Here is a 57,118-nt window from a genome sequence, read left to right as displayed (position 1 = left end):
CCAGTAGACAGTATGCGTTCTCTAACAGACAACCCTGTGGGCAAAAAGCTTGGCGGCCTAGTTGGTTGGATTGGCCTGAGTGTACCAAGTGCGGTTTTGGCGTTTTACTCGATTGTAGGCGGCTGGTTGATCTGCTTTATGTTGGGCGCGGTTACCGACATCATGGGCATGGAAGCGGCTACACAATGGTTGAAAGGCTTCAGCGTTGAACGCAACTTGTTTGGTACGATTACATTTTATGTATTAACCATTTTGATCGTACAGGGCGGCGTGAAGCAGGGCATTGAGAAATGGTCTACACGCCTAATGCCAGCACTGTTTGTTCTGTTCGGTTTGCTGTTCATCTACATCATGACGCAAAACGGTGCGATGGAAGGTTTGAAGCACTACTTAGTGCCTGATTTCGAGAAAGTATGGGATCGCAAACTTATCCTTGCCGCAATGGGTCAAGGCTTCTTCTCACTGACCATCGGTGGCTGTTCGATGCTTATCTATGGCTCTTACCTAAGTAAGAAAGAGAACCTACCGAAGATGGCGATGAACGTGACTATGGTCGATACCGCCGTTGCCTTTATTGCAGGCCTAGTAGTGATGCCGGCAATGTTCGTTGCGATGCAAAAAGGCGTTCAAATCTATGCAGAAGATGGTTCCCTATTAAGTTCAGATACACTGGTATTTACAGTTCTACCGCTGATGTTTGATAGCTTAGGTTTGCTTGGCCAACTGTTCTCAATTGTTTTCTTCTTACTACTGATGATTGCAGCATTGACGTCTTCTATCTCGATGCTTGAATGTCCGGTTGCTCTAGTAAGTGAGCGATTCAATACTAAACGCAGCACGACAAGCTGGGTATTGGGTGGCCTGATTGCTCTGTTCAGTGTGGTTATCGTATTTAACTTCGGCGCACTGTTTGGCATGGTTGCGACTATCGCAACGCAATATCTACAACCTATGGCGGCGCTATTGTTCTGTCTATTTGGCGGCTGGGTATGGAATCGTCACTCAAAAATCAAAGAGCTTGAGCAAGGTTGTCCTGAGTTTACTCAAGGTTGGTTCGGTAAGTTGTGGCCAGCATACGTGAAGTTTGTTTGTCCGATTCTGGTAGCGACCGTTATTTGGGCTTCGTTCGGCTAATCGGCTTACGCAAAGTACAAAAGAAAAGGGCTTGATGAATGCATCAAGCCCTTTTTTCTGTTCGTTGTTTACGTTGTCCGTCGCGATGGGCTGTTAACGGAACTGACCTGCGTCAGGCAGAAAGTCAAAACCCGCCGTTGCCAGTTTTGCTTCAAGTGCTGCGCGGTCGATATCAAAGAATGTAACCAGCTTATCCAGATCACCACCGAAGTCGTCACGTAGCTTCATGTTGACGATGCTCATCAGCATGATTGGATCCATGGATTCGAAGTTCGCTAAATTCATTACTTATCCTCGAAATCAGAGATCAGTAGGTTTGCCGCAGCAAATGCCGCTTTTTCACGAACGTCTTTTGGTAGAGACTCGTCTGCCGCAACGTCATTCAGTGCTCTTACGGCACACGAGATTGCTTGAGGCACGTAAGCTTGATCGCCACTACCGATTTGAGCGTAAAGCTCACGAACTAATTCACAACAGCCGTATACTTGCATGGCTAAATCCTTAAGAAATGATAACTGCTCTCAAATATACACACAGCCGTTTTGAAACTCAAAGCAGAGAATTGTTTTGACTCAAGTTAACGAGCAACTTGAGCAAACATTCATCACTGCAATTGGGCTTCCAATTGATGTGTGACTTCTGGAGAAAGATTGAGCTGCTTTGCAAGCTCCTGCAAATACGCTTTCTCCATAAAGTTTTGCTCATCGGCCACAATCAGTGACGCCAGATAAATTTCTGATGCTTGTTGTGGCGACGTTGCTAAGCGGGCTATTTCTGCTGGATCGAGAGGTTTATGCAGCTCTTGATGAACCAACTGTCTTACATGATCATCTGCGCCCATTTCTGTCAGTGCTTGTTCGATGCGAGCCATTTCTTCTTCATCGACATGGCCATCGGCTTTCGCTGCACCAATCATGGCTTTAAGAATCAGCTTTGCATGTTTGTTGTCATCAGGATCGAAGGTTTCGTTGACGCCTTGTGCATCCTGTTTTGATTGCCAATCGTTGTAGACTTTGTAAGCCAGAGCACCTAGTGCCGCTGCGCCACCGACTTTAAGTGCGCCAGAGCCCATCTTCTTCGCCATCTTTTTACTTTTCTTCGAGCCCATCAGCATGCCGATAAGGCCGCCGCCGATCGCACCTGCGCCAAGGGTTTTTAGTTGGCTAGAGTTAGATGAAGATTTGATATTGCTCGATTGTTTACCAAGCGCATCGGCACCTTGCTTGATCAGGTCTGATTTGAGAGCTTGGTTAAGAAGACTTTTTAGATCCATGAGTGACCTCCTTACTAGATTAAATCCAGTGTAAGGTGATGAATCTGAACCAAAGATTAACAACGCAAATATTAGAGAGGGTCTACACACTTAGAAAAGCAGACGTAAAAAAGGGCTGACCGAAGCCAACCCTTTTCATCGCTATATTCAGCACAGTGTGCTTAGTGCAGCTTATTGTAGCTGAGCTTTAACGTGCTCAACGATGTCTGCCATCGCAACGGCTGTCTTCTCACCAGAGCGGCGGTTCTTGTACTCGAAGTTACCTTCTTTCATTGAACGATCACCGATCACGATAGTGTGAGGAATACCGATAAGTTCCATATCAGAGAACATTACGCCTGGACGCTCTTTACGGTCATCGAATAGTACTTCGATACCCATAGCCGTCAGTTCAGCGTACAGCTTCTCAGCCGCTTCTTTCACTTCTTCAGACTTGTGCATGTTCATAGGAACGATAGCCACTTGGAAAGGCGCTAGTGCGTCTGGCCAGATGATGCCGTATTTGTCGTGGTTCTGCTCGATTGCAGAAGCAACAACACGTGAAACACCGATACCGTAACAACCCATTTCTAGGATTACGTTTTTACCGTCAGGACCAAGAACACCACAGTTCATCGCTTCTGAGTATGCTTTACCTAGCTGGAAGATGTGACCCACTTCGATACCACGTTTAAGCATCAGCGTACCTTGACCACATGGGCTTGGATCGCCTTCTACTACGTTACGTAGATCTTCAACTTGGCCTAGCTCAACGTCACGGCACCAGTTGATACCGAAGTAGTGTTTGTCATCAATGTTAGCGCCTGCGCCGAAGTCGCTCATTACAGCTACTGTGCGGTCAACAATGAATGGCAGTTCAAGGTTTACTGGGCCTATAGAGCCAGGACCTGCACCAATCAGTGCACGAATTTCTTCTTCTGTAGCCATCTCTAGAGGAGCCGCAACTTGAGGAAGGTTTTCCGCTTTTACTTCGTTCAGTTCGTGGTCGCCACGGATGATAAGCGCGATGATATCTGCTTCTATTTCATCAGATGCTTTAACGAAAAGCGTCTTAACTGTCTTCTCGATAGGCATGTCGAACTGTTCAACAAGCTCAGCGATTGTTTTCGCGTTTGGCGTATCAACCAGCGTCATCTCTTGAGTTGGCTCAGCACGCTCACCTGCAGGCGCTGCTGCTTCTGCTTTTTCGATGTTCGCTGCGTAATCAGACTCAGTAGAGAATGCGATTAGGTCTTCGCCGCTTTCAGCAAGTACGTGGAACTCTTGAGAGCCGCTACCACCGATAGCGCCAGAGTCAGCAAGTACTGGGCGGTACTCAAGACCCATGCGATCGAATGCTTTACAGTAAGCATCGTGCATCGCTTGGTAAGATTTCTCTAGACCTTCTTTGTCGATGTCGAAGCTGTATGCATCCATCATGCAGAATTCACGTGCACGCATTACACCGAAACGTGGGCGACGCTCATCACGGAATTTAGTCTGGATTTGGTACAGGTTTAGCGGAAGATGTTTGTAAGAGCTCACTTCGTTACGCACAAGGCTAGTGATCACTTCTTCAGCTGTAGGGCTAAGAACAAACGGACGAGTATGACGGTCAGTAAAGCGAAGTAGCTCAGGACCCATCTTCTCAGAACGACCTGTCTCTTCCCATAGTTCAAACGGCTGAACAACGGGCATCAAAGTTTCGACTGCACCTGCATTGTCGATTTCTTGACGAACGATGTTTTCGACTTTACGCAGCACACGTAGACCAGTAGGCAGCCAGGTGTATAGACCTGAAGCCAGCTTACGGATCATACCCGCGCGTAGCATGAGCTTGTGGCTCACTACTTCTGCGTCGTTTGGAGTCTCCTTCAGAGTAGAAAGAAGATAATTACTGGTACGCATTAAATTTATCCGTTTATTAAAGTTAGATACTCAAGCCGGAATGGACAAGAGTTTGGAGGTCCCACGAAGGGAAAATTGTTAGCCGCTTATAATATCAGCCAAATGCCTTTGTCAAAAGCTTTCAATCGCAGTAACTGTTATTAAGTTATCGCTTACTGTGAACTTGACGTTCAGATCGAACAAATTTACCGCATATTCCTTACTATCAGGCTTGTTTTTCTTGTAAGCCGGACGGGGATCTTGCGCCAGAACTTGTTCGATTACCGCTTTGACATACTCAGTATCGCTACGCTTTTTGAGTGTTGCCAGTGCAATATCAGAGAAGTCTACCTGCGAAGTTTCAGGCTCGTCTTCGGCATAACCACCTTGCGCTTCTACAATCGAATCCGAGTAGGGGATATATGGTTTGATATCGACAATCGGCGTGCCATCGACCAAGTCTACGTTACCCAGCTCCAAATAGATCTGATCGCCTTTCTTGCTGATGCCTTTGACCTCTACTGCGGACATGCCGATACCGTTGGGTCTGAAGGTAGAACGTGAAGCAAATACGCCAACACGTTCGTTGCCGCCCAGGCGGGGTGGGCGCACAGTTGGCTTCCATCCCGCTTCTAAGTTCTGATCAAACAAAAACAGTAACCACACATGAGAAAACTGCTCCAATCCGCGCACGGCTTCAGGACTATTTGCTGCGCCCTGAAGTTTAACGCGAGATCGCGCTGCGGGCACTAAACGTGGCTGGCGAGGAACAGCGAACTTCTCTTTATACGGGCTTTCAATAATGCCAATTGGCTCTATGGAATACATGGTTTGTGTCTTGATGAAAGGTTTGAGAATGAAAGTATCACAAATTTCGCTTGCTTTTCTTTTTGAGAATGATTATTAATTAAAATGTTATAACATAACATTAAATCAAGAGGGAAATTTTATGAAGCCAGGTATCCACCCCGAATACCGACCTGTGGTATTTCACGACACCAGCGTAGATGAATATTTTGTGGTTGGCTCAACGCTGCAAACTGATCGCACTATCGAGTGGAAAGACGGAAAAACTTACCCGTACTTCACGTTAGACGTTTCGTCTGAGTCCCATCCGTTCTACACAGGTAAGCAACGTGTGGTTCAAGCAGAAGGCCGTATCGCGAACTTTAATCGCCGTTTTGGGCAATTTGACAAAGATAAGGATTAAGGTATGAAAGTGGTTAAATCATTGAAGAGCGCAAAAGGCCGTCACCCAGATTGCCAAATCGTTAAGCGAAGAGGGCGTTTGTACGTTATCTGCAAGACAAACCCGCGTTTTAAGGCTGTTCAGAAATAACCTTAAATATCGGAATAATTTATGAGGCGTGGTTATCTATAACTCTGTTCTATAATTTTTATGTGGTTGATGTAACTGCTTATTTGTTAAAAATAGGTCATAAGTTCGGCTTTTGTTTACATTCTGTAACGTTTTGAACTTTTACTTAACCCTTGTGTCGAGTACCCTGCGCATGCTTAGTGACATTTGTGTTACTTGTGCGCAGGAATACATACAAGGAGGGAACAGATGAGTTCATCTGCTTCAATGAAACAAAACTCACCAAAGAAGCCAATGTTCACGCGCTTCTTAGATACAGTTGAATATTTGGGGAACCTATTACCCCATCCAATCACACTTTTCGCTATTTTCTGTCTTGCAATCCTAGTCATGTCCGGTATTGCAGGTTACTTCGAAGTTTCCGTTGTTGACCCTCGCCCTGAAGGCGCACCTGGTCGCGCTGCCGACGGCATGATTCAAGTCGTTAGCCTGTTAAACGCTGAAGGCTTACAACTGATTGTTACTAACCTAGTGAAAAACTTCGTAGGCTTCGCACCGTTAGGTACTGTACTGGTTGCGATGCTTGGTGTTGCCATTGCAGAACATTCTGGACTACTTTCTGCTGCAATGCGTGGCCTAGTAATGGGCGCTTCTCAGCGCATGGTTACGGTAACGGTAGTTTTCGCTGGTATCATTTCAAATACGGCTTCTGAGCTTGGCTATGTGGTGTTGATCCCACTGGCGGCAATGCTGTTCCACTCTCTAGGTCGTCACCCACTTGCTGGTCTAGCAGCAGCGTTTGCTGGTGTATCTGGTGGTTACTCTGCAAACCTACTGATTGGTACGGTTGACCCACTGCTTTCAGGTATCACTGAAACAGCTGCACAGATGATTGACCCAACTTACACAGTAGGCCCAGAAGTAAACTGGTACTTCATGTTTGTTTCTACTTTCTTCATCGCGATTACTGGTGCATTTGTTACTGAGAAGATCGTTGAGCCAAAACTTGGCAAATACAATGATGAAGAAGCGGCCGAAGACCTATCTCAAGATAAGATGGGTGGTTTGACTGACGTAGAGAAGAAAGGTCTAAAACTAGCAGGTATTGCGGTACTGGCGGTTTCTGCACTACTTGCTTGGACTATCGTTCCAGCTGACGGTGTTCTGCGCTCTGATGCTGGCACAGTTGCAGGCTCTCCCTTCCTGAAGAGTATTGTTGCGTTCATCTTTGTTTTCTTCGCAGTACCGGGCTTTGTTTACGGTCGCGTTGTTGGCACCATGAAAAATGATCGCGATGTGATTGATGCAATGTCAAATTCAATGTCTTCAATGGGCATGTACATTGTTTTGGTATTCTTCGCGGCTCAATTTGTTGCCTTCTTCAAGTGGACAAACTTTGGTCAAGTATTCGCGGTAGCGGGTGCAAGCTTCCTGCAAGAAATCGGTCTAACTGGTCCAATGCTGTTCTTCGCCTTCATCCTAATGTGTGGCTTCATCAACTTGATGATTGGCTCGGCATCGGCGCAATGGGCTGTGACAGCACCAATCTTCGTTCCTATGCTAATGCTTGTTGGCTACGCGCCAGAAACGATTCAGGCGGCTTACCGTATCGGTGACTCAACGACGAACATCATCACTCCGATGATGAGCTACTTCGGTCTTATTCTTGCAGTAGCAACACGCTACATGAAGAATCTAGGTATCGGTACACTGATCGCGACCATGCTGCCTTACTCAATCGTTTTCATTGTTGGCTGGAGCGTACTGTTCTACCTATGGGTATTCGTATTTGGTTTACCAGTAGGTCCTGGTGCGGCAACGTACTACACGCCTTAATTGGTAACCTCACTCAGCTCAATCAAAGCCTGCGTCTATCGCAGGCTTTTTGTTTTATGGTATAGCCTATTAATCCGCTGATGTGAGAGAGGAAGGAGGGGCATCAACGCTTAGCAAGGATTCTATCGAGATGATTTGCGAACTCGCGACGTTCTGTTTGAGACAGAGCCGCAGGGCCGCCAGTCTGAATGCCACTTGAGCGCATGGTATCCATGAAATCACGAATGTTTAAGCGCGCTTTGATGGTGTCTTTGGTATATAACTCGCCTCGTGAGCTTAGTGCTTGAGCACCTTTGCTGATCACTTCGTCTGCCAAGGGAATATCAGACGTGATCACTAAGTCATTTGCTTCCACGCGACGGACGATTTCGTTATCGGCAATATCAAAGCCAGCGGGTACTTGCAGAGAGTGAATATTGGCACGCTTGGGGACAGGGACCACATGGTTCGCTACAAATGTGCATTCAACGCCAGTTCGCTCAGCAGCACGTACAATCGTCTCTCTGATTACTTTCGGACAAGCATCCGCATCTACCCACAGTTTCATGATGTTTTCTCACTCAGCTTTGTTTCTAGTTCTTCTACACGAGCAACCAACTTCGCCACCGTATTCTCCAGCGCAACAATACGATCTTCTTCTTTCGGCGTTTGAACCGCAACCTCGACTTTAGGAATGCGGTTGGCGCTCTTCCAACTTTTGATGGTTGCGATTAATGCTGGCATCGGTACAGGTGTTTTCATTCGAGCTTTAACGAGAGCAACGGTCGGCTCTTTACCTTGCTGTTGCAACTTTTCCATCACGGCTTCCAGCTCTTTAGTGACGTCTTGAGTTAACATAATTTGTCCCTACTAAAATGACTTATATCATCATACTTTGCGCTACACATTTTAGCGAATAGCAATTTCGGCAGTGCCTTGTGCGAGATCTCTCACACGGGTTGTGAGAGAAAACGATTTCGTCATCAGCCAAACAGAAATTTTTATCTTTAAGCCTATGAAAAATATCATTTTAACATGCTGTTAACTAAGTTTTTCAGCAAAAGATTTCCTAGGGTAGATTGTGATTTAAAGGGAAAAGCGTAAATTAAACCTTGTCGGCAGGAAGCAGACATGGAACAGGAAAGCACCAAGGATTTGGTCATCGTCAGGACGACGATTTGATTGTTCAGGATGAGTGATCAAGCAAGGAGCGTAGGACATTGTAAGGACACAATCATCAATAGGATGTTGATGACTAAGGAAAGACAATGGACCCCTCATAGGATTGAGGTAAGGACAGCATCAGGACGATGCAAAGGACACCGCTCAAGGAACAAGTGAAGCGCGCTAACGAGGAATGTTAGCTATCAGGATGATAAGGACACCGCTAGGACGGCGACGTAAGGACTAAGCTGACGGAATCAGCCACTATTATGGATGATGCATGGAGCACTAATTAGTAGCCGGACTGCTGCGAGTAAGACTATGACCCCGATACGCTAGTAACGGGGTCTTTCTTATTTTGTACTTGCACAACTTACAATAATTAAAAGTGTCAGTATCACAAAGTTTATAAATTCCTCATAACACTGAATAAAAAACAATCCAGATCAATATCCTTTCCAATCAGTTGGTTTAACTTTCGGCTTCTCAAAAGGCGTTATATGCCGCATAACAATGTCATAGCGTAACAAAACTATCGTTATTGAATTTTGCTATGTGGATAAATTAAGTTTGCTGTAATCAAGGAACAGATGTGACCATAGTAACCAGAAGAATGCTTCTTCTACCCTACAGTGAGTCGTTGCAACTAGAGTTCGTGATGTTAAATTGCTGCGCTAAAAACCGCGCAGAGATGAATGGACCTCATACCGTATCTTCTGCCAAACAGTTGTTTGAGAAGATCTTGGATGATGAGAATGTCCACAGTATGGCGGTGCTTGAGAGTACAAGCCGTGATTACATGGGACACGTGTTCATTTCAAACCTAGATCATGAACCAGAGCTAGGTTTTATCTTTGATAAGGCTTATTGGGGCAAAGGCTTAGCGACAGAAGCGCTAAAGGCGTTTTTCCCGAAAGCGTGCCGTGAGCTTGGGCTGCACAAAGTCAAAGCAAGTGTGAATAGCCACCACGAAGCATCCATGGCAGTACTGGAAAAATTGGGATTTACGAAGAAAAGAGAAAGCAAGGACCTTTACGGCCCTTGCTTTGAAATGGAATTCACAAGCGATGTGGCGGTAGGTGAAAGTTCAGCGGCCTAAACCCGATCATCGTTAACTCACCTTGGTAGCAATCATCACCAAGGGATGAAAACTCAAATTGATACACTGTATGCCAACGCCAGATCCCGTCTGGCGTTTTCAATTTATGCGCACCAAATGCAATGCTCACCAATTGCAGATCTAACTGCTCACATTTACGTGTAATGGCCGCTTTTGCCAACTCTGATTGACGTCGTTGCTGCCAAAACAAAAAACAGAAGAAGCACAATCCTAAAATGGCTAATAGGTCACCGATCATCCCTAATCCTTTATTATCCTTTTGTTGCTTGCTGCAGTTTTACCAATGCCGTCGCTAGCTCTTCCGATGGGCTAGAGTGCAACAAAGGCAGCAATACCATTCTTAGCTCTGGTAGCATAACTAAATCGGCAAACAACTGATTAAATAGGGCTTGGTTCCCCGTTTGTGCGAGGCGCAGTAAAAATTGTTCAGCGATATCTGCGTCGGCTAATAAGTGCCATGTACGGCCAGCAATACCGATCAACACTTCTTGGTGGCTCAAGCGCGGGCTTTGCAAAATCGTTTTCAAGATGGGCTGTGATACCTCGATTGGTGCGCCCGCCTGAGCTCGAATCAGAGCAGAAAGTAAGAACAGGTCTGGCTCGTTACTTTCGATTTCTTGCTGCGCTTTCTCGGCAATGCGCTCTGCTAAACGTTCTTGCAGATCAACATGTTCAAGCGCACCAAGTAGAGCGTAAAGCGGTTCATTAGGTAAATGATTCAGGGCTTTACGTAAGGTGACGGCATTTTGTTCTTTGCCTAGGCGAGCAGCCATATCTGTGATGCCTTGTAGGCCTACAGTTTGCCAGTTTTCCCAACCTAAACCACCGGTAAAGTAATGCTGGGTGTGCTCGTAATATTGGCTGGTGGGTAAGTCCAGGTTAGCGCGAACTTGGCTGTGGAAGACGGCCATTTTTTCTTCCGCAGGTTTGAAAGTGTATGGGTTGTTAGAAAGCTTTTGTTGTTGCTCTTCCGACATTTCCTCGCTTAAACGAGTACCCATGGCTTCTACGACGTATTTAATGAAGTTACCAATATCCGCTTGCTTGAGCAGGCCACGTTCATCCAACTCGAACTTCAAGAACCAAATCCAAGGCTGCTTTTGCTCATTCCAGTAGGCAATAGCCAAATGCGCTTTGCGTTGCATTGGGAATGGGTAAGGGCATTGACCTTTTTCCACATCCGCAAAGACTTGTGGCTCGATGGTCTTGATACGACGACCAAGGTCGAAGATTTGATACTCACACTGACTGTTGTTTAACAGCTGAGTGAGGGTTTGAATGTTTTCCATTAAATACGACATCCTAATGTTCTTTTCACAAGAAATGGTATCATTCTCGGCTAATTCAAGGTTCGAGATGGAATTAATGGCAACAAACATCCAATTGGTCGACTTACTTCAACAACTTGAAGCGCAATTGCAGCACCATGAGCTGTGGCAACAAACCATGCCCTCTGCAGAAGCGCTTCAGAGCACGGAACCTTTCGCGATTGATACGCTGCATCCTCATGAGTGGTTACAGTGGATTTTTATTGCACGTATGCGTGCGTTAGTGGAAAGTAACCAACCTTTGCCACGTGGCTTTTCTATTGAGCCGTATTTCGCAGAAGCGTGGAAGCAAAAGCTGCAATATGGCGAATTGCTTGAGACTATCCGAACCATCGACGAACTATGTAAGTAACCTCAATGTCAGAACAAGAAACATCACTATCTGTTGACCCCGTTGTATTAGAGATCGTTTATCAGGACGAGTACTTTGTTGCGGTGAACAAACCTGCAGGTATGTTAGTCCATCGCAGTTGGTTGGATAAGCATGAGACTCAATTTGTGATGCAAACGCTACGCGATCAAATTGGTCAGCATGTTTTCCCATTGCACCGTTTAGATCGCCCTACTTCTGGTGTGCTTGTGTTTGCTCTGTCCAGTGAAGTGGCATCGCAAGTCATGCCAATGTTTGCAGAGCATAAGATGGAGAAAACCTATCACGCGATCGTTCGTGGCTGGATCGAAGAAGAGGGTGTGCTAGATTACGCTCTGAAAGTTGAACTCGATAAGATTGCTGATAAGTTTGCTTCGCAAGAGAAAGAAGCACAAGAAGCAGTAACGGCATACAAACCGCTAGCAAAAGTGGAAGTACCTTATTCAACAGGTAAGTTCCCAACCACGCGCTACTGTTTGATGAAAATGAAGCCGAAGACAGGACGTAAGCACCAGCTGCGTCGTCACATGGCTCACCTGCGTCATCCTATTGTTGGTGATACAACACATGGTGATGGTAAGCACAACAAGTTGTACCGTACCGAATTCGACTCTCATCGACTGTTGCTGCATGCATCAGAGTTGCGTTTTGTGCATCCGTTTACCGATGAAGAAATCGTGATGAAAGCCAATATCGATGAGACTTGGCAGCAGTTGTTCACTCGATTTGAGTGGGATGAATCGTTGGTAAAATAATGCGCTTAGATTGAGCTGTGCCGGCGAAAGATAAGACGAGAAAGGGGGTGGTATGTATACCAACCCCTTTTTTAATTATTGAGGAACGAAACTGACTATTTTAGTTTTTCCAGATCCGCCTCGATCTCTGCGATCTTGCTAGAAACGACTTTTTCCAGATGGCGAAGATCAGAGAGAATTTTCTCTTTCACATCCACTTCAGTCGTTTTCGCTGGCTTGGTGATCTTATTCAGTTCATCGATAACCAGAGTGAGGTTGCGGTTGATCTCGGTGACTTCTTTGTATTTGTGACTGCCGCCGTCTACCAGCACGCTTTTGACTTGGCGAGGGTATTTGAACTTCACACTCTTAGCGAAAAATTCGCCTTTCTGCTTGTGGAAATAGATCTTTAGGACGTCTTTATGTGCTTCTTGGCGTAGGGAATAACGTTCAATCTGTTTTGGATCGTGGATGCCCAAACCAGTGAGGTGGGGATACATAGGCTACCTCTGTGTATTGAATTGGAGTCAATACAACTGTAGCAGCCCATTTATGAGCTAGATAGCTGATATTTCATCAAATTGCTCAACTTGTGGGCAAGATCGCTATCACTCTTGCCCATCTTAGTTGTTGATGAAACTTATGTTTTTACTTAGGCCGAAACTGAGTCAGACAATTTCTCTATCAGCTTCTCACGCAGTTCTGTTTGCTGCTCTTCACTTAGCCTGCCGCCTGCTTCACTGGTTAGGATAAACAAGTCTTCTGCACGCTCACCTATGGTGGTGATTTTTGCTGCATGGAGGTTAATGCCCAAGTCTGCGAAGGTACGTCCAACTTTTGCCAGCAGTCCCGGCGTATCGAGAGCGACAAACTCCATTAAAGTACGCTTTTTGCTCTTAGTAGGTAGGAAGTCAACTTTGGTTTTTACATTAAAGTGCTGGAGCTTATTTGGTGTACGACGCGTTTTAATTTTTGTCGGACGACCGTCTTCCAATACGTGAGTAATGTGCTTAGTCACGGCACTATGGCGGCCCTCTTCAATCGCTTTACCGTGTTGATCCAGTACCATAAAAGTATCGAGCACATAGCCATCTTTGCTTGTCATGATCTGCGCGTCGTGTACGTTGAAGTTGCGGCGGTCAAGCTCCGCTACAACGGTAGCAAACAATGCTGGTTGGTCTGGGCTATAGACGAACACTTCAGTACCACCACGCGTGGCTTTTTTGCTGATAAGCACCAGAGGTTTGCTCGTGTCTTCCATGCGCAGTAGGTTCTCGCAGTGCCAAGCGATTTGCTTATGAGTGTGACGTAAAAAGTAATCGGCTTTAAAGCGCTGCCACAGAACTTCAATTTCGCGCGCAGAGAAGCCTTCTTTGCGCAGCAGGGCAGAGGCCATTTGTTGGTTATGACGAATACGCTCACGCACATCTACAGGGTTTTCTAGGCCACGGCGCAGCGCGCGTTGGGTGGAATAGAACAATTCCGCGAGCAAGGTGCGTTTCCAACTGTTCCAAAGTTCTGGGTTGGTCGCGCAGATATCGGCTACCGTCAGACACACAAGGTATTCAAGGTACTCTTCATCACGAACTTGCTTGGCGAACTCGGTAATCACGTCTGGATCGTAAATATCACGACGTTGTGCCGTCACAGACATCAACAGATGGTGCCTTACCAGCCAGCTAACCAGTTTCGCTTCTGGCTTAGACAAGCCGTGTTCGATACAAAAGTCATACGCTTCGCCTTCGCCAATCACCGAATGGTCACCGCCGCGACCTTTACCTATATCGTGAAAAATCGCCGCCAGAATCAGTAGTTCTTTTTTCTGGATTCGAGGATAAACTTCGCAGCAAATTGGATGTTTGCTGTGGTTCTCGGCGTAGCTAAAGGTATTAATGTGCTTGAGCAGGCGAATACTGTGCTCATCTACGGTATACACATGGAAAAGGTCAAACTGCATCTGTCCTACAATTTGGCTCCATTGCGGTAGATACGCTGCGAGTACACCAAGTTTGTGCATTAGACTGAACGCTTTATGCAGCGCATTTGGATGACGACACAGCGCCATAAACTTTTCACGCGCTTCAGGGATAGTGTGCAAGAACTTGTTCAATCGACGACGTGCGGTACGTAACTGACGCAAAGTCGGTGGGCTGACGCCTTCAATGCTTGAATCGTTGGCGATATGCAGGAACATATCTAAAATCGTTTCTGGGCGTGCTTGGAATAGTGCTGGTTTGCGTGCTTCGATCAGTGCGCCACGACGTTGGAAATCTTCATCGATGATTTCTGCGTCTTCGGAAGCGCCACCATTGATGATCGCTTGATCGAACAGCTTGAGTAGCATCTTATTCAACTCTGCCACACGACGAAGGGTACGGTAGAACTCCTTCATCATCATCTCGACGCCTCGGTTACCTTCTCCAACGTAGCCAAGGTGCTCCGCGACTTGTGCCTGATGAGCGAAGGTCAGTCGGTTGTCATAACGGCGAAGCTCAATATGTAGGGCGAAGCGCACGCGCCATAAGAAGTCCTGACACTCGACCAGCTCTCGGTATTCTGCGTCGGTCAGGAAGCCATAGCGGCTCATTTCTAGTAACGAGGTTGCGCCAAAGTGACGACGTGCCACCCAGCTTAAAGTGTGAATATCACGCAAGCCACCCGGCGTGGACTTGATGTCGGGTTCGAGGTTGTAAGTGGTGTCATGGTAGCGCGCATGGCGTTCACGCTGCTCCTGAATCTTGGCACGGTAAAAAGTTTCGCTTGGCCAGAAAGAGTCAGACAACACCACTTTCTTCAAAGCTTGGAAAGTGTCTTCACTGCCACACAACAAACGCGCTTCTTGTAGGTTTGTTGCAACGGTTAAATCTGCTCGGCCTATTTCTGCACATTCATCCACAGTACGCACAGCGTGGCCCACTTCGAGGCGTAAATCCCACAACAGGGTAATGAACTCACTGATTTTGGCTTCTAGCGCGTTTGGCAGTTTGTTATTCGACAGAATCAAAATGTCGATATCAGACAGAGGGTGTAACTCACCACGCCCGTAACCACCTACGGCAACTAATGAAATATTGTGGATGTCTTTGAATCCAAAGTGTTGCCATAAACGATTGAGGAGTAAATCCATGTACTCAGCACGTGACAAAACGAGGTTCGTCACTGGGTGATGTTGAAGAAATTCTTCTTTTTGGTATGAACTGAATTTTTCGAGTTCTTGCTTAAGTTCGCCGATGTTGATCTGTTCATCGGTAAACGTAAGAGGAGACTGAAGGGTCATATTTGCTATCCGTGCAAGCTAAAACTATTAGCAATCTAACAAATTTGCTGCAGATAAAAAATATCCCCGCATGGGCGGGGATATGGAAAGTGATGGGCGATTAAACGTTTTTCATCATTCGTGGAATGGTATCGTCGCTACGAAGTGTTAGTACTTCACAACCCTCTTTGGTTACTACGATAGTGTGTTCCCACTGTGCTGAGTTTTTACCGTCGCCAGTGTAAACCGTCCAATCGTCTTGAGCGTCAACAGTACAACCGAACTTACCTGCGTTGATCATTGGCTCGATAGTAAAGCACATGCCTTCTTTCAGTACGCGGCGGTCTTTGTTCTTGTAGTGAACCACTTGTGGCTCTTCGTGGAACTCATCGCCGATACCGTGACCACAGAAGTCTTTCACAATAGAGAACTTGTTACGAGGGTTGTTCTTATTGTTTTCTTTGATGTACTTCTCGATAGCGGTACCGATGTCACCAACCGTTGCACCAGGCTTAACTTGACGCATGCCGATGTACAGTGACTCTTGAGCCACCATGCACAGACGTTTGTTTGCAGGTGATACATCACCAACTAGGAACATCTTAGAAGTGTCACCGTGGTAACCTTGTGGACGAACGCTTAGGTCTGCGTTTTCATCGTTAGGAACGATAACCGTGATATCAACGTTGATGATGTCGCCATCTTTAAGTACAGCTGGCTTCATTTGGCCGTTTGCACCTTTTTCGTCTTGCGCCGCAGGAATACCGTGACATACGATGTGGTTGATTGACGTACAGATTGATTTAGGGAATCCATGGTAATCAAGCGGTGCAGAGTAAGCGCCTCGCTCTAGAGCGTAATCGTGACAGATTTGGTTTAATTCGTCTGTCGTCACACCCGCTTTAATATGGGGTTCGATCATTTCTAGAGTATCTGCGGCTAGCTTGCCCGCAATACGCATGCGTTCGATTTCTTCAGCAGTTTTAATCTTGATTGACATTGGCTTTCTCTATTTATTCGTAAGCACGCAAACGTGCGAATGCGCGCATTCTATCAGACATCTTGCAGTTAACCCAAGCCAGTTAAGAATATGAGTCATTCTTACCTGTAGTCTAGTCATGGAATTTAAGAGAGAGTAGGGGTGAGTGTGATAGGTAAATTAGAATTGTAAGAAACAATTTTTACTAGCCATGTTGGGCTAAAATATGATATAAAGCGCGCCGGAATCGAGGACTGTTCTCTTTACTTTTCGTTAGAGAAGTGGCGAAGCAGGCTTCTTCCGATTAACTTTTATCTTTAAATCACACACATTCCGTCACATGTTCCGGGGTGCTGAGCAGAAGCTTGGTCGGAATTATGGGGGATGTGGAGGCCTAACCCCATAGAGGATTTTAAAATGGCAACTGTATCAATGCGCGATATGCTGAAAGCTGGTGTTCACTTCGGTCACCAAACTCGTTACTGGAACCCAAAAATGAAGCCATTCATCTTTGGTGCTCGTAACCGCGTTCACATCATCAACCTAGAAAAAACTGTACCAATGTTCAACGAAGCTCTAGCTGAACTAGCTAAAGTTGGCGAGAAGAAAGGTAAAGTTCTATTCGTAGGTACTAAGCGCGCTGCATCTGAAGCTGTTAAAGAAGCTGCAATCGCAAGCAACCAATACTACGTTAACAACCGTTGGTTGGGCGGCATGCTAACGAACTACAAAACAGTTCGTCAGTCTATCAAGCGTCTAAAAGATTTCGAAGCACAAGCACAAGACGGTACTTTCGAAAAACTAACTAAGAAAGAAGCTCTAATGCGTACTCGTGAAATGGAGAAGCTAGAGAAATCTCTTGGTGGTATCAAAGATATGGGCGGCCTACCAGACGCTCTATTCGTAATCGACGCTGATCACGAGCACATTGCAATTAAAGAAGCTAACAACCTAGGTATTCCAGTATACGCTGTGGTAGATACTAACTCTAACCCAGACGGCGTTGACTACATCATCCCAGGTAACGACGACGCGATCCGCGCAGTTCAACTATACCTAAACGCTGCAGCATCTGCAGTGTCTGAAGGTCGCAACAAAGACGTTGCAGCAGTTGCTGAAAAAGACGGTTTTGTAGAAGCTGAATAATAACGGCTCTGTGTCACACTTAGTCTACGTGAAACCTTGTTGTAGCACAGACTGAGTTATAGTTAGCAATGGGGGCCGACAATGTAGGCCCCTGTTTTTTACCTTATTTCGAATCAAACGAGGAATAGAGAATGGCAACTGTAACTGCTGCTCTAGTTAAAGAACTTCGCGAGCGCACTGGCGCTGGCATGATGGAATGTAAGAAAGCGCTTGTAGAAGCAAACGCTGACATCGAACTAGCAATTGAAAACATGCGTAAATCAGGCGCAGCGAAAGCAGCTAAAAAAGCTGGTAACGTTGCAGCTGAAGGCGCAATCATCATCAAAGAAGAAAACGGCGTTGCTGTTCTTCTTGAAGTTAACTGCCAAACTGACTTCGTTGCTAAAGACGGTAACTTCACTGCATTCGCAGACAAAGTAGCACTTGACGCTCTAGCGACTAAAGCTACTGCTGAAGAGCTAGTTGCTAAGTTCGAAGAAGAGCGCGTAGCTCTAGTTGCTAAAATCGGCGAAAACATCAACATCCGTCGCGTTGCTTACGTTGAAGGTACTGCAATCGCTTCTTACCGTCACGGTGAGAAAATCGGTGTTGTTGTTGCTGGTGAAGGCGACGCAGAAACTCTTAAGCACGTTGCAATGCACGTTGCTGCTTCTAAGCCTGAGTTCGTTACTCCAGAAGACGTACCAGCTGACGTAGTTGCTAAAGAGAAAGAAGTTCAAGTTGAAATCGCTATGAACGAAGGCAAGCCACAAGAGATCGCTGAGAAGATGGTTATCGGCCGCATGAAGAAATTCACTGGCGAAATCTCTCTAACTGGTCAAGCTTTCATCATGGAACCTAAGAAATCTGTTGGCGAAATGCTAAAAGAGAAAGGTGCTTCTGTTGCTACATTCGTTCGCCTAGAAGTAGGTGAAGGTATCGAGAAAGCAGCTGAAATGAGCTTCGCAGAAGAAGTAGCACTAGCTCAAAAAGGTTAATCCTTAGAGACTTGTGTAAATATTAGACCGTAGCCAAGGCTGCGGTCTTTTTACGAAAAGAGCGGCAAAAACTTAGCCGTGATGAATAGCTATAAGTCACCTTGTGTCTATTCATGACTGTTAATCGACAACTCTCTTTTGGAAGGTAAACTCCATGACTACGAACCCTAAACCAGCGTATCAACGTATTCTATTAAAACTGAGTGGTGAAGCTCTTCAAGGCGAAGAAGGTTTTGGTATTGACCCAGCGGTTCTTGACCGTATGGCTCAAGAAGTGAAAGAGCTGGTTGAACTGGGTGTTCAAGTTGGTGTGGTAATCGGCGGTGGTAACCTGTTCCGTGGTGCTGGTCTTGCGGAAGCGGGTATGAACCGTGTAGTAGGCGACCACATGGGTATGCTTGCAACAGTAATGAACGGTCTAGCAATGCGTGATGCACTTCACCGTGCTTACGTAAACGCTCGTGTAATGTCTGCAATTCCTCTAAAAGGTGTGTGTGACGACTACAATTGGGCAGACGCTATCCGCGAACTTCGCCAAGGCCGTGTAGTAATCTTCTCTGCAGGTACTGGTAACCCATTCTTCACTACAGATTCAGCAGCGTGTCTACGTGGTATCGAAATCGAAGCTGACGTAGTGCTAAAAGCAACGAAAGTTGATGGCGTATTTACTGCTGACCCAGTAGCAAACCCAGATGCAGAGCTGTATGATAAGCTATCTTACAATGAAGTTCTGGATAAAGAACTGAAAGTAATGGACTTGGCTGCGTTCACACTTGCTCGTGACCACAAAATGCCAATCCGTGTATTTAACATGAACAAACCAGGCGCACTACGTCGCGTGGTTATGGGCGAAGCTGAAGGCACGCTGATCAACGCTGAAGCATAATCCTAAACGCCATCCACGCTAGGTTGGATGGCGTTTCGCTTTGCTCAACCCTTTTAGGCTTTCTTCAGGAAAGATGACATTTTTAAGGTGAAACCGTGATTAACGAAATCAATAAAGACGCGCAAGAGCGCATGGACAAAAGCGTTGAAGCGCTAAAGAACAACCTTTCTAAAGTTCGTACTGGCCGCGCGCACCCAAGCCTACTATCTGGTATCTCTGTAGAGTACTACGGTGCTCCTACTCCTCTTAACCAAGTAGCAAACGTTGTTGCAGAAGACGCTCGTACTCTAGCAATCACAGTTTTCGACAAAGAACTAACTCAAAAAGTTGAAAAAGCGATCATGATGTCTGACCTTGGCCTAAACCCAATGTCTGCTGGCACAATCATCCGCGTTCCACTTCCACCGCTAACAGAAGAGCGTCGTAAAGACCTAGTTAAGATTGTTCGCGGTGAAGCTGAAGGCGCACGTGTTGCTGTTCGTAACATCCGTCGTGACGCAAACAGCGACCTAAAAGGTCTTCTAAAAGATAAAGAAATCTCTGAAGACGAAGATCGTAAAGCACAAGACGAAATTCAAAAACTGACTGACGTAGCAGTTAAGAAGATCGACGAAGTTCTTGCTGCTAAAGAAAAAGAGTTGATGGAAGTTTAATACTCCCACCCACATCACTGTTGGAAAACGCTGTGCTCACAGTGCAGCGTTTTTTTGTGTTAGTCTATCCAACTGATGGAACTCAATTAACTCCCTATGCAAAATTCTCAAGCCTTCTCTGATTCCCTCCCTAAGCATATTGCCATCATTATGGACGGCAATGGCCGTTGGGCTAAGTCCAAAGGAAAACCTCGCGTATTCGGTCATAAAAAAGGCGTTAACGCCGTTCGCAAGACCGTTGCTGCAGCTTCTAAACTCGGTATTAAAGCCATGACGTTGTTCGCTTTTAGTAGTGAAAACTGGCGTCGTCCTGAGGAAGAAGTGGGTCTGTTGATGGAGCTGTTCATTTCGGTACTTTCTAGCGAAGTGAAAAAGCTGCATAAAAACAACTTACGCCTGCGTGTCATTGGTGATACCAGCCGCTTTAGTGAGCGACTGCAAGGTAAAATTGCGGAAGCAGAAGCACTGACGGCAAATAACACGGGTATGGTGATTAACATTGCGGCTAACTATGGCGGCAAATGGGATATCACAGAGGCGGCAAAAACGTTGGCGTTAAAAGCGCGTAACGGTGAGATCCGTGTAGAGGATATCAATGAGCAGCTGATTACCCAGCATCTAACAATGGCAGACCTTCCAGAGGTGGATCTTTTGATCCGTACAAGTGGAGAGTGTCGCATTAGTAACTTCATGCTGTGGCAAATGGCGTATGCTGAAATGTACTTTACTCCTGAGTACTGGCCAGAGTTTGGCGAAGACAGCTTAGTAGAAGCTGTAACTTGGTTTATTAACCGAGAGCGTCGCTTTGGTTGTACTGGCGAGCAAGTAAAGGCATTGATGGCTGCTCAATAAGGACTAGTTAGTTTGAAACAGAGAATAATAACAGCACTAATTTTAGCTCCCCTTGTAATTTTAGGTATTTTTAAATTACCCCTAATCGGCTTCATCATCGCTTTGACGGCGATTACGCTATTAGGTTTTTGGGAGTGGACCCAGTTTACAGAAAGCAAATCACGCATCGCTGCCCTCGTACCAGCCGTTGTCGTAACCGGATTCAGTTTTCTATTCATTTCGCCTGATGCAGTAAGCCTTAACCAACTGGCAGCACCGCATTACACAGTTTTAGCGCTCGGTTTTGTTTGGTGGATTATCGCCAGCACAATGGCCATTACTTACCCTAAAACCACCAACCTATGGCAAGGCAGCAAAGCGCTTCGTCATGTGTTTGGTTTTCTGACTTTGATCCCTTTCCTTTGGAGCGTGATCATTCTTAGAGCTTCCGATATTTCAGTAGATCCATACCACGGCGCAAAACTTGTGCTGTATGTTTGCTTCTTGGTATGGGCTGCAGACAGTGGCGCTTACTTTGCTGGTAAAAGCATGGGTAAACGTAAAATGGCGCCGCATGTGAGTCCAAACAAGACTATCGAAGGTTTGATTGGCGGCATCATCGCAGCATTGATTGTTGGTTGGTTGTTCGCAGGTTGGTTTGATATCCAATTCACCAGCCCAGTTCACATGGTGATCATTACATTGATTACGGTTGTGATTTCCGTACTTGGTGACCTAGTAGAAAGCATGTTCAAACGTGTTTCAGGCATCAAAGACAGCAGCAATATTATTCCAGGGCACGGCGGTATTCTTGATCGTATCGACAGCCTGACCGCTGCCTTCCCAGTATTTGCTCTTCTTTACTACGTATTCTAATTTATCGGGAGCGGCTCCGTCGCTCCTGAATTTTTCTAACGGTCTTACATCATGCAAAAGTTAACGATTCTTGGTGCAACAGGCTCAATCGGTGCAAGCACACTTAAAGTGGTTGAACAAAACCCTGAGCTGTTTTCTATCGTCGCATTAGCGGCAAGCACTAACGTTGAAAAGATGGTCGCGCTCTGCCGTAAATGGCAACCAAAATACGCTGTGATGGCGGATAAAGCGGCGGCATTGGCTCTGCAATCAGAACTGGCTTCTGTCTCGCCAAGCACTGAGGTGTTAGGTGGTGTTGATGCGCTTTGTCATGTGTCTGCCTTAGAAGAAGTTGACAGCGTGATGGCAGCGATCGTTGGTGCGGCTGGTTTGCTACCAACGATGGCGGCAGTGAAAGCCGGCAAGCGTGTGCTATTGGCAAACAAAGAAGCACTGGTGATGTCCGGTCAACTGTTCATTAACGCAGTAGAAGAGCATGGCGCAGAGCTACTTCCTGTAGACAGCGAGCACAACGCGATCTTCCAGTGTTTACCTCAGCAAGTTCAAACCAGCCTAGGTCGTTGTAACCTAGAAGAGCATGGTATTTCATCAATTCTGTTAACCGGTTCTGGTGGTCCATTCCGTTATACCGATATCGCAGAGCTAGAGAAAGTAACCCCAGCACAAGCGATTGCTCACCCGAACTGGTCAATGGGCCCTAAGATCTCGGTTGATTCAGCAACCATGATGAACAAAGGTCTTGAGTACATTGAAGCGAAATGGCTGTTTAATGCGGCTCGTGAACAGTTGAAGGTGATTATTCACCCTCAGTCGGTGATTCACTCAATGGTGCAATACCGAGACGGTTCAGTCTTGGCGCAAATGGGCGAACCTGATATGGCAACTCCGATTGCGTTGACTATGTCTTACCCATCTCGTGTGGATGCTGGTGTCAAACCACTCGACTTTACTCAAGTGGGCGAGTTGACGTTCCTTCAACCCGATTTTGCTCGCTACCCATGTTTGAAGTTGGCGATTGATGCGTGTTACGAAGGCCAACATGCTACGACCGCTCTGAATGCAGCGAACGAAGTCGCAGTAGATGCTTTCTTAAATAACCGCTTAGGCTTCACTGATATCGCTCGCATCAATGAATCAGTTTTGAACAAAATCACTGCAAGCCATAAAAGTGAGAATGTGAATAGCTTGGAAAGCTTGATAGAGCTAGATAGAATGTCACGAACTATCGCCTTAGAATTTTTACGCGAGCGTAGCTAATGACTGGTATTTTGTGGAATTTGGTTTCTTTTATCGTTGCACTGGGCATCTTGGTTGCCGTGCACGAGTATGGTCACTTTTGGGTTGCGCGTCGTTGCGGTGTAAAAGTTGAAAAATTTTCTATCGGTTTCGGTAAGTCTATTTGGAGTAAAGTAGGCAAAGACGGAACTGAGTACAGCATTTCGATGATTCCACTGGGCGGCTACGTCAAAATGGTGGACAGCCGTGTTGATCAAGTGCCTGAGCACGAAAAGCATTTGGCGTTTGACCAAAAGCCACTTTGGAAGCGCACATCGATTGTGGCTGCGGGTCCGATTTTCAATTTTCTCTTTGCCATTGTGGCGTACTGGCTGGTCTTTTTGATTGGTGTACCAGCAGTGAAGCCAGTAATTGGTGAAGTTACGCCCAATTCAATCATTGCAGAAGCAGGAATTGAATCAGGGATGGAACTAAAATCCATCTCAGGTATCAAAACTCCGGACTGGGAATCAGTCAACATGGGATTAGTTTCTCATATCGGTGATGATTCGATGACAGTGACGCTATCTTCAGCAAACGAAGTTGGCTCAGAAGTCACGAAGACACTCGATATCCGTGATTGGAAATTTGATCCTGAAACACAATCTGCGATGCAGTCACTAGGCTTCAAACCGTACACTCCTGAGATTTACACGGAGCTAGCACAGGTGAGTGAAGGTGGTGCCGCTGAGAAAGCAGGCCTACAAGCTGGTGACAAAATCATCGAGATTGATGGTGACAAGATTTCTAAATGGGATGGCGTGGTTCAAGCCATTCGTTCTAACCCAGAAACACCAATTGATGTGATCGTGTTGCGTCAAGGTGATGAGCAGTCATTTACCTTGATTCCAGGTAGTCGTGAGCTAGCTAACAAAGAAACCGTTGGCTTCGCGGGTATCGCACCTGAAGTCGCAGAATGGCCAGAAAGTTATCGCTTCGAACTACAGTTTGGTGTATTCGAGTCTATTGGCAAAGCGATTGACAAGACTGGTCAAGTTATTGGACTTACAATCAGTATGCTTAAGAAACTGATTGTAGGTGACGTTGGTCTGAACAATTTGAGCGGACCAATATCTATTGCCAAAGGAGCAGGGGCGACCGCAGACTACGGTCTGGTCTACTTTTTAGGTTTTCTGGCACTAATTAGTGTTAACCTAGGTATTATTAACCTCGTTCCTTTACCAATGTTGGATGGTGGGCATCTACTGTTTTTCGCAATCGAAGCAGTCATCCGACGCCCAGTGCCTGAGAAAGTACAGGAAATGGGCTATCGAATTGGTGGTGCGATTATCTTCTCGCTCATGGCGTTAGCGCTATTTAATGATTTTACTCGTCTGTGATAGTTCAGAGACAAAAGCAGTAGCAAGGAATAATTAGAACAAGTATGGCGATTAAGCGAATTCTGTTTGCAAGTTTACTGGCGACCAGTGTATCTGCAAACGGAGCAGAGAACTTTGTAGTTCAAGATATTGAAATCGATGGATTGCAGCGTGTGGCACTGGGTGCAGCGTTGCTAAAAATGCCTGTGCGTGTCGGTGATACCGTTGACCAAGGCGATGTTGCAGAGATCATTCGCGCATTGTACGCATCGGGTAACTTCGAAGATGTGAAAGTACTGCGTAATGGTGAAGTTCTGGTTGTTCAAGTAAAAGAACGTCCAACTATTGCCAGCATCTCTTTCTCAGGCAACAAAGCAATCAAGGACGAACAGCTACAAGAAAACCTGAATGCTTCTGGCGTTCGTGAAGGTGAAGCGCTTGACCGTACAACGCTGAGCAACATCGAAAAAGGTTTGGAGGACTTTTACTACAGTGTTGGTAAATACAACGCGACCGTAAAAGCGGTTGTTACTCCATTGCCTCGTAACCGTTCTGACTTGAAATTCGTCTTCACCGAAGGTGTATCGGCGAAAATTCAGCAAATCAACTTTATCGGCAATGAAGTCTTTTCTGATGAAGACCTTCTTTCTCGTTTCAACCTCAACGTTGACGTGCCTTGGTGGAACTTCCTAGCGGACGAAAAATATCAGAAGCAAGTACTTGCTGGTGATATCGAAGCGCTGAAGTCTTACTACCTAGACCGTGGTTACCTGAAATTTAACGTTGATTCGACACAAGTGGCGATTTCTCCTGACAAAAAAGGCGTATACATTACCCTTGGTCTTGAAGAAGGCGGCGTGTACACCGTTAAAGACGTGAAATTCCGCGGTAATTTGAACGGTGAAGAAGCAACGTTCGAAAAGCTAGTTCCTTTCGAAGACAACGAGACGTATAACGGCTCCCGTGTTACTTCGATGGAAGAAGGCATCAAGCGTGTGCTTGGTGAATCTGGTTACGCTTACCCACAAGTAAACACCATCCCTGAGTTCGACGATGAAAACAAACAAGTATCGCTTGTTGTAAACGTTGAGCCGGGTAACCGCATTTACGTACGTGACATTCGCTTTACGGGTAACAACTCGACCAAAGACGAAGTACTACGTCGTGAAATGCGTCAGATGGAAGGCAGCTGGCTAAACTCGAAATCAATCGAAACCGGTAAAACGCGTCTAAACCGTCTTGGTTACTTCGAGAACGTAGAAGTACAAACGGTACGTGTACCTGGCAGCGATGACCAAGTAGACCTAGTTTACTCTGTGAAAGAGGCAAACTCAGGCAGCGTTAACTTTGGTGTCGGCTATGGTACTGAATCGGGCGTGAGCTTCCAGGTTGGCCTACAACAAGACAACTTTATTGGTAGTGGTAACCGCGTTGGTATTAACGCGATGATGAACGACTACCAGAAAAACGTGAGCTTGGACTACCGTGACCCTTACTGGAACCTAGATGGTGTAAGTTTGGGGGGTAAGATCTTCTACGACGAGTTTGAAGCATCTGAAGCGGGTATCGTTGACTATACCAACCAAAGTTACGGCGCAAGTTTGACATGGGGTTTCCCATTCGACGAACTGAACCGCTTTGAGTTTGGTGTTGGTTACACTCACAACAAGATCGGTAACTTGTCACCTTACTTACAGGTAGAACAGTTCCTACAAGCGCAAGAAGATAACATTGATTCTAGCGGCGCGTTGAACACAAATGACTTTGACTTCAACATCTCATGGACACGTAACAACCTAAACCGTGGCTACTTCCCAACAGCGGGTAACCACCAACGTGCATTCTACAAGATGACCGTACCTGGCTCTGACGTTCAATACTTCAAGATGCAGTATGATGTTCGTCAATACGTGCCATTGACTAAGAAACACGAGTTCACACTCTTGTTCCGTGGTCGTCTAGGTTATGGTAACGGTTATGGTCAAACGGATGGCAACGATAACTTGTTCCCATTCTACGAAAACTACTACGCGGGTGGTTTTACAACACTACGTGGTTTCGGCTCGAACACAGTAGGTCCGAAAGCGGTTTATCGTGATTACTCTGGCTCGAACAACGGTGCAGATACAGCAACAGATGATGCTGTTGGTGGTAACGCTGTTGCACTTGCAAGCCTTGAGTTGATTGTTCCAACACCATTTGCATCGGACGAAGTTCGTAACCAAATCCGTACCAGTATCTTCTTTGATATGGCAAGTGTTTGGGATACGGAGTTCGACTACCGTAGCTCAGGTGCTGAATACGGCGACCGCTACTACTACGATTACTCAGATCCAACCAACTACCGCTCATCTTACGGTGCGGCGTTGCAATGGATGTCTCCAATGGGGCCTCTAGTATTCTCGCTAGCGAAACCAATTAAGAAATATGATGGCGACGATGAAGAGTTCTTCACGTTCACTATCGGTAGAACCTTCTAAAGAGGAAAATATTTTGAATAAAATGATCAAAGCAGCTGGCCTAGGCCTTCTAGTACTTAGCTCTTCAATGTTTGCTAACGCGGCTGAAGCTGCTCAGAAAATTGCTTATGTAAATACTGCTCAAGTTTTCCAAGCGCTTCCTCAACGCGAAGTAGTTCTACAAAAAATGCAGAAAGACTTTAAGAGCAAAGCAGACGAGCTGAAATCTATCCAAGCGCAAGCTAAGACTAAGATTGAAAAGCTACAACGTGATGGTGAGCTTCTAGGTCAAGACGAAGTTGAAAAACTACGTATCGACATCGCTAAACTAGACAGCGAATACAAAGTGAAGGCACAAGCTCTAGAGAAAGCAAGTGCACGTCGCGAAGCTGAAGAGAAAGCGAAGCTATTCAAGACTATCCAAGACGCAGTGAAGAAAGTAGCAACGAAGAAAGGTTACGATATGGTAATCGACATTTCTTCTCTTCAGTACGGTAAGCCAGAATACAACATCTCTGAAGACGTAATTAAAGCTCTAAAATAAGAAGTTATGAAGACATTGACATTAGCCGAGTTGGCGACAATTTCCGGGGGTGAGCTATTTGGTGACGAGTCTCTCGTTGTAAGCCGCGTAGCTCCAATGGATAAAGCACAAGAAGGTGATGTGACCTTCTTGTCTAACCCAAAATACGCAAAACACCTTTCTGAGTGCAAAGCGACAGTTGTGATGGTGAAAGCCGATCACAAAGATCAATGTGTGGGTAACGCATTGGTTGTGGCTGACCCTTACATTGCTTTTGCTCGAGTAGTACAAGCAATGGACACCACTCCGAAGCCAGCTGACGAGATCGCACCAAGTGCCGTTATCGCAGCAGACGTGAAGATGGGTACTAACGTAACTATCGGTGCAAACGCAGTGATTGAAACGGGTGTAGAGCTGGGCGACAACGTAAGTATTGGCGCAGGTTGCTTTATCGGTAAAAACGCAAAGCTAGGTAACAACACCAAGCTTTGGGCTAATGTGACTATCTATCATGAAGTATCAATGGGTGATGACTGTCTAGTGCAATCTGGCACAGTCATTGGCTCTGATGGTTTCGGATACGCAAATGACAAAGGCGAGTGGATCAAAATCCCTCAGTTGGGTTCAGTGCGTATCGGTAACCGCGTTGAGATTGGTGCGTGTACGACGATTGACCGTGGTGCACTTGAAGATACCATCATTGAAGACAACGTAATTCTTGATAACCAACTTCAAATCGCTCATAACGTGCAGATCGGATATGGTACCGTGATGCCAGGTGGTACTATTGTTGCGGGCAGTACGAAAATTGGTAAGTACTGTCAGATCGGCGGCGCGTCGGTTCTGAATGGCCACATCACGATTGCAGATGGCGTAGCTATCACCGGTATGGGCATGGTTATGCGCAGTATCGAAGAGAAAGGTCTGTACTCATCAGGCATTCCACTGCAAACCAACCGAGAGTGGCGCAAGACGGCGACTCGAGTTCACCGCATTGACGAGATGAACAAACGTCTGAAAGCTGTTGAGAAACAGCTGGAAACGAAAGAAGAATCTTAGTTCCACATTCTGAACAAAGACTCGCGAAATGCGGGTCTTTTTCTTCTATAATGACGCGCTATAAGTAGATTTATCACCAAGCTGGTATACACTTTGCAGGCGATTACTGCATAAGTGGCATTTGCCGCTGCCTTGCCATCTTGGTTGTTGAGAATTGATATAGGAAGACGACTTTGACTACTGAAAAGAAAACGATGAACATCTCTGAAATTCAAGAGCTACTACCTCATCGCTACCCATTCTTATTGATCGACCGTGTGATTGACTTCCAAGAAGAGAAGTACCTTCACGCAATTAAAAATGTGTCGGTTAACGAACCTCAGTTCACAGGTCACTTTCCACAGCTACCAGTATTCCCAGGCGTATTGATCCTGGAAGCGATGGCTCAGGCGACAGGCCTACTTGCATTTAAATCATTTGGTGCACCGACGGAAAACGAACTGTACTACTTCGCAAGTGTTGACGGTGCTAAGTTCCGTAAACCAGTAGTACCAGGCGATCAAATGATTATTGAAGTAGAATTTCTGAAAGAGCGTCGTGGCATTGCTGCATTCAGCGGTGTGGCAAAAGTTGACGGCGAAGTGGTATGTTCAGCTGAGCTGAAGTGTGCTCGTCGAGAGTTTTAATATGATTCATGAAACCGCTAAAATCCACCCAGCTGCGGTGGTAGAAGAAGGCGCGAAAATTGGCGCTAACGTGACCGTTGGTCCTTTCACTTACATCACCTCTACGGTGGAGATTGGTGAAGGCACAGAAGTGATGTCTCACGTAGTGATCAAAGGCCACACCAAAATTGGTAAAGATAACCGCATTTTCCCACATGCTGTGATTGGTGAAGAAAACCAAGACAAGAAGTACGGTGGCGAAGATACAACTGTGGTTATCGGTGACCGTAACGTGATTCGTGAAGCGGTTCAGGTTCACCGTGGTACGGTTCAAGACAAAGCAACAACAGTGATTGGTGACGACAACCTGCTTTGTGTGAACGCACACATCGCACATGACGTAGTCGTTGGTAACCATACTCACATTGGTAACAATGCGATCCTTGGTGGTCACGTAACGGTAGATGATCACGCAGGTGTAATGGCGCTTTCTGCGATTCATCCATTCTGTACGGTTGGTGCTTATGCTTACGTTGGCGGCTGTTCTGCGGTTGTTCAAGACGTACCAGCTTACGTATTGGCTCAAGGTAACCACGCAACCCCATTTGGTTTGAACTTGGTTGGCTTGAAGCGTAACGGTTTCGAAAAACCAGAAATTCGTGCGCTGCAAAAAGCGTACAAAGAAATCTACCGTTCAGGTAAGACTCTGGAAGAAGTGAAACCAATCCTAGCTGAAATGGCACAAGAGTGGCCAGCAGTGAAACGTTTCTCAGATATTCTGGAAACAACGGAACGTGGCATTATTCGTTAATTAACGAATGAGCGGTTAAATTGAAAAGATCGCGCCCAAATTGGGCTGCGGTCTTTTTGTGTTTTATGGATAACGGTTTGTACGCTGCAGATTGTGCAGCTACCGCGGTTTATGTGGATACATAGTTTATCGTTTAGCTTAAATCGTTACCCATAGCGCAAAGGAAAAATAGCGAAGTAGATATGGAAAGACCATTACGTATTGGCATCATTGCCGGAGAACTGTCTGGCGACACGCTAGGTGAAGGCTTTATCAAAGCGGTAAAACAGCAACACCCAGACGCAGAGTTTGTTGGTATTGGTGGCCCTAAAATGATCGCGCAAGGCTGCGAGTCTCTGTTCGATATGGAAGAGCTTGCCGTAATGGGCTTGGTTGAAGTGCTAGGCCGCTTGCCAAGACTGCTGAAAGTCAAAGCTCAATTAGTGAAGTATTTCACTGACAACCCACCTGATGTTTTTGTAGGAATTGATGCGCCTACTTTTAATAGGCAAGTAGAGCGAAAGCTGAAGCAAGCAGGCATCAAAACGGTCCACTATGTTAGCCCTTCAGTTTGGGCGTGGCGGCAAAAACGGGTTTTCAAAATTGGAGCAGCAACGAACCTTGTGCTGGCGTTCCTTCCATTTGAAAAAGCAGTTTACGATAAATTCAATGTGCCTTGTGAATTCATTGGTCATACCTTAGCGGATGCGATTCCGTTGCAATCGGATAAAGCACCAGCAAGAGCCTTATTAGGTTTAGATCAAGATAAAAAATGGCTAGCTGTACTTCCGGGCAGTCGTGGTAGTGAGTTAAAAATGCTTTCACAGCCGTTCATCGAAGCATGTAAAAAACTACACCAGAGGTACCCTGAACTTGGCTTTGTTGTTGCATTAGTCAACCAAAAACGCCGTGAGCAATTTGAAAGTGCGTGGAAAGAACATGCGCCAGAATTAGAGTTCAAATTGGTCGATGATACTGCAGGTAATGTCATCACGGCTGCAGATGTGGTGATGTTGGCCTCCGGTACTGTTGCTCTAGAGTGTATGCTGATTAAGCGCCCAATGGTAGTTGGCTATCGTGTGAACGCGATAACGGCTTATCTTGCTAAGCGTCTGCTGACAATCGAGCACGTCTCTTTGCCTAATGTGCTGGCCGATAAGGAGCTGGTCAAAGAGTATCTCCAAGAAGATTGCACGCCAGACAACTTATTTAACGAAGTGTCTCGTTTACTTGAAACGGATAACCAAGCCATGTTGGATAAGTTTACTGAAATGCATCATTGGATTCGTAAAGATGCGGATCAACAAGCCGCGAATGCGGTTCTAAAACTGATTAATAAATAGAGATTTAGCATGGCTGTAAAACCAAAAACGACCAAAGCAAAAGTAGAACTATCACCGTTTGAATATCCGCAAGGCTACCAATTGGTTGCGGGTGTTGATGAGGTAGGGCGTGGTCCTTTGGTGGGTGATGTTGTTACCGCAGCGGTTATTTTAGATCCAAATAACCCAATTGAAGGTTTAAACGATTCGAAAAAGCTGAGTGAGAAAAAACGTCTTGCATTGCTGCCAGAAATCAAAGAGAAAGCATTGGCATGGGCGGTAGGACGCTGTTCTCCTGAAGAGATTGATGAGCTCAACATCCTGCAAGCGACCATGGTTGCCATGCAACGTGCGATTGCGAGTTTGAAAGTACAGCCAGACCTTGCGCTTATCGATGGCAATCGTTGCCCTGAACTGCCAATGGATTCCCAAGCTGTGGTGAAGGGTGACTTGCGCGTGGCGGAAATCAGCGCGGCGTCAATCATTGCCAAAGTGGTTCGTGACCAAGAAATGGAAGAGTTGGATAAACAATACCCACAGTTTGGCTTTGCTAAGCACAAAGGTTACCCAACCAAAGCTCACTTCGAAGCGATTGAGCAACACGGTGTGATCAGTGAACACCGTAAGAGCTTCAAGCCCGTGAAGAAAGCGCTCGGCATCGAAGAATAAAGCAAAGTAATAGGATGGGCGTATCGGTGTTATAAACCACGCCCGCTTTAGGTTAGAATCCCAAATAAGATATAGTTTTACGGTACCTGTTAATGTCAGATCCCAAGTTCATTCACCTAAGAGTTCACAGTGATTTCTCAATGGTGGATGGTATCAACAAAGTTCCACCGCTCGTTAAGAAAGTCGCCGAACTCGGCATGCCTGCAATGGCATTGACCGATTTCACTAACCTATGTGGTTTGGTGAAATACTATGGCACTGCGCACGGCAGTGGTGTGAAGCCAATCATCGGTGCTGATTTCAAAATGCAATCGGATGAGTTTGGCGAGGAGCTGACGCAATTAACGTTACTTGCGGCAAACAACGAGGGTTATAAAAACCTCACGTTGCTGATCTCAAAAGCTTACCTTCGTGGTCATGTACAACACCAACCGGTGCTCGACAAAGCTTGGTTGGCTGAACTATCAGGAGGTTTGATCGTTCTATCAGGCGCGAAAAACGGTGAGATCGGTAAAGCATTGCTAAAAGGCAACCGTAAAGTTGTCGACAGTTGTGTCGAGTTCTACAACCAATACTTCCCAGATCGCTTCTATCTAGAATTGGTTCGTACTGGTCGTCCGGATGAAGAAACTTACCTGCACTTTGCGATCGAATTGGCAGAAGAGCTTGAATTGCCAGTCGTTGCAACCAACGAAGTTGTTTTCATCAGTGAAGACTTATTTGACGCCCATGAAATCCGCGTTGCGATCCACGATGGTTACACCCTAGAAGATCCGCGTCGTCCAAAGAACTACAGCCCAGAACAATACCTGCGTACTGAAGAGGAAATGTGCGAGCTGTTTGCCGACATTCCGGAAGCGTTAGAAAACAGTGTTGAAATTGCCAAGCGTTGTAACGTGACAGTACGTTTGGGTGAATACTTCCTTCCAGCCTTCCCAACTGAAGGTATGGAAGAGACCGACTTCTTGGTCATGAAGTCTCGCGAAGGTCTGGAAGAGCGTCTAGAGTTCCTGTTCCCAGATGAGGAAGAGCGCAAACAGCGTCGACCTGAATATGATGATCGTCTGCAAATCGAACTCGACGTAATCAACCAAATGGGCTTCCCCGGTTACTTCTTGATCGTAATGGAGTTCATCCAGTGGTCGAAAGACAACGCGATTCCGGTAGGTCCGGGTCGTGGTTCGGGTGCTGGTTCTTTGGTGGCATACGCACTGAAGATCACCGACCTTGATCCATTGGAATACGACCTTTTATTCGAACGTTTCTTGAACCCAGAACGTGTATCCATGCCCGATTTCGACGTCGACTTCTGTATGGATAAGCGTGACCAAGTAATTGATCACGTTGCAGAAATGTATGGTCGTGATGCGGTATCTCAGATCATCACCTTCGGTACCATGGCGGCGAAAGCGGTAATCCGTGACGTAGGCCGTGTACTGGGTCACCCGTTTGGCTTCGTTGATCGTATTTCAAAACTGGTTCCACCTGATCCGGGTATGACGCTGGAAAAAGCGTTCAAAGCTGAGCCTGCACTGCCTGAGTTGTATGACGCAGATGAAGAAGTGAAAGAGCTTATCGACATGTGTCGCCTCCTTGAAGGTTGTACACGTAACGCCGGTAAGCACGCGGGTGGTGTTGTAATCTCACCAACCACCATTACAGACTTCGCGCCGATTTATGCCGATTCGGAAGGCCATTTCCCGGTTACTCAGTTCGATAAGAACGACGTGGAAACCGCCGGCCTGGTTAAGTTTGACTTCTTGGGTCTGCGTACCCTAACCATTATCGACTGGGCATTGGGTCTGATTAACCCGCGTCTAGAACGCGAAGGCAAAGAACCTGTTCGCATCGAATCGATTCCGTTGGACGATGCTCCGTCATTCCGCTTGTTGCAAAACTCGGAAACCACTGCGGTATTCCAGCTTGAATCGCGCGGTATGAAAGAACTGATCAAACGTCTGCAACCGGACTGTTTTGAAGACATAATCGCATTGGTGGCACTTTTCCGTCCGGGCCCGTTGCAGTCGGGCATGGTAGATAACTTTATCGACCGTAAGCACGGCCGTGAGGCGATCTCATACCCAGATGAAAAGTGGCAACACGAATCGCTTAAAGAAATCCTCGATCCAACTTACGGCATCATCCTGTATCAAGAACAGGTAATGCAGATTGCACAGGTGCTGTCTGGCTACACCCTTGGTGGTGCGGACATGCTTCGTCGTGCGATGGGTAAGAAAAAACCGGAAGAGATGGCGAAACAGCGTGCTACCTTCGAAGAGGGAGCAATTGCCAACGGCGTCGATGGCGAGTTGGCGATGAAGATCTTCGACTTGGTAGAGAAGTTCGCGGGTTATGGCTTTAACAAATCTCACTCAGCAGCCTACGCACTGGTTTCGTACCAAACGCTATGGCTTAAGATGCACTATCCAGCGGAATTCATGGCAGCGGTAATGACCGCCGATATGGATAACACTGAGAAAGTGGTTGGCCTAGTTGACGAATGTTTCCGCATGAAGCTCACCGTGCTTCCGCCAGACATCAATGCCGGCTTGTACCGTTTTAACGTGGACGAGAATGGCGCAATTGTTTACGGTATCGGCGCGATTAAAGGCGTGGGTGAAGGCCCAATTGATGCAATCTTAGAAGCGCGCAACAAAGGTGGCCACTTCATTGACCTATTTGACTTCTGTGCGCGTATCGACCTGAAAAAGGTCAACAAGCGTGTAATCGAAAAACTGATTTACGCAGGCGCACTCGACAGGCTAGGTCCACACCGTGCGGCATTGATGGCATCGCTCAACGATGCGGTGAAAGCAGCAAGCCAACACCACCAAGCGGAAGCCTTTGGTCAAACCGATATGTTCGGTGTTTTGACTGATGCGCCAGAAGAGGTGGAACACAAATATACTCAAGTGCCTGCATGGCCAGAGAAAGTATGGTTAGAGGGTGAACGTGAGACGCTCGGTTTATATTTGACTGGCCACCCAGTTAACGCATACATAAAGGAACTAAATAAGTACGTTAGTTGTCGACTAAAAGACGCAACCCCAACTCGTCGTGATCAATCCGTAACTGTTGCGGGTTTGGTGATTGCAGCTCGTGTGATGACAACCAAGCGTGGTACGCGAATCGGCATCATGACTCTGGACGATCGAAGCGGTCGAATGGAGGTGATGTTGTTCTCGGATGCGCTCGATAGGTATGCAGAACTTCTCGAAAAAGATAAAATTCTGGTGGTTTCTGGACAGGTCAGCTTTGATGACTTCAACGGTGGCCTTAAAATGTCGGCGCGTGAAGTTATGGATCTGGGTACTGCACGTGAAAAATACGCACGTGGTTTGTCGGTATCTATTGATGCTAACCAGATCAACGATAAATTCTTTGAACAATTTACGCGTATTTTAGAACCGCACAAAGCCGGAACCGTACCTGTCAATGTATACTACCAGCGTGCCGACGCCAGAGCGCGGTTAACATTGGGCACCGAATGGCGAGTAACGCCAACAGATACATTACTAGACGATTTAAAACAGTTACTTGGTAAAGGCCAAGTAGAACTCGAATTTAACTAAAAAATTCAGCGCAATACGTAAGACGCTGAGTCAAAAAGGATTCATAGATGAGCCTAAACTTTCTTGAATTTGAAAAGCCAATTGCAGAACTAGAAGCAAAAATTGAAGCGCTACGCGACGTATCTCGTCACGGTGGTGATTCTGCGGTTGACCTTGATAAAGAAATCGAACAGCTTGAGAAAAAGAGCCTAGAACTTAAGAAGAAAACCTTCAGCAATCTAGGTGCATGGGAAACAGCTCAACTGGCTCGTCACCCTTTACGTCCGTACACACTAGATTACATCAAGCACGCTTTTGATGAATTTGACGAACTAGCGGGTGACCGCGCGTTTGCTGACGACAAAGCGATCGTTGGTGGTATCGCACGTCTTGAAGGTCGCCCAGTGATGATCATTGGTCACCAAAAAGGTCGTGAGACCAAAGAAAAAGTAAAACGTAACTTTGGTATGCCTAAACCAGAAGGCTACCGTAAAGCGCTACGTTTGATGGAAATGGCAGAGCGTTTCAACATGCCTATCATCACTTTCATCGACACGGCAGGTGCATACCCAGGTGTTGGCGCGGAAGAGCGTGGCCAATCTGAAGCTATCGCGACTAACCTTAAAGTGATGTCTGGTCTTAAAGTGCCAGTCATCTGTAACGTTGTTGGTGAAGGCGGTTCAGGCGGTGCACTTGCAATCGGTGTAGGTGACTACGTGAACATGCTTCAGTACTCAACGTACTCAGTAATCTCTCCAGAAGGTTGTGCTTCAATCCTATGGCGTGATTCAGACAAAGCACCACAAGCAGCAGACGCGATGGGTCTAACCGCTCCACGTCTGAAAGAGCTTGAGCTTATCGATGAAATCATCGAAGAGCCACTAGGCGGCGCGCACCGCGACCACGCTCAAATGGCTGCAAACATGAAATCAAACCTGCTTCGCCAGTTAGAAGACCTTGAGCAACTAGACCACGAAACGCTACTAGAGCGTCGTTACCAGCGTCTAATGAACTACGGTTACTGCTAATTACAGCTGCCGCTAGGCACTAGCTGAATTCTCGCAAGATAACAGATAAAATAGAAAGGGTTGGGCATGCGTCCGACCCTTTTTTGTTTCTATCGGATGATTTATGGAATCGCTTTACTCGCAATTTGCTCAAGTTCTTGAGCGTTATTACCAATCAGGCACCAATATTGTCTTGGCGTTTAGTGGTGGGGTAGATTCGCGCTTGTTACTCGAACTGCTTAGTCGTTATCAGAAAGCGTATTCGGTAGACAATCAATCAACAGATTCTCACTCATTCAAGTGTCACGCCGTATACGTGCATCATGGTTTAAGCTCCAACGCGGACGAATGGGCGGGTAAATGTTTAGTGTGGGCTGAGCAAGCGGGAATTACCTGTTCTGTTGAGCGGGTGAGTCTAGACACTAACAGCGGCGAAAGTATCGAGCTGTTGGCTCGAGAAGCGCGTTATCAGGCGTTGGCGAAGCACATCCAGTCCGGTGATTTATTGCTGACAGGTCAACATGCCGATGACCAGGTGGAAACCTTCTTGTTAGCGTTGAAGCGCGGCAGCGGCCCGAAAGGTCTATCTTCAATGGCAGAAAGCATGCCGTTTGCTGGTGGCACTTTGGTCCGTCCGCTATTAGCTATCAAGCGCGAGCAGATTGAGGCCGTAGCGAAGGAGCAAGGGCTAGATTGGGTAGAAGACGAAAGTAATCAAGATACGCGTTACGATCGTAATTTCCTCCGTCATCGTATTACGCCAGAACTTTCTGAACGTTGGCCGAGCATCCATCAAGCGGTGCAGCGCAGTGCGAGTTTGTGCGCGCAGCAAGAAGCTTTGCTGGACGAGTTGCTTAGCGCAGTGTTTGAACGCGCACTACAAAGTGATTTGAGTCTGAGTATTGAAGAGTTAGCGACGCACAGTGAATTGGCTCGTGCGCGATTGGTTCGTATGTGGCTGGCTAAGCTAAATGCCAATATGCCAACGCAAGTTCAGCTCAATTTGATTTGGAATGAGGTCGCGCTGGCGCAGCAAGATGCCAATCCAAAGCTTCAGCTTAAGCAGGGTGAAGTTCGCCGTTTTCAAAATCGCCTGTATTGGGTAACCGAAACGGTTGATGTCACGACTTGGCAAAGTGCCATTCAAACCGATGCTGCTTTGCTGTTGCCCGAGCAGTTGGGAGAGCTCACCTTGAGTACCCGCTCAGAACAAGCCAATATTGCCTTGCCGCCTCATCCTGAGCTATTACGAGTGACGTTTAATCCAGAAGGGCTCTCTGCGCACCCAACCACGCGTAACCATAGCCGTAAGCTGAAGAAATTATTCCAAGAGTACAATGTGCCGAGTTGGCTGCGTCGCCAAATACCGATTCTGATGTACCAAGATCAGGTGGTGGCGGTCGGCGATTTGTTTGTTGATCAAGCCTTCAGTGGTCAAGATTGTGAACTTATCTGGCGCAAGTCGTTGTAATTCATGCAACAATGTCGATTATAAAATATAAAAATCCTTAAATAAGAATCCATTAGGTGAAGCAATGAAGAAAACAATCATGGGCGCAATGGTGGCGCTAACCATGTTAAGTGGGCAAGCTCTGGCGGCAGGTGATGTTGCAGCAGGTCAAGCAAAAGCAGGCGTGTGTGGTGCTTGTCATGGCGCGGATGGTATCGCGGTGATTCCTGGTTACCCAAACCTGAAAGGGCAAAACGAGCAATACATCGCTAGTTCAATCAAGGCTTACAAAGCGGGCCAACGCACGGGCGGTCTAGCGCCAGTGATGCAAGCACAAGCAAATCTGTTGTCTGACGACGATATCGCAAACTTGGCAGCGTACTACGCAAGCTTGAAGTAATAAGCTCGGGTACAAGCCAGATAAAGATTCAAATTAAGCCAGAGCCAAACGCTCTGGCTTTTTCGTTTGGTGCACGTGGGATTGCTGACTTCGCCACTTTGTTACATTCATCCGCAAATAAATTCCACCAGTGTCAGGATTTTCAGGTGCTTGATGATAACAAGGATTGAATGTTGTGAGGTGCTAACCGATAATATGCGCAAACGATTGAAGCTTAAGGGATGAACATGAAAAAGATTGAAGCGATTATCAAGCCATTCAAATTGGATGATGTTCGAGAAGCGTTGGCTGAAGTAGGCATTACAGGGATGACAGTCTCTGAAGTGAAAGGCTTCGGTCGTCAGAAAGGTCACACAGAATTGTACCGTGGTGCAGAGTACATGGTGGATTTCCTGCCTAAAGTGAAGCTAGAAATTGTAGTGACGGAAGACGTTGCAGACAAGTGTGTTGAAACCATCATTGAAACGGCACAAACCGGTAAGATTGGTGACGGTAAGATCTTTGTTACGGATATCGAGCGCGTAGTACGTATCCGTACTGGCGAAGAAGACGAAGACGCGATTTAAGATTTCACTTCATTATGTGGTGAAAATTTGAGTAAGCTAAAAGGGAGCCGCAAATGGCTCCTTTTTTATTATGCGCATTTTATGCGTGCCATTTTTGTCGTTAGGTAGGCCTATGTATCAGCGTTTAGCTTTTGCGTTAGTTTTTCTTATTATCGCCGGATTTGTCAGCTTTCAGGTGATCTTCACGGTGCCAGAGCAACCACAAATCATTACTCAAACAGGAACGAACATTATTCAAGATATTCGCTGTATGGAGTTTAAACAGCCACAGGTGCTCGACAAGGATGGTGAGTTAAATGTCTTGGTGTGGAACATCTACAAACAAAACCGAGACAACTGGCAGCAAGCACTCGATTCATTCTCTGCCAATAAACAACTGCTTTTACTACAAGAAGCAAGCTTAACCGATGAATTCAAAAACTGGCTAGTGGATGGGCACTGGGTCAGTAACCAAGTCAGTGCGTTCAAAGCGCTTGGCAGTGGGGCGGGGGTGATCAGCATTGCGCAGAAAGAACCCATTCGAGCTTGCGCGTATACGTCTAAAGAACCGTGGCTGCGTTTGCCTAAATCCGCGCTGTACAGTAAGTATCAGCTCAGTAACGGTGAAACCTTGGCGGTGGTGAACATTCATGCGATCAACTTTACCGTGGGCACCGAGGAATACACGTCACAGTTGTCTGTATTAGAGAAGGTGCTGAAGGAGCATAAAGGCCCGATTCTGTTTGCAGGGGATTTTAATAGCTGGAGCGAAGAACGCTTAACGGCGATGAAGAAAGCACTGCAAAAAGCCAATTTGCAGGAAGTGGCGTTTAGCCAAGACAACCGCACTCAATTTATTACCGGCTTGCCACTCGATCACGTATTTTATCGAGGTTTGACCCTCAAAAACGCAAAAGCGCCGCAGAGCGACGCTTCCGATCATAATCCATTATTGGTGTCGTTTACGCTTAACGACTAGCGAGGATGGTTTTATCCTCGCTTGAGTAACTTAAGCAATAACGATGTACAACGCCCAAATTAAGTAGAACGCAATCCAAGGTAGGCTCGAAATCACAAGAGCCTGTCCGCGTTCGAACTCTGTCCAAGTCAGAACCACACCATAGCCCAATACAATGTACCAAGGCAGCAGTAACGGCAGTGAGCTAGCAAAGTGCGACCACTCGTTGGTCAAAGGCAGTTTCAACAAACCATTTAGGCTGTTTAAATCCGCCGCGTACGTCATTACCTGACCGTGTTTCAGTAACAGGCTCGCATAGCTTGCGATGTCGCCTAAAACCGCAGGGAACAGGATTGTAGAAGCCGCCGCAAACCATTTCCAGTAGCCGTATTGTTGTTTGCTTGCTTTAGTCGCTAGGAAGAACCACAACGCCAAAAGCAGCAGAGTCGCAAAGCGGTTAAACACATCATTGATGATCGCACTTGCCATCAGCGTGTTTGGTTCCAACAGTTCAATCTGCTTAGGATCGACCTGTTGGAATTGAGCCGTTAATTGTTCACTTAGCCAAGTGAAATCCACATTCGAGAAATAGGCACCCCAGAATAGGAATGGGCTGAGCATCAAAAAGATGAACGGTTGCCACCCCCAGCCTCCACGCTGATACAGCGCTAGGAAGCACGATGTTGGAGAACGGAAAATATCCAACAACATTACAAGCGGGTTACTCGATGGGTTCATACACTTACCTTAGTTACGTCAACATACAACTTAAGCTTCTGACCTGGTTTCAGGTACTTCTGCTTTTGAAGAGAATTCCATTTCACGATGTCGTTGCTCTTCACCTTAAACTTACTCGCAATGCCACTGATGGTATCGCCAGAACGCACGTTATAGAAAACGGTGCGAATGACGGCGCCCTTGTCTGAGTTCTTCCAAATCACCAGCTTTTGGCCAATGCGCAAGGTGTCTTTTGGTCCCATGCCGTTCCATTTCGCCAGAGACTTATGAGAAACCTTGTTCTCTTTTGCGATAGACCACAAGCTCTCACCAGATTGGACAACGTGAGTCAGTTTGAATTGACCGCGAGATTTAGATTGCGTTTTGTTTAGGCGATTTTCCGCAGTAAGTGCGTACTTAGCATCGTCTTTAGTTGACGTTGGGATCATTAGGTACTGACCAACGCGAATGTTGTTGTTGGTTAGGCCGTTAGCACGTTGGATAACTTTGGTTGTCGTACCGTACTTCTGAGCCAATACGCTGAGCGAGTCACCACGCTTCACTTTGTAGCGTGCGACCTTCATGCCTTTACCACGGTTCTTTTTCACCTGAGCAAGGAACTGATCCTTTTTCTCGATAGGAATAAGAAGCTGGTGCGGGCCGTCAGGTGCCGTAGACCATTGGTTGTAAGCCGGGTTGTAACTTTGCAGCTCTTTGACACCAATGTCTGCGTAATCGGCAGCAATCGCTAGGTCCAATTGTTCTTTTGGATCAACCTGAACCAGAACCGGTTTGTTCGGGATTGGTGGAATGTCGATGCCGTATTTGTCTTGGTTCGCAATGATGTCTGCAAGCGCAAGTAGCTTAGGAACGTAACTGCTGGTCTCTTTTGGAAGGTCCAAAGAGAAGAAGTCTGTAGGTTTACCTAGCTTTTTGTTCTTACGAATCGCGCTTGATACACGACCGCCACCACTGTTGTAAGCGGCAATCGCTTGATCCCAGTTACCGTCAAAGCGCTCGCTTTGTTGCTCTAGGTAATCAAGAGCAGCATCTGTCGCTGCGTACACATCACGACGACCGTCGTACCAGTAGTTTTGCTCTAGGCCCATCATCTTGCCGGTACCAGGAACGAACTGCCAAAGACCTGCCGCACTGCCGTGTGAGTACGCGAATGGGTCAAATGAACTCTCTACGATAGGTAGAAGCACCAATTCCATTGGAAGCCCACGTTCTTCAATGCGTTTTGTAATCATGTACAAAAACGGCTGTGCACGCTCAGAAACGGTGCGCAGGTGGTTAGGGTGCTTCAGATACCATTTACGGTAGTAAGCCACTTTCTTGTTGTCTGGGATGTCCATCTCAAGCTGCATGCCGATACGACGCCATACATCTTCTTGTTCCTGAGGAGAAAGGGTTTTCGGCGTCTCTTTAGCAGGTTTCTTTGCTATCGATAGCTTTTTCTTGGAGTCCGCTTGAGCCGCGTCTTGTTTTTCCGCTTGCTCGGACTTATTGGTTTCTGGTGTTGGAGTGTTTGTTGAATCTGACTGTGTCAATTGACAGCCAGAAAGTAGTAACGCCAACGCCCAACTGTACTTTAAACGCATGGATTCAGCCTATCTAGGGCCTGTTTATCTTCTCCTGCCTGTCGCGCAACAATGTGCGTGGCAGTCGCAAGATAATAGACATCTTGTAACACTAACTAAGGGTAGAGGCGGGTTTGCCGCTACTTTATGCGTTTGGGTGAAATTCAAACAGATTTATATCAGCCCCAAACGCAATAGAAGCGCCAGAGGCGCTTCTATGAAAATCAGCCCACGATAATACTTGCGTCGTGTAAGTTTACAAGCAGAAATTGGTTAAAAATCGTTCTTCCACTCGCGTAGAGCTGTAAAAACCGAGCACGGATCGCTATTTTCAATACGGTTCGTGACAGATTGAATCACTTCTGCGTTGGTTGCACGCAAGAATGGGTTGATTAACTTTTCTTTGCGTAGTGTGGTAGGAATGGTTGGAATGTTTAATCCGCGCAGGCGGTTTACATCGTCACGGTACTGGCGCAAGTGCTCATTGTCGGGCTCAACCGCTAGGGCAAAGGCTACGTTACTTGCGGTGTATTCATGTGCACAGAACACTTCCGTCTCTTCAGGCAGCTTCATGATTTTGCTCAGTGACTCGAACATCTGCTCTGGTGTGCCTTCAAAAATACGGCCGCAGCCAGCCGAGAACAGTACGTCGCCACAGAACAATTTACCGTCGCCTACATAGCCAATGTGGCCCAGTGTGTGACCTGGTAAACCGAGCACCATGAAAATTTCACCGAAAAGCTCAAGTTTGTCGCCTTCTTCCATGGCATTAGTTAATGTTGGGATCGGTTCTGCTTTCGGACCTACGACAGAAACATGAGGAAAAGCACGAACTAAATCTGAAACGCCGCCAATGTGATCGTTGTGGTGGTGTGTAATTAAGATCGCTTCTAAAGTTAACTCGTTAGCCTGCAAATATTCTAACACTGGCTTAGCATCGCCCGGATCGACCACGGCACAACGCTTGTCGCTATTTTGTATCAGCCAGATGTAATTATCATTAAATGCGGGTATGCTTTTGATCTCTAACACGATTCGTTCTCCGTCACCCTTTTAATAGTCAGGTGGTTAATGAAACCAGCACTCAGCAACAAAACTTTACAGCACCCGTCAACTTGGTCAGAGATGAACAATGGGCCGTGGGTACTTGAGTCAATCCAAACCCGACTCGATGAATGGTGTCCGAAGTTGTTCGGTTACCACATGCTGAAATTGGGCGGCTTGAGCTGTGAGCTAACCAGCTGTAATTGTAACATTCAACACCAAGTCAACGTAGATATCCAGAACCCGTTGCATAATGTCATCGCAGATGGTTACGAATTACCCTTTTTAGAAAAAAGCTTTGATGTTGTCGTGCTTGCTCATCAGCTTGACTATGCAAGTGATCCCCATCGGCTGCTGCGCGAAGTTGATCGCGTCATGATGGATGATGGTTATCTTATTATTACGGGCTTTAACCCGATTAGTTTCACTGGCTTAGCAAGTTTATTACCTTGGCGCAGAAACAATTTGCCTTGGAGTGGGCGCATGTTCACGGTGAACCGGATTAAAGACTGGTTAGGGATATTGAACTACCAAGTGATTCACTGCGATCGTTACGCATTGTTTCCTATGACGCGTTACAAAACTATGTGGACGTGGCTAGAAAATAGCTTAGGCGATTGGACATCACCGGCAGGGAGTTTGTACTATATCGTGGCTCGTAAACGAACGTACCCTCTCAAACCTATCAAGCCACATTGGCGCTTGAAGAGAAAGTTAACACCACTGGGTGTGATGAACAGAGAGGGCAGTGCGGTGAAAAAGGTCTCAAGCAGTAAAAACTAAGATGCTTGGTAGCCCGTATCTTCTTCGGTTGGGTTTTCCGCGGCTGTGCGTGCTAGCTCATCACAGATTTCATTCTCACGATGGCCTGCGTGGCCCTTAACCCAATGCCAATCTACTTTATGGCGAGCGGTTTCTTTATCCAATGCTTGCCATAAATCGGCATTTTTCACTGGCTTTTTATCTGCCGTTTTCCAGCCACGTTTTTTCCAGTTATGAATCCACTGCGTAATGCCTTGGCGTACGTACTGGCTATCCGTTGTTAACGTCACTTGGCATGGCTCTTTTAGCGTTTGCAATGCCACCACTGCAGCCAACATTTCCATGCGGTTATTGGTCGTCAGCGTGTAGCCTTTCGCTAGGGTCTTTTCCGTTTGCTTGTAACGCAGCACAATGCCGTAACCACCCGGGCCCGGATTGCCTAAACAAGATCCGTCAGTGAAAATCTCAACGTGTTTGGTCATATTTTTGGTACTATTAGCCGAAACATTTAATAAAGCATAGTCTGACACACATAACCTTATGAATACCAGCAGCAATTCTGAACATAATCGTATTGTCGTTCTCGATACCGAAACCACGGGTATGAACCTAGAAGGCGGCCCGCACTACATGGGTCACCGCATCATCGAAATTGGTGCCGTGGAGATCATCAACCGTAAGCTGACTGGTCGTCACTTTCACGTTTACTTAAAGCCTGACCGTGAAATCCAACCAGACGCGATTGGAGTCCACGGTATTACGGATGAATTCTTGGTCGATAAGCCAGAATACTCTGCCGTACACCAAGAGTTTCTAGACTTCATTAAAGGCGCCGAGCTGGTTGCCCACAACGCGCCCTTCGATACCGGCTTCATGGATTACGAGTTTGAAATGCTCAATCCAGGCATCGGTAAGACGGATGATTACTGTAAGGTGACCGATACCCTTGCCATGGCGAAGAAAATCTTCCCGGGCAAGCGAAACAACCTCGACGTATTGTGTGAACGCTATGGCATTGATAACTCACATCGTACTCTCCACGGGGCATTGCTCGATGCGGAGATTCTAGCCGACGTTTACCTCCTAATGACGGGTGGTCAAACAAGCCTAGAATTTAATGCCAATAAAAAAGACGGCGAAGGCGAAGGCATTCGTCGTGTTGAAGGAAGAAAAGCGCTAAAGGTTTTGCGTGCAACTGCCGATGAAGTAGAAGCACACCAGAAAAGACTCGAACTGGTGAACGACAGTATTTGGTAGTAAATAGGAGAGACTATGTTGAGGGCTTTGTCAGTCGCTATTTTAGCGTTCTGGAGTTGTTTCGCGTTTTCCGCGAGCGAGTCCGCCATGTCTTTGTTAGATAACCGCTTTCGTGTCGACCCGACCATCGAGCAAATCACCTTTCTGGTTTATCGTGAACAAAGTTCTCAACCTGTCGTCCTTGTCCGCCCTGATGGTAAAAAATATTACGCATGGGGTACTTACGACAACGTGCGTTGGTATCAAGAACCTTCCCTCGACATTATCTCTGTAGACAAGCCTATGGCGGGCCCTTGGCAGGCTGTCGGAAAAGTCACCCCGAAAAACAACATTCGTCTGATCTCGCACTTAAAGCTCAGCACCGATGTGTTCCCGAATCGCCTTTACCACAACGAAGCACTCAAGTTCACCGCGCGTTTAACCTCAGACGATAAACCGCTGGTATTGAGAGATTTCCTAGACCGCGTCAATTTGCGCGTCACCTTCACTAAGTTTGTGGAGAATGAGGACGAACTGATCAAAGAAGCTCGCCCAGTACCTATGGTGATTGGTGAGTTTGCCGATGATGGCCGCGGTTTGGATGAAAAAGCAGGCGATGGTGTCTTCACTGTTCAATTGCCGATTGACGTTGAGCCGGGCAAATACCGCGCGCGCATTACCTCTGGCAACGGCGTATTTTTGCGAGCACAGGAACAAGTGGTACTGGTTTACCCATCGCCATTCACGCGCACCTTTATTCAATCACGTCATGCAGACCAACCACACCAGCTGGTGGTTAGTGGTGAGCAAGGTATGATTACTCCGGGCTCGATTGCGGTGAATGTAGAGCAAGAAGCGCCAGACGGCTTTATCAGCTATAGCCAAGGTCAAGTGTCTGCTGACGGTACCAAAACCACGCTTGAAATGGATAACGATCCAGAGTTAGGTAAGTACTCATGGCATGGTGAAGTCTTTGCCACAGACCTAGCAACTAAGCGCCCATTAGTCTTCCCAATCAAAGAGCAGTCATTCAGCGTCGTCGATGGAGTGGATCTTGAAGCTGCGCGTTTAGCGAAAGAAGCTGAGGTCGCCGAGCAACGCCGCATCGAAATGGAAAAAAGCATCATCGCCGAGCGCGAAGCCGAGCGTAAGCGCAGCATGATCATCATCGCCATTGGCAACGTGATTGCATTGATTCTAGTGATTCTATTTTGGATCATCTGGAGCAAGCTCAAAGCTAAACGCCAAGCCATGCCAGAGATGCAGCTGGAAGTGCCTAAGAAGTAGGGCGCAAGAATTTATATATGGAACGGAGCCGATTGGCTCCGTTTTACTTTTTTATGGCGCATCTAATTTTGTGACACTCTTGGCGAAGGTTATGAATATCGGTTCGATTTGCAAAATCATTCGTGATATTCACTAAGTGGGTTAAAGCTGATTTGAGTGTGTGAAAGCTTTAAGCTCCAAATCTCAAAGAAGCTAGGTGACTAGGAGGTCTCTGATGAAGTACAAAAAACGTCAGGCATACAAATACAACCTTCATTCCGAAGAACAGATTGAAACCGGTATCACCCTCGCGCAGCCTTTCGATAGCCCGTTTCTGAGTCTATCTGAGCAAGGTTTGTTGACGATTAAGAAAGGCTATTCATGGGATGGGGCGAGTGGGCCAGCGATTGATACTAAAAACATCCTTAAGGCTTCTCTGGTGCATGATGCGTTGTATCAGCTCATGAGGGAGGAAGTATTGCCGCAAAGCAGTCGAGAGCAAGCGGATAGGCTTCTGCGTCAAATATGTCTTGAACATGGTATGTCGAATTTTAGAGCGACGTACATCTATTACGGAGTCAGAGTGTTTGGCGGATGTTTTTCCAAGTCGGATCTTTTATCTGCCTGACACGTGTTTTTTATAAGTTATCTGTTTATTTATACAGTATTGTTTTGTATGCTTCGAGTGTTTCGAAAGGAGTAGTACATAATGACATTAAGATACGAAGAACATGTTCCAAGCCCACAAGAATATTGTGAGATGCGTGTAAAAGCAGGCTTATCCCCAAAATCTTTAAAAGCCGCAGAGATTGGGTTGCCAAACTCGCTTTATGGTGTATCTATCCGAGACGACAAATTGTTGATCGCGATGGGTAGAGTGGTTGGTGATGGCGCATGTAACTTTGAAATTGTGGATGTCGCGGTCGATCCTAGCTATCAAGGAAAAGGCTTAGGAAGGAAAGTGATGGAATACATAGATGGCTACCTGTCGTCAGCAGCGCTAGAAGGCTCTTATGTTTCTATGATTGCGGATGAGCCAGTCTTCTATGAAAAACTTGGATACCGCTTAGTGGCACCAAAAAGTCAGGGTATGACAAAGAAGTTTAAGCCACACGAATAGAAGCCGCGCGATGCCTAAAAATAAACCGTCATTCTAGCGAGCTCCAGCGAGACTAAGAATCTATTGTCAGCGCGCTGGGGCGTTTGTTTCTTCACCCTCTACAGAGTACTCGGCAGTAGGTTCTAGTACGCACACTCAATCACTTCGCTGTTCCTTTGCATATCTATGCTAGACTCACGCCATCAGCTATATGCATGACTTCTCATTTGTTTACCTGAGGGCAGCAATTAGGCTGCTGTATTCTTATTAAAGGCACAAAAATGAGCAAATTAACTTCAGCTGAACGTAAAGCACGTGACAACGAACGTTTCTCGCAACGCGTGAATGAACGCCGTGAAAAAGGTGAAGATGTCGTTGCGTACGCATTAGCGAACAAAAAGGCTGTGAAGTTCCTGACCAAGTCAGAGAAGAAAGCTTTGAACGAACGTAAAGCGACGCTTCAAGAAGAACTTAAGCTGAAAGAGCAGGAAGAACTGCGCAGAATTGAACAGTCGTTTATCGTTGAAGACAATAACGAACATTAAACGCTTCTTTGCTAACACCGTGTTGTGCTTAGCAGAGATTCAATAAAAAACGGGAGCCTCGGCTCCCGTTTGCTTTCCTACTTATCGTTTAAGCGATCATTCACTCAAGCGACGTTTTCCATCTGAGGGTAAAGCGGCTTTGCGGCCAATAGCTCCGGTTCAAAGTCATCCACGTTAATAGTATCTAGACGATGCTGCTCAGCTTCTCTTAACAGCTCCGCTTCTTCTTGCGTGATCACGCCTTGCTCTAGACCTTCTTGGGCAATCGTATCCAAACGTAGGAATGGACGGCGTTTACCTTGCGCTTTACATACTTTGTCAAACACAGGCTCAGCTTGAAGAATCACAGACAGTGCCAACTCAATCTTACCTGCTGCGTTGTGTTCTGTTGGCTCTAGGTACTGACCTCGACCAATACGTGAACGTGTTGCACTTGGCGTTTGTAGAATACGAGCGACTTTGCTGTCTAGCTTATCACTTGGCGCTTTGCGTACACGACCGAATGGCATGATTAACACGCGCAGTGCACGACCAATCACTTTGTTCGGGAAGTTCGCCAGGAACTCATCAATCGCCGCCTCAGTTTGCTTCAAGCTGTCTTGCAAGCCCCAATGCACGAGTGGCAAATCTTCAACAGGACGACCATCTTGCTCAAAGCGTTTTAGCGTAGCAGAGCCAAGGTATAGTTGGCTTAGAATGTCGCCAAGACGTGCTGACAAACGCTCTTTACGTTTCAACGAACCACCCAGTACCGCCATCGAGATATCCGATAACAGAGCAAGGTTTGCGCTGTAACGGTTCAATTGTTGGTAGTAACGCTTGGTTGCGTCTTTGGTTGGCGACGTTGAACCGAGACCATCACTTAGACCAAACCAGATGCTGCGAACGAGGTTACTCATGGTGAAGCTCACGTGACCCGCTAACGCTTTGTCGAACTTCTCAACCGCATCGCCAGCGTCAGAATATGCTGCGTTCATCTCTTCAAGAACGTAAGGGTGACAACGAATCGCGCCCTGACCGAAGATGATCATTGAACGAGTTAGGATGTTCGCACCTTCTACCGTTACCGCAATTGGTGCACCTTGGTAACCACGTGCTAGGAAGTTAGAAGGACCCATACAGATACCTTTACCGCCTACGATGTCCATCGCGTCAATGATGCTCTGTTGACCACGGTGCGTACAGTGGTACTTCACGATAGCCGAGATAACCGAAGGTTTTTCACCTAGGTCGATACCTGCCACGGTTAAGTTGCTCGCTGCATCCATTACGTAGGCGTTACCACCTAGACGTGCTAATGGCTCTTCCACACCTTCCATGTGGCCGATAGGTTGTTTGAACTGACGACGAATGCGTGAGTAAGCGCCTGTTGCCATAGCCGCTGTTTTGATGCCGCCTGTTGAGTTTGAAGGTAGCGTGATACCACGACCAACCGATAGACACTCTACCAGCATACGCCAGCCTTGGCCTGCCATTTTTTCACCACCGATGATGAAGTCCATCGGTACGAAGATGTCTTTACCGCGAGTTGGACCATTTTGGAATGGTACGTTAAGCGGGAAGTGACGGTTGCCAATCTCAACGCCTTTAAGGTCAGTTGGGATCAGAGCACAAGTGATACCAAGATCTTCTTGATCGCCAAGCAGGCCTTCTGGGTCGCGCAGTTTGAATGCAAGACCAAGAACCGTTGCGACAGGTGCTAGAGTGATGTAACGCTTGTTCCAAGTAAGACGCATACCAAGGGCTTCTTCACCTTGCCATTCGCCTTTACACACCACGCCGTAATCTGGAATAGAACCCGCATCTGAACCTGCTTCTGGGCTAGTCAGTGCGAAACATGGGATCTCTTTACCTTCTGCTAGGCGAGGAAGGTAGTAATCTTTTTGTTCTTCAGTACCGTAGTGTTGCAGTAGCTCACCTGGGCCTAATGAGTTAGGTACACCAACGGTTGACGACAGTACGCCAGAGACACCAGTCAGTTTTTGCAGTACTAAAGATTGCGCGTACGCTGAGAATTCTAGGCCACCGTATTTCTTCTTGATGATCATAGCGAAGAATTTGTTGTCTTTCAGGTATTGCCATACTTCTGGTGGTAGATCGGCCAATTCGTGTGTTACTTGGAAATCACTCACCATGGCACACACTTCGTTTACTGGGCCATCTAGGAAGGCTTGCTCTTCTTTGCTCAGCTTAGGCGCTTTAATTGCGTGAAGTTTTTGCCATTCAGGTTTGCCTTTGAATAGCTCGGCTTCCCACCACACTGTACCTGCGTCCAATGCTTCTTTCTCGGTTTGAGACATAGCAGGCAGGACTTTCTTAAACATCACCAGTGCTTTGCGGCTAATGAGGGATTGGCGAATGCCAGAAACCGCGAACACTGCAACGGCAAGAACGTAAAGTGCCCAGCCAATAAAACCAACTGAGCCTGCGATTGTCAGTGCTAGCATGGCAGCAGTTAGCAAGCTGACGGATTTCACGAGTGACATTCTGTGGTAAAGCGTAATGCCTAATACAACTGTCATCGCTACGATTGAGAGCAAGATGTCCATATGTTTTTTCCTTTTCAGACTTTAATTATGTTGTACGTCTGTATTTTGGTAAGAGGTCTAACCAGTACTGTAAGTGTAATCAAAATATTAAATAAATGTAAATTCTGAGGTTGGGCAAAAAGTGATCTAAGTAGAGTTAAAATTCTAAAGTTGAGAGTTGGGTGATGATTTCGTAAGCAAGTTAACAAGTTTATTACCGTGATAAATCCAAATCTGTTGCTTCGCTATCGACACTAATTCTCGTTTGTGGGTAAACTCAGAGTAATGAACTGTCCGGTGTGAATTTCACATCAGAACAATTTGCTAAGCGAGAGGCTCAACCTCACTGCTGTGGCCGAGATAATAAAGAGAACGTCTTATGTACCAAGATCTGATTAGAAGTGAATTAAACGAAGCTGCTGAAGTTCTGAATAAGTTTTTAAGTGATGACCACAACATCGCGCAAATCGAAGCGGCAGCGAAAATGATTGCTGACTCATTCAAGCAAGATGGTAAAGTGTTGTCGTGCGGTAATGGTGGTTCTCACTGTGACTCTATGCACTTTGCAGAAGAGCTAACAGGCCGTTACCGTGAAAACCGTCCAGGTTACGCTGGTATCGCTATTTCAGATCCAAGCCATCTTTCTTGTGTGAGTAACGACTTTGGTTACGATTTCGTATTCTCTCGTTACGTAGAAGCAGTAGGCCGCAAAGGTGACGTTCTGTTTGGTTTGTCGACTTCTGGCAACTCAGGCAACATCCTAAAAGCGATTGAAGCGGCACAAGCGAAAGGCATGAAGACGATTGCGTTAACGGGCAAAGATGGCGGTAAGATGGCTGGTCTTGCTGATATCGAGATCCGCGTACCACACTTTGGCTACGCAGACCGCATTCAAGAAGTGCACATTAAGATCATTCACATCATTATTCAGTTGATAGAAAAAGAGATGGAATAAGATTTACAACTAAGCCAAATGCTGGCTTAGTTGTGTTTTAAGGTAAGGAGTTCGTTAAACCATGTGTGAATTGCTCGGCATGAGCGCAAATGTTCCAACAGATATTTGTTTCAGTTTTACAGGATTGATGCAGCGCGGTGGTCGCACTGGCCCGCATCGTGATGGCTGGGGGATCACTTTCTATGAAGGAAAGGGGTTCCGTACTTTCAAAGATCCCAACCCAAGTTGTGACTCTCAGATTGCTGAATTGGTGCAAAACTACCCGATCAAAAGTCGTGCTGTAGTGAGCCATATTCGTCAAGCTAACCGAGGTGGTGTGAATCTCGAAAACACCCATCCGTTTACGCGTGAGCTTTGGGGGCGTTACTGGACATTTGCACACAATGGTCAACTGACCGATTACCAAGACTTGCACACAGGGCGTCATCGTCCAGTGGGTCAAACGGACAGTGAAATGGCGTTTTGCTGGCTCTTAAAGCAGATGGAAGATAAGTTTCCTGAACCTCCTCAGGATATGGAAGCGGTCTTTATCTATGTTGCAAAGTGCTGCGACAAGCTGAAAGAGAAGGGCGTGTTTAACATGCTGCTCAGCGATGGTGAGTTTGTGATGACTTACTGTACTAACCATCTTTACTGGATCACGCGTCGTGCTCCATTTGGTAAGGCCGCGCTGTTGGATGAAGATGTAGAAATCAACTTCCAAGAAGAGACAACACCAAACGATGTGGTTTCTGTGATTGCGACTCAGCCGTTAACGGGGAATGAGACATGGCATCGCATGAAGCCGGGCGAGTACGGCTTGTTCCATGTTGGTGAATTGGTGCTGAATAACGCTGAAGCGCTAGCGGATGTGCCGTTTGCCGAGTCGAAGCCGGGTAACCAAGCGCCGACCGAACCGTTGGAGTGATGGTTTTTGACGATGAATATCTAAATAAAGCTCGCTTAATCACGAGCTTTATTTTTATGCGTTTTAAACCGAGGGTGGGTACGGATGAGCATTCTTACTTCTTAGCGTGCTGATAGTAGATTCCTAGTCTCGCCAAGGCTCGTTGGAATGGTGTAAGCGATTGAATTGAAATTGATTTTTCTTTGCCTACAGCGTCATTCTGAACGGCGAGGAACGAGTCAGATTCAGAATCTACTATCCGAGTGTTGTATTGCTAAGGTGGTGTCAGGGACTTTGTAGGCAGTTAGTTTTGGTTTCTAGTTTGACAACGGCTTCATTGAACCAAGCTTATAAGATTTAAAATAACAAAAGGCAGCCTGATCGCTGCCTTTTTGCGTTTGGAATTTGGTATTCAGAATTACTCGTCAGCGTAGCCGTGTTCACCAAGCTCAAAACCATCGAGATACGCTTTGCCTTCGGTCATCGATAATCGCCCGTCGACTAACCACTTAGTCACCATTGGGTAGATCTTGTGCTCTTGAGTCTGAACGCGTGCAGCGAGTGCATCGGCATCGTCACCTTCAAATACGGGTACTTTGGCTTGCAGTACCACAGGGCCGCCGTCTAACTCTTCTGTGACAAAGTGTACGCTAGTGCCATGCTCTTTATCGCCTGCATCAATCGCGCGCTGGTGGGTGTGTAAACCCGGATACTTAGGCAATAGAGAAGGGTGGATGTTGATCATTTTACCTAGATAGTGAGAAACAAACGCGCCACTGAGAATACGCATATAACCCGCAAGCACAATCACGTCCGGTTGGTATTCATCGATTTGTTTCATCAGTTCAGCATCAAAGTCTTCACGTGATTCGAATGCTTTTGGATCGACAAAATGCCCATTCACATCAAACTGTTTTGCACGCTCTAAACCATAAGCATCAGCTTTATTGGAGAACACCGCCGCGACTTGTGCATTTGGCATACTGTCTTCGCAAGCTTCCAAGATGGCTTGAAGGTTACTGCCGTTACCCGAAATGAGGACCACTATGTTTTTCATGATGTTGAGACTGCCTTGCTATTGTAGGTTTGAAGTGCGTATCCGCTAAATTACCTACTATTAGAATGGTTTTCGATGTTCCAGATAGCAGAATGAGGACATCGCGTCCTCATTCTTTTTATTTTTTGAGCTTGATTCGCAAGTTATTGGATTTCAACTTGCTCTTCATTGGCTTCTGCTTGAGCTATTTCACCAATTACCCATGCGTTTTCGCCTTCTTCTTTTAGAAGTGCAACTGCTGCGTCCGCTTGGTCTTTTGGTAGTGCCACGACTAGACCAACACCACAGTTGAACGTACGGTACATTTCGTGCGTTTCAACGTTGCCTTTCTCTTGTAGCCATTTGAAGATGATTGGCCATTCCCAGCTGTTACCGTCGATCACGGCTTTAGTGCCTTCTGGCAGTACGCGTGGGATGTTTTCCCAGAAACCACCACCAGTGATGTGAGAAATCGCGTGGATGTCGTGCTTCTCAATCATCTTAAGTGCTGATTTGATGTAAATCTTCGTTGGTTCTAGTAGGTGTTCACCGATAGTACGACCTGCTAGCTCTTCGTTCTTATCTGCGTCAGATACTTCTAGGATCTTACGGATAAGAGAGTAACCGTTTGAGTGTGGACCGCTTGAGCCAACCGCGATAAGTGCATCGCCCGCTGCTACTTTGGTGCCGTCAATTACGTCTTCTTTTTCTACTACGCCAACACAGAAGCCAGCAACGTCGTAGTCTTCGCCTTCGTACATGCCCGGCATTTCCGCCGTTTCGCCACCGATAAGTGCACAGCCTGCTTGAACACAGCCATCAGCGATACCAGAAACTACGTCTGCCGCTGTGTCTACGTCTAGTTTGCCTGTTGCGTAGTAATCTAGGAAGAATAGAGGCTCAGCACCTTGAACGATTAGGTCGTTTACACACATTGCCACTAGGTCAACGCCGATAGTGTCATGCTTGTTCATATCCAGCGCTAGGCGAAGTTTTGTACCTACACCATCAGTACCAGAAACCAGTACAGGTTGTTTGTATTTTGTCGGCAATTCACACAATGCGCCAAAACCGCCGATACCACCCATCACTTCAGGGCGACGAGTACGCTTAACCGCACCTTTAATACGATCTACAAGCGCGTTGCCTGCATCAATATCTACACCAGCGTCTTTATAGCTAAGAGAAGAGTTGTTACCACTCACAGGGAAGTCCTCGGTTTTTAAGTTGGATATGAAAACGGCACTATTCTACCAGTGGTTAAATACAGATAGCAAACGTTTGCGTCGGTTTTTTTCTTTAGTGAACTATCCTGATATCCCTGCAAAAATCATGTATAATCTGAAGGTTTGTTTAAATATTGCCAATAAAGCCGGAGATGGAAATGAAAGTTGTTGAAGTTAAACACCCTCTAGTGAAACACAAAATCGGTCTAATGCGAGAAGGTGACATCAGCACGAAGCGTTTTCGTGAGTTAGCGACAGAAGTCGGTAGCCTACTTACTTACGAAGCGACTGCAGACTTTGAAACAGAGAAAGTAACCATTGAAGGTTGGAATGGTCCTGTAGAAGTTGACCAAATCAAGGGTAAGAAAGTAACAGTAGTGCCAATCCTGCGTGCAGGTCTAGGTATGATGGACGGCGTTCTTGAGCACATGCCAAGCGCACGTATCAGTGTTGTAGGTATCTACCGTGATGAAGAAACACTTGAGCCAGTACCATACTTCAACAAGCTTGCTTCTAACATCGATGAGCGTATTGCTCTAGTTGTTGACCCAATGCTTGCAACAGGTGGTTCTATGATCGCAACAATCGATCTTCTAAAAGAGAAAGGTTGTCAGGCAATCAAGATTCTTGTTCTTGTAGCGGCTCCTGAAGGTATCGAAGCACTAGAAAAAGCGCACCCAGATGTTGAGCTATACACAGCGGCAATCGATGAGAAGCTAAACGACAAAGGTTACATTGTTCCTGGTCTTGGTGATGCAGGTGACAAGATCTTCGGTACTCAATAAGCATTATTGTTTTTACTGAATTCAAAAATAAAGGCTTGGTGAAAACCAAGCCTTTTTTGTCTCTGCTATTTGAAAGTTAGCTACGAGATGCGAGATCAGGAAGGGCGACTTAAATCAATCAAGCCGCACCATACTTACTTCGCGTTGTCTTCTTCCATCTGTGTATTATCTACCACGTGGTTTTCACCAAGGTCGTTTGGTAGCACTAGATTAAGAATGATTGCAACGATACCACATAGGCTTACACCTTGTAGGCTGAACTCGCCAATGCCGAAAGCCATACCGCCGATACCAAATACTAGCGTTACCGCTACGATCACTAGGTTACGTGATTTGTGCAGGTCAACTTTGTTCTTAATCAGTGTGTTTAGACCAACGGTTGCGATAGAGCCAAACAGTAGAATCATGATGCCGCCCATTACTGGAACTGGAATCGTTTGAAGAATCGCGCCAAGCTTGCCGACTAGAGCAAGGACGATCGCTGTAATAGCTGCCCATGTCATGATCACTGGGTTGAATGCTTTCGTTAGCATTACCGCACCGGTTACCTCGCTGTAAGTGGTGTTTGGTGGCGCGCCAACCATAGAGGCCGCAATTGTTGCTACCCCGTCACCTGCGATGGTGCGGTGCAGACCTGGTTTCTTCAGGTAGTTTTTACCCGTCACGTTTGAAATCGCTAGCATGTCACCCACGTGCTCTACTGCTGGAGCGATAGCCACTGGGATCATGAATAAGATCGCATTGATGTTGAACTCTGGTGCGGTGAAGTTTGGCATTGCTAGCCAAGCCGCTTGCGCTACCGGAGTGAAATCCACAACGCCATAGAATAGAGAAACAGAGTAACCTGCCAAGATACCGCCAACGATAGGAACCAGCTTTAGGAAGCCTTTCGCAAACACGCTCAGCGCAATCGTTGTTAGCAGTGATACTGCTGAGATGATAACTGCCGCATCGCCATTGATAAGCTGCACTGCGCCGTCACCAGTTTTACCTACTGCCATGTTTACTGCCGTAGGTGCCAGACCAAGGCCAATCACCATGATAACTGGGCCAACCACAACGGGTGGCAGAATCTTATGGATGAAGCCAACACCGCGTACTTTGATCATTGCGCCAAGAGCCACATAAACCAAACCTGCAGCCATCAAGCCACCCATGGTTGCACCGATACCCCAAGTTTGGATACCGAACATAATAGGAGCAATAAACGCAAAAGAAGAGGCAAGGAAGATTGGGACAGAACGTTTAGTAGTCAGTTGGAAAAGAAGGGTACCCACACCAGCACCAAATAGCGCAACGTTTGGGTCAAGGCCAGTCAGTAGTGGTACCAGCACGAGAGCACCAAAAGCGACAAAGAGCATCTGAGCGCCTTGTAACGCATTTTTCATAATTATTTCCTATTCAGAGATACGCAGACAAATCCGCGGAATATTATCACTACGGCAATCGATTGCAATGTTACTTAGATCAAATTTTTGGATGGATTGATAATTGAAAGGAATAGTTTGTTCTCATAGTGGGTTTTAACTTGGTCAGAATACCGACAATTCACTCAGTACTCTTCTTGCTCAAGTTTTGATAGTTGCTTATCATGCGTGTTCTTGTTCAGAGGATTATGAAAACTATGCGCTATTTAGCTCTCTTATTGATAGGTTGGTTGTCTCTGCCAGTTTATGCATTAACTCAGGTGGATATCTATCGTGCCGAAGTGGCGATCGACGGTGAGCAAAAAGACGGCGAAGAACTCGCTCGTCAACAAGGTATGCAAGATGTGATTGTGCGTGCGACTGGC

Annotated in this window: 58 protein-coding genes (2 of these 58 only partly in view); 38 read left to right on the top strand and 20 right to left on the bottom strand. The window is 46.5% G+C overall.

What is annotated here, in order from left to right; all coding sequences use genetic code 11:
* Positions 1-1,134: the 3' portion of a sodium-dependent transporter gene (locus tag A8140_RS12190; RefSeq protein ID WP_005529382.1), read on the top strand. Its footprint begins 231 nt before the window's first position; the window shows 1,134 of its 1,365 coding nt (coding positions 232-1,365); its start codon lies beyond the left edge, outside the window; the stop codon is at positions 1,132-1,134.
* A gap of 93 nt (positions 1,135-1,227) precedes the next feature.
* Here A8140_RS12190 and A8140_RS12185 read toward each other — a convergent pair whose 3' ends face one another.
* The 5 genes from A8140_RS12185 to tsaA form a co-directional block, all read right to left on the bottom strand.
* Positions 1,228-1,419, bottom strand: coding sequence for a DUF4250 domain-containing protein (locus tag A8140_RS12185; protein ID WP_005529381.1), 192 nt, complete (start codon positions 1,417-1,419; stop codon positions 1,228-1,230).
* Positions 1,419-1,625: a YaeP family protein gene (locus tag A8140_RS12180; RefSeq protein WP_005529380.1), complete on the bottom strand. Its 207-nt coding sequence runs from the start codon at positions 1,623-1,625 to the stop codon at positions 1,419-1,421. The genes A8140_RS12185 and A8140_RS12180 overlap by 1 nt, the downstream gene beginning before the upstream one ends.
* 113 nt (positions 1,626-1,738) lie before the next feature.
* A complete protein-coding gene (locus A8140_RS12175; protein ID WP_005529379.1) occupies positions 1,739-2,407 on the bottom strand; it encodes a tellurite resistance TerB family protein in 669 nt (222 codons plus the stop codon).
* A gap of 171 nt (positions 2,408-2,578) precedes the next feature.
* Positions 2,579-4,294, bottom strand: coding sequence for a proline--tRNA ligase (locus A8140_RS12170; RefSeq protein WP_005529378.1), 1,716 nt, complete (start codon positions 4,292-4,294; stop codon positions 2,579-2,581).
* Between the two features lie 111 nt (positions 4,295-4,405).
* Complete coding sequence (tsaA, locus tag A8140_RS12165) at positions 4,406-5,101, bottom strand: tRNA (N6-threonylcarbamoyladenosine(37)-N6)-methyltransferase TrmO (protein ID WP_005529377.1); 696 nt, start codon at positions 5,099-5,101, stop codon at positions 4,406-4,408.
* A gap of 121 nt (positions 5,102-5,222) precedes the next feature.
* Between tsaA and A8140_RS12160 the strand changes: the two genes are divergently transcribed.
* The 3 genes from A8140_RS12160 to A8140_RS12150 all read left to right on the top strand — a co-directional run bounded on the left by A8140_RS12160 (position 5,223) and on the right by A8140_RS12150 (position 7,427).
* Positions 5,223-5,483 carry a type B 50S ribosomal protein L31 gene (locus tag A8140_RS12160; protein WP_005529376.1) on the top strand — a complete coding sequence of 87 codons (261 nt, stop codon included), beginning with the start codon at positions 5,223-5,225 and terminating at the stop codon, positions 5,481-5,483.
* 3 nt (positions 5,484-5,486) lie between these two features.
* On the top strand, positions 5,487-5,612 hold the full coding sequence (ykgO, locus tag A8140_RS12155; RefSeq protein WP_005529375.1) for a type B 50S ribosomal protein L36: 126 nt from the start codon (positions 5,487-5,489) through the stop codon (positions 5,610-5,612).
* 228 nt (positions 5,613-5,840) lie between these two features.
* The gene (locus A8140_RS12150; RefSeq protein WP_005529374.1) at positions 5,841-7,427 is read left to right on the top strand and encodes an AbgT family transporter; all 1,587 of its coding nucleotides are present in this window, start codon (positions 5,841-5,843) and stop codon (positions 7,425-7,427) included.
* Positions 7,428-7,530: 103 nt separating this feature from the next.
* On the opposite strand, the gene A8140_RS12145 is transcribed toward A8140_RS12150, so the two are convergent.
* Both A8140_RS12145 and A8140_RS12140 read right to left on the bottom strand, forming a co-directional pair.
* Positions 7,531-7,974 (bottom strand): YaiI/YqxD family protein, encoded by a 444-nt coding sequence (locus A8140_RS12145; protein ID WP_005436748.1) that lies wholly within the window; start codon positions 7,972-7,974, stop codon positions 7,531-7,533.
* On the bottom strand, positions 7,971-8,264 hold the full coding sequence (locus A8140_RS12140) for a hypothetical protein (RefSeq protein ID WP_005529373.1): 294 nt from the start codon (positions 8,262-8,264) through the stop codon (positions 7,971-7,973). Before A8140_RS12140 ends, A8140_RS12145 begins: the two co-directional genes overlap by 4 nt.
* A 919-nt stretch (positions 8,265-9,183) precedes the next feature.
* Here A8140_RS12140 and A8140_RS12130 point away from each other — a divergent pair.
* A complete protein-coding gene (locus A8140_RS12130; RefSeq protein WP_005529372.1) occupies positions 9,184-9,669 on the top strand; it encodes a GNAT family N-acetyltransferase in 486 nt (161 codons plus the stop codon).
* On the opposite strand, the gene A8140_RS12125 is transcribed toward A8140_RS12130, so the two are convergent.
* Complete coding sequence (locus tag A8140_RS12125) at positions 9,629-9,928, bottom strand: DUF3301 domain-containing protein (protein WP_005446190.1); 300 nt, start codon at positions 9,926-9,928, stop codon at positions 9,629-9,631. The genes A8140_RS12130 and A8140_RS12125 overlap by 41 nt on opposite strands.
* 13 nt (positions 9,929-9,941) lie before the next feature.
* On the bottom strand, positions 9,942-10,979 hold the full coding sequence (locus A8140_RS12120; RefSeq protein WP_005529371.1) for a DUF3549 family protein: 1,038 nt from the start codon (positions 10,977-10,979) through the stop codon (positions 9,942-9,944).
* Positions 10,980-11,055: 76 nt separating this feature from the next.
* On the opposite strand from A8140_RS12120, the gene A8140_RS12115 reads away from it, so the two are divergent.
* Entirely contained in the window at positions 11,056-11,370 is a 315-nt protein-coding gene (locus tag A8140_RS12115) for a YqcC family protein (protein WP_032999950.1), read from the top strand.
* A 5-nt stretch (positions 11,371-11,375) separates the two neighbouring features.
* On the top strand, positions 11,376-12,143 hold the full coding sequence (gene truC / locus A8140_RS12110) for a tRNA pseudouridine(65) synthase TruC (RefSeq protein WP_005529369.1): 768 nt from the start codon (positions 11,376-11,378) through the stop codon (positions 12,141-12,143).
* A gap of 95 nt (positions 12,144-12,238) precedes the next feature.
* On the opposite strand, the gene A8140_RS12105 is transcribed toward truC, so the two are convergent.
* From A8140_RS12105 to map, 3 genes are all read right to left on the bottom strand, one after another.
* Positions 12,239-12,622 (bottom strand): DUF3461 family protein, encoded by a 384-nt coding sequence (locus A8140_RS12105; protein WP_005529368.1) that lies wholly within the window; start codon positions 12,620-12,622, stop codon positions 12,239-12,241.
* A 152-nt stretch (positions 12,623-12,774) separates the two neighbouring features.
* A complete protein-coding gene (gene glnD / locus A8140_RS12100) occupies positions 12,775-15,399 on the bottom strand; it encodes a bifunctional uridylyltransferase/uridylyl-removing protein GlnD (RefSeq protein WP_005529367.1) in 2,625 nt (874 codons plus the stop codon).
* 100 nt (positions 15,400-15,499) lie between these two features.
* The gene (map, locus tag A8140_RS12095; RefSeq protein ID WP_005431715.1) at positions 15,500-16,378 is read right to left on the bottom strand and encodes a type I methionyl aminopeptidase; all 879 of its coding nucleotides are present in this window, start codon (positions 16,376-16,378) and stop codon (positions 15,500-15,502) included.
* A 396-nt stretch (positions 16,379-16,774) separates the two neighbouring features.
* Here map and rpsB point away from each other — a divergent pair, with 396 nt between their 5' ends.
* The 21 genes from rpsB to A8140_RS11990 all read left to right on the top strand — a co-directional run bounded on the left by rpsB (position 16,775) and on the right by A8140_RS11990 (position 39,679).
* Positions 16,775-17,503 (top strand): 30S ribosomal protein S2, encoded by a 729-nt coding sequence (rpsB, locus tag A8140_RS12090; protein WP_005529366.1) that lies wholly within the window; start codon positions 16,775-16,777, stop codon positions 17,501-17,503.
* Between the two features lie 131 nt (positions 17,504-17,634).
* Positions 17,635-18,480, top strand: a complete 846-nt coding sequence (tsf, locus tag A8140_RS12085) for a translation elongation factor Ts (protein ID WP_005529365.1) — start codon at positions 17,635-17,637, stop codon at positions 18,478-18,480.
* A gap of 154 nt (positions 18,481-18,634) precedes the next feature.
* Entirely contained in the window at positions 18,635-19,366 is a 732-nt protein-coding gene (pyrH, locus tag A8140_RS12080; protein ID WP_005529364.1) for a UMP kinase, read from the top strand.
* A gap of 95 nt (positions 19,367-19,461) precedes the next feature.
* Positions 19,462-20,019: a ribosome recycling factor gene (gene frr / locus A8140_RS12075; RefSeq protein ID WP_005436779.1), complete on the top strand. Its 558-nt coding sequence runs from the start codon at positions 19,462-19,464 to the stop codon at positions 20,017-20,019.
* A 96-nt stretch (positions 20,020-20,115) separates the two neighbouring features.
* Positions 20,116-20,871, top strand: coding sequence for an isoprenyl transferase (locus A8140_RS12070; protein ID WP_005529363.1), 756 nt, complete (start codon positions 20,116-20,118; stop codon positions 20,869-20,871).
* Between the two features lie 12 nt (positions 20,872-20,883).
* Complete coding sequence (locus tag A8140_RS12065) at positions 20,884-21,726, top strand: phosphatidate cytidylyltransferase (RefSeq protein ID WP_005529361.1); 843 nt, start codon at positions 20,884-20,886, stop codon at positions 21,724-21,726.
* Between the two features lie 51 nt (positions 21,727-21,777).
* Positions 21,778-22,983: a 1-deoxy-D-xylulose-5-phosphate reductoisomerase gene (gene ispC, locus A8140_RS12060; protein ID WP_005529359.1), complete on the top strand. Its 1,206-nt coding sequence runs from the start codon at positions 21,778-21,780 to the stop codon at positions 22,981-22,983.
* The gene (rseP, locus tag A8140_RS12055) at positions 22,983-24,341 is read left to right on the top strand and encodes a sigma E protease regulator RseP (RefSeq protein ID WP_005529358.1); all 1,359 of its coding nucleotides are present in this window, start codon (positions 22,983-22,985) and stop codon (positions 24,339-24,341) included. Before ispC ends, rseP begins: the two co-directional genes overlap by 1 nt.
* Before the next feature lie 44 nt (positions 24,342-24,385).
* Positions 24,386-26,800 (top strand): outer membrane protein assembly factor BamA, encoded by a 2,415-nt coding sequence (bamA, locus tag A8140_RS12050; RefSeq protein ID WP_005529356.1) that lies wholly within the window; start codon positions 24,386-24,388, stop codon positions 26,798-26,800.
* A 13-nt stretch (positions 26,801-26,813) separates the two neighbouring features.
* Positions 26,814-27,323, top strand: a complete 510-nt coding sequence (locus A8140_RS12045) for an OmpH family outer membrane protein (protein WP_005529354.1) — start codon at positions 26,814-26,816, stop codon at positions 27,321-27,323.
* A 6-nt stretch (positions 27,324-27,329) separates the two neighbouring features.
* Positions 27,330-28,361 carry a UDP-3-O-(3-hydroxymyristoyl)glucosamine N-acyltransferase gene (gene lpxD / locus A8140_RS12040; RefSeq protein WP_005529352.1) on the top strand — a complete coding sequence of 344 codons (1,032 nt, stop codon included), beginning with the start codon at positions 27,330-27,332 and terminating at the stop codon, positions 28,359-28,361.
* Positions 28,362-28,534: 173 nt separating this feature from the next.
* Positions 28,535-28,987, top strand: coding sequence for a 3-hydroxyacyl-ACP dehydratase FabZ (gene fabZ, locus A8140_RS12035; protein WP_005430234.1), 453 nt, complete (start codon positions 28,535-28,537; stop codon positions 28,985-28,987).
* A gap of 1 nt (position 28,988) precedes the next feature.
* Entirely contained in the window at positions 28,989-29,777 is a 789-nt protein-coding gene (gene lpxA / locus A8140_RS12030) for an acyl-ACP--UDP-N-acetylglucosamine O-acyltransferase (RefSeq protein WP_005430231.1), read from the top strand.
* Between the two features lie 182 nt (positions 29,778-29,959).
* The gene (lpxB, locus tag A8140_RS12025) at positions 29,960-31,099 is read left to right on the top strand and encodes a lipid-A-disaccharide synthase (RefSeq protein WP_005529350.1); all 1,140 of its coding nucleotides are present in this window, start codon (positions 29,960-29,962) and stop codon (positions 31,097-31,099) included.
* 9 nt (positions 31,100-31,108) lie between these two features.
* Entirely contained in the window at positions 31,109-31,747 is a 639-nt protein-coding gene (rnhB, locus tag A8140_RS12020) for a ribonuclease HII (protein WP_005529347.1), read from the top strand.
* 92 nt (positions 31,748-31,839) lie between these two features.
* Positions 31,840-35,319: a DNA polymerase III subunit alpha gene (dnaE, locus tag A8140_RS12015; protein WP_005529345.1), complete on the top strand. Its 3,480-nt coding sequence runs from the start codon at positions 31,840-31,842 to the stop codon at positions 35,317-35,319.
* 47 nt (positions 35,320-35,366) lie between these two features.
* Positions 35,367-36,326: an acetyl-CoA carboxylase carboxyl transferase subunit alpha gene (accA, locus tag A8140_RS12010; protein ID WP_005529344.1), complete on the top strand. Its 960-nt coding sequence runs from the start codon at positions 35,367-35,369 to the stop codon at positions 36,324-36,326.
* A 103-nt stretch (positions 36,327-36,429) separates the two neighbouring features.
* On the top strand, positions 36,430-37,776 hold the full coding sequence (tilS, locus tag A8140_RS12005) for a tRNA lysidine(34) synthetase TilS (RefSeq protein ID WP_005529342.1): 1,347 nt from the start codon (positions 36,430-36,432) through the stop codon (positions 37,774-37,776).
* A 64-nt stretch (positions 37,777-37,840) separates the two neighbouring features.
* The gene (locus tag A8140_RS12000; RefSeq protein WP_005529340.1) at positions 37,841-38,155 is read left to right on the top strand and encodes a c-type cytochrome; all 315 of its coding nucleotides are present in this window, start codon (positions 37,841-37,843) and stop codon (positions 38,153-38,155) included.
* 227 nt (positions 38,156-38,382) lie between these two features.
* Entirely contained in the window at positions 38,383-38,721 is a 339-nt protein-coding gene (glnB, locus tag A8140_RS11995) for a nitrogen regulatory protein P-II (RefSeq protein ID WP_005380372.1), read from the top strand.
* A 112-nt stretch (positions 38,722-38,833) separates the two neighbouring features.
* A complete protein-coding gene (locus A8140_RS11990; protein WP_005529338.1) occupies positions 38,834-39,679 on the top strand; it encodes an endonuclease/exonuclease/phosphatase family protein in 846 nt (281 codons plus the stop codon).
* A gap of 30 nt (positions 39,680-39,709) precedes the next feature.
* Here A8140_RS11990 and A8140_RS11985 read toward each other — a convergent pair whose 3' ends face one another.
* The 3 genes from A8140_RS11985 to gloB all read right to left on the bottom strand — a co-directional run bounded on the left by A8140_RS11985 (position 39,710) and on the right by gloB (position 42,990).
* A complete protein-coding gene (locus A8140_RS11985) occupies positions 39,710-40,396 on the bottom strand; it encodes a YIP1 family protein (protein ID WP_005529336.1) in 687 nt (228 codons plus the stop codon).
* Positions 40,393-41,979 (bottom strand): lytic transglycosylase, encoded by a 1,587-nt coding sequence (locus A8140_RS11980; protein ID WP_005529335.1) that lies wholly within the window; start codon positions 41,977-41,979, stop codon positions 40,393-40,395. Before A8140_RS11980 ends, A8140_RS11985 begins: the two co-directional genes overlap by 4 nt.
* A gap of 252 nt (positions 41,980-42,231) precedes the next feature.
* Positions 42,232-42,990, bottom strand: coding sequence for a hydroxyacylglutathione hydrolase (gene gloB, locus A8140_RS11975; protein ID WP_005529333.1), 759 nt, complete (start codon positions 42,988-42,990; stop codon positions 42,232-42,234).
* Between the two features lie 39 nt (positions 42,991-43,029).
* Between gloB and A8140_RS11970 the strand changes: the two genes are divergently transcribed.
* The gene (locus tag A8140_RS11970) at positions 43,030-43,785 is read left to right on the top strand and encodes a class I SAM-dependent methyltransferase (protein WP_038862723.1); all 756 of its coding nucleotides are present in this window, start codon (positions 43,030-43,032) and stop codon (positions 43,783-43,785) included.
* On the opposite strand, the gene rnhA is transcribed toward A8140_RS11970, so the two are convergent.
* On the bottom strand, positions 43,782-44,246 hold the full coding sequence (rnhA, locus tag A8140_RS11965) for a ribonuclease HI (RefSeq protein WP_005533940.1): 465 nt from the start codon (positions 44,244-44,246) through the stop codon (positions 43,782-43,784). The genes A8140_RS11970 and rnhA overlap by 4 nt on opposite strands.
* A gap of 58 nt (positions 44,247-44,304) precedes the next feature.
* Between rnhA and dnaQ the strand changes: the two genes are divergently transcribed.
* The 5 genes from dnaQ (at position 44,305) to A8140_RS11940 (ending at position 47,910) form a co-directional block, all read left to right on the top strand.
* Positions 44,305-45,021, top strand: a complete 717-nt coding sequence (dnaQ, locus tag A8140_RS11960; protein ID WP_005533941.1) for a DNA polymerase III subunit epsilon — start codon at positions 44,305-44,307, stop codon at positions 45,019-45,021.
* Positions 45,022-45,036: 15 nt separating this feature from the next.
* Positions 45,037-46,287, top strand: a complete 1,251-nt coding sequence (locus A8140_RS11955) for a TIGR03503 family protein (RefSeq protein WP_005533943.1) — start codon at positions 45,037-45,039, stop codon at positions 46,285-46,287.
* Between the two features lie 214 nt (positions 46,288-46,501).
* Entirely contained in the window at positions 46,502-46,894 is a 393-nt protein-coding gene (locus A8140_RS11950) for a DUF1353 domain-containing protein (RefSeq protein ID WP_005533946.1), read from the top strand.
* Between the two features lie 81 nt (positions 46,895-46,975).
* The gene (locus tag A8140_RS11945; RefSeq protein WP_005533948.1) at positions 46,976-47,386 is read left to right on the top strand and encodes a GNAT family N-acetyltransferase; all 411 of its coding nucleotides are present in this window, start codon (positions 46,976-46,978) and stop codon (positions 47,384-47,386) included.
* Between the two features lie 260 nt (positions 47,387-47,646).
* Entirely contained in the window at positions 47,647-47,910 is a 264-nt protein-coding gene (locus A8140_RS11940) for a hypothetical protein (RefSeq protein ID WP_005533950.1), read from the top strand.
* 104 nt (positions 47,911-48,014) lie between these two features.
* Here A8140_RS11940 and fadE read toward each other — a convergent pair whose 3' ends face one another.
* On the bottom strand, positions 48,015-50,459 hold the full coding sequence (fadE, locus tag A8140_RS11935) for an acyl-CoA dehydrogenase FadE (RefSeq protein WP_005533953.1): 2,445 nt from the start codon (positions 50,457-50,459) through the stop codon (positions 48,015-48,017).
* A 358-nt stretch (positions 50,460-50,817) separates the two neighbouring features.
* Between fadE and lpcA the strand changes: the two genes are divergently transcribed.
* Both lpcA and A8140_RS11925 read left to right on the top strand, forming a co-directional pair.
* Positions 50,818-51,393 (top strand): D-sedoheptulose 7-phosphate isomerase, encoded by a 576-nt coding sequence (gene lpcA / locus A8140_RS11930; protein WP_005436835.1) that lies wholly within the window; start codon positions 50,818-50,820, stop codon positions 51,391-51,393.
* A 61-nt stretch (positions 51,394-51,454) separates the two neighbouring features.
* On the top strand, positions 51,455-52,300 hold the full coding sequence (locus A8140_RS11925; protein WP_005533955.1) for a class II glutamine amidotransferase: 846 nt from the start codon (positions 51,455-51,457) through the stop codon (positions 52,298-52,300).
* A 397-nt stretch (positions 52,301-52,697) separates the two neighbouring features.
* On the opposite strand, the gene purN is transcribed toward A8140_RS11925, so the two are convergent.
* Both purN and purM read right to left on the bottom strand, forming a co-directional pair.
* On the bottom strand, positions 52,698-53,336 hold the full coding sequence (gene purN / locus A8140_RS11920; RefSeq protein WP_005533957.1) for a phosphoribosylglycinamide formyltransferase: 639 nt from the start codon (positions 53,334-53,336) through the stop codon (positions 52,698-52,700).
* Positions 53,337-53,479: 143 nt separating this feature from the next.
* A complete protein-coding gene (purM, locus tag A8140_RS11915; RefSeq protein WP_005533959.1) occupies positions 53,480-54,520 on the bottom strand; it encodes a phosphoribosylformylglycinamidine cyclo-ligase in 1,041 nt (346 codons plus the stop codon).
* 179 nt (positions 54,521-54,699) lie between these two features.
* Between purM and upp the strand changes: the two genes are divergently transcribed.
* Entirely contained in the window at positions 54,700-55,326 is a 627-nt protein-coding gene (upp, locus tag A8140_RS11910; RefSeq protein WP_005533963.1) for a uracil phosphoribosyltransferase, read from the top strand.
* 134 nt (positions 55,327-55,460) lie between these two features.
* Here the strand turns inward: upp and A8140_RS11905 are convergent, their stop codons facing one another.
* On the bottom strand, positions 55,461-56,714 hold the full coding sequence (locus A8140_RS11905; protein ID WP_005533964.1) for a uracil-xanthine permease family protein: 1,254 nt from the start codon (positions 56,712-56,714) through the stop codon (positions 55,461-55,463).
* 236 nt (positions 56,715-56,950) lie between these two features.
* Here A8140_RS11905 and A8140_RS11900 point away from each other — a divergent pair, with 236 nt between their 5' ends.
* On the top strand, positions 56,951-57,118 hold the 5' portion of the coding sequence (locus A8140_RS11900) for a DUF2066 domain-containing protein (protein WP_005533968.1). The gene runs 1,113 nt beyond the window's last position; the window shows 168 of its 1,281 coding nt (coding positions 1-168); its start codon is at positions 56,951-56,953; its stop codon lies off the right edge, out of view.

Origin of the sequence: Vibrio campbellii CAIM 519 = NBRC 15631 = ATCC 25920, assembly GCF_002163755.1 — a bacterium.
GTDB classification, from domain to species: domain Bacteria; phylum Pseudomonadota; class Gammaproteobacteria; order Enterobacterales; family Vibrionaceae; genus Vibrio; species Vibrio campbellii.
The sequence above is the reverse complement of the archived record's forward strand: the minus strand, read 5'-3'. Positions and strand labels throughout refer to the sequence as shown.

What these genes read in the sequence shown, in the direction of transcription:
- rnhB (WP_005529347.1), top strand. Translation starts at nt 31,109, where the DNA reads ATGGCTGTAAAACCAAAAACGACCAAAGCAAAAGTAGAACTATCACCG.
- map (WP_005431715.1), bottom strand. Translation starts at nt 16,378, where the DNA reads ATGTCAATCAAGATTAAAACTGCTGAAGAAATCGAACGCATGCGTATT.
- lpcA (WP_005436835.1), top strand. Translation starts at nt 50,818, where the DNA reads ATGTACCAAGATCTGATTAGAAGTGAATTAAACGAAGCTGCTGAAGTT.
- tsf (WP_005529365.1), top strand. Translation starts at nt 17,635, where the DNA reads ATGGCAACTGTAACTGCTGCTCTAGTTAAAGAACTTCGCGAGCGCACT.
- A8140_RS12115 (WP_032999950.1), top strand. Translation starts at nt 11,056, where the DNA reads ATGGCAACAAACATCCAATTGGTCGACTTACTTCAACAACTTGAAGCG.
- dnaQ (WP_005533941.1), top strand. Translation starts at nt 44,305, where the DNA reads ATGAATACCAGCAGCAATTCTGAACATAATCGTATTGTCGTTCTCGAT.
- truC (WP_005529369.1), top strand. Translation starts at nt 11,376, where the DNA reads ATGTCAGAACAAGAAACATCACTATCTGTTGACCCCGTTGTATTAGAG.
- A8140_RS11955 (WP_005533943.1), top strand. Translation starts at nt 45,037, where the DNA reads ATGTTGAGGGCTTTGTCAGTCGCTATTTTAGCGTTCTGGAGTTGTTTC.
- A8140_RS12140 (WP_005529373.1), bottom strand. Translation starts at nt 8,264, where the DNA reads ATGTTAACTCAAGACGTCACTAAAGAGCTGGAAGCCGTGATGGAAAAG.
- lpxD (WP_005529352.1), top strand. Translation starts at nt 27,330, where the DNA reads ATGAAGACATTGACATTAGCCGAGTTGGCGACAATTTCCGGGGGTGAG.
- A8140_RS11970 (WP_038862723.1), top strand. Translation starts at nt 43,030, where the DNA reads ATGAAACCAGCACTCAGCAACAAAACTTTACAGCACCCGTCAACTTGG.
- A8140_RS12125 (WP_005446190.1), bottom strand. Translation starts at nt 9,928, where the DNA reads ATGATCGGTGACCTATTAGCCATTTTAGGATTGTGCTTCTTCTGTTTT.
- A8140_RS12185 (WP_005529381.1), bottom strand. Translation starts at nt 1,419, where the DNA reads ATGAATTTAGCGAACTTCGAATCCATGGATCCAATCATGCTGATGAGC.
- bamA (WP_005529356.1), top strand. Translation starts at nt 24,386, where the DNA reads ATGGCGATTAAGCGAATTCTGTTTGCAAGTTTACTGGCGACCAGTGTA.
- rseP (WP_005529358.1), top strand. Translation starts at nt 22,983, where the DNA reads ATGACTGGTATTTTGTGGAATTTGGTTTCTTTTATCGTTGCACTGGGC.
- A8140_RS12175 (WP_005529379.1), bottom strand. Translation starts at nt 2,407, where the DNA reads ATGGATCTAAAAAGTCTTCTTAACCAAGCTCTCAAATCAGACCTGATC.
- purN (WP_005533957.1), bottom strand. Translation starts at nt 53,336, where the DNA reads ATGAAAAACATAGTGGTCCTCATTTCGGGTAACGGCAGTAACCTTCAA.
- fadE (WP_005533953.1), bottom strand. Translation starts at nt 50,459, where the DNA reads ATGGACATCTTGCTCTCAATCGTAGCGATGACAGTTGTATTAGGCATT.
- tsaA (WP_005529377.1), bottom strand. Translation starts at nt 5,101, where the DNA reads ATGTATTCCATAGAGCCAATTGGCATTATTGAAAGCCCGTATAAAGAG.
- A8140_RS11945 (WP_005533948.1), top strand. Translation starts at nt 46,976, where the DNA reads ATGACATTAAGATACGAAGAACATGTTCCAAGCCCACAAGAATATTGT.
- A8140_RS12180 (WP_005529380.1), bottom strand. Translation starts at nt 1,625, where the DNA reads ATGCAAGTATACGGCTGTTGTGAATTAGTTCGTGAGCTTTACGCTCAA.
- glnD (WP_005529367.1), bottom strand. Translation starts at nt 15,399, where the DNA reads ATGACCCTTCAGTCTCCTCTTACGTTTACCGATGAACAGATCAACATC.
- A8140_RS11925 (WP_005533955.1), top strand. Translation starts at nt 51,455, where the DNA reads ATGTGTGAATTGCTCGGCATGAGCGCAAATGTTCCAACAGATATTTGT.
- dnaE (WP_005529345.1), top strand. Translation starts at nt 31,840, where the DNA reads ATGTCAGATCCCAAGTTCATTCACCTAAGAGTTCACAGTGATTTCTCA.
- A8140_RS11990 (WP_005529338.1), top strand. Translation starts at nt 38,834, where the DNA reads ATGTATCAGCGTTTAGCTTTTGCGTTAGTTTTTCTTATTATCGCCGGA.
- A8140_RS12150 (WP_005529374.1), top strand. Translation starts at nt 5,841, where the DNA reads ATGAGTTCATCTGCTTCAATGAAACAAAACTCACCAAAGAAGCCAATG.
- A8140_RS12170 (WP_005529378.1), bottom strand. Translation starts at nt 4,294, where the DNA reads ATGCGTACCAGTAATTATCTTCTTTCTACTCTGAAGGAGACTCCAAAC.
- ykgO (WP_005529375.1), top strand. Translation starts at nt 5,487, where the DNA reads ATGAAAGTGGTTAAATCATTGAAGAGCGCAAAAGGCCGTCACCCAGAT.
- accA (WP_005529344.1), top strand. Translation starts at nt 35,367, where the DNA reads ATGAGCCTAAACTTTCTTGAATTTGAAAAGCCAATTGCAGAACTAGAA.
- glnB (WP_005380372.1), top strand. Translation starts at nt 38,383, where the DNA reads ATGAAAAAGATTGAAGCGATTATCAAGCCATTCAAATTGGATGATGTT.
- A8140_RS11940 (WP_005533950.1), top strand. Translation starts at nt 47,647, where the DNA reads ATGAGCAAATTAACTTCAGCTGAACGTAAAGCACGTGACAACGAACGT.
- A8140_RS12130 (WP_005529372.1), top strand. Translation starts at nt 9,184, where the DNA reads ATGCTTCTTCTACCCTACAGTGAGTCGTTGCAACTAGAGTTCGTGATG.
- A8140_RS11980 (WP_005529335.1), bottom strand. Translation starts at nt 41,979, where the DNA reads ATGCGTTTAAAGTACAGTTGGGCGTTGGCGTTACTACTTTCTGGCTGT.
- pyrH (WP_005529364.1), top strand. Translation starts at nt 18,635, where the DNA reads ATGACTACGAACCCTAAACCAGCGTATCAACGTATTCTATTAAAACTG.
- A8140_RS12105 (WP_005529368.1), bottom strand. Translation starts at nt 12,622, where the DNA reads ATGTATCCCCACCTCACTGGTTTGGGCATCCACGATCCAAAACAGATT.
- A8140_RS12145 (WP_005436748.1), bottom strand. Translation starts at nt 7,974, where the DNA reads ATGAAACTGTGGGTAGATGCGGATGCTTGTCCGAAAGTAATCAGAGAG.
- rnhA (WP_005533940.1), bottom strand. Translation starts at nt 44,246, where the DNA reads ATGACCAAACACGTTGAGATTTTCACTGACGGATCTTGTTTAGGCAAT.
- A8140_RS12160 (WP_005529376.1), top strand. Translation starts at nt 5,223, where the DNA reads ATGAAGCCAGGTATCCACCCCGAATACCGACCTGTGGTATTTCACGAC.
- A8140_RS12070 (WP_005529363.1), top strand. Translation starts at nt 20,116, where the DNA reads ATGCAAAATTCTCAAGCCTTCTCTGATTCCCTCCCTAAGCATATTGCC.
- tilS (WP_005529342.1), top strand. Translation starts at nt 36,430, where the DNA reads ATGGAATCGCTTTACTCGCAATTTGCTCAAGTTCTTGAGCGTTATTAC.
- A8140_RS12120 (WP_005529371.1), bottom strand. Translation starts at nt 10,979, where the DNA reads ATGGAAAACATTCAAACCCTCACTCAGCTGTTAAACAACAGTCAGTGT.
- rpsB (WP_005529366.1), top strand. Translation starts at nt 16,775, where the DNA reads ATGGCAACTGTATCAATGCGCGATATGCTGAAAGCTGGTGTTCACTTC.
- lpxB (WP_005529350.1), top strand. Translation starts at nt 29,960, where the DNA reads ATGGAAAGACCATTACGTATTGGCATCATTGCCGGAGAACTGTCTGGC.
- ispC (WP_005529359.1), top strand. Translation starts at nt 21,778, where the DNA reads ATGCAAAAGTTAACGATTCTTGGTGCAACAGGCTCAATCGGTGCAAGC.
- upp (WP_005533963.1), top strand. Translation starts at nt 54,700, where the DNA reads ATGAAAGTTGTTGAAGTTAAACACCCTCTAGTGAAACACAAAATCGGT.
- A8140_RS11905 (WP_005533964.1), bottom strand. Translation starts at nt 56,714, where the DNA reads ATGAAAAATGCGTTACAAGGCGCTCAGATGCTCTTTGTCGCTTTTGGT.
- A8140_RS11985 (WP_005529336.1), bottom strand. Translation starts at nt 40,396, where the DNA reads ATGAACCCATCGAGTAACCCGCTTGTAATGTTGTTGGATATTTTCCGT.
- A8140_RS12000 (WP_005529340.1), top strand. Translation starts at nt 37,841, where the DNA reads ATGAAGAAAACAATCATGGGCGCAATGGTGGCGCTAACCATGTTAAGT.
- A8140_RS11950 (WP_005533946.1), top strand. Translation starts at nt 46,502, where the DNA reads ATGAAGTACAAAAAACGTCAGGCATACAAATACAACCTTCATTCCGAA.
- lpxA (WP_005430231.1), top strand. Translation starts at nt 28,989, where the DNA reads ATGATTCATGAAACCGCTAAAATCCACCCAGCTGCGGTGGTAGAAGAA.